The organism is Micromonospora sp. RTBAU3-60, from assembly GCF_054963695.1.
Genome location: NZ_JBUEGB010000015.1, coordinates 55,910 through 113,580, shown reverse-complemented (window position 1 = coordinate 113,580; position 57,671 = coordinate 55,910). Strand labels below are relative to the sequence as shown.

Annotated in this window: 52 protein-coding genes (2 of these 52 running past the window's edge); 34 read left to right on the top strand and 18 right to left on the bottom strand. The window is 72.7% G+C overall.

The window, feature by feature from the left end; translation table 11 throughout:
- The 6 genes from ACY34I_RS17445 to ACY34I_RS17420 all read left to right on the top strand — a co-directional run.
- Positions 1-1,296, top strand: partial view of an NAD(P)/FAD-dependent oxidoreductase gene (locus tag ACY34I_RS17445; RefSeq protein ID WP_462756058.1) — the 3' portion only. The gene continues 126 nt to the left of window position 1, outside the view; 1,296 of the gene's 1,422 nt are visible here — the last part of the coding sequence; the start codon falls outside the window, past its left edge; its stop codon occupies positions 1,294-1,296.
- A complete protein-coding gene (locus ACY34I_RS17440) occupies positions 1,296-2,498 on the top strand; it encodes a saccharopine dehydrogenase family protein (protein WP_462756057.1) in 1,203 nt (400 codons plus the stop codon). Before ACY34I_RS17445 ends, ACY34I_RS17440 begins: the two co-directional genes overlap by 1 nt.
- Positions 2,495-3,508, top strand: a complete 1,014-nt coding sequence (gene speB / locus ACY34I_RS17435; protein WP_462756056.1) for an agmatinase — start codon at positions 2,495-2,497, stop codon at positions 3,506-3,508. The genes ACY34I_RS17440 and speB overlap by 4 nt, the downstream gene beginning before the upstream one ends.
- 48 nt (positions 3,509-3,556) lie before the next feature.
- Complete coding sequence (locus ACY34I_RS17430; protein WP_148798883.1) at positions 3,557-3,949, top strand: type II toxin-antitoxin system RelE/ParE family toxin; 393 nt, start codon at positions 3,557-3,559, stop codon at positions 3,947-3,949.
- The gene (locus tag ACY34I_RS17425) at positions 3,946-4,257 is read left to right on the top strand and encodes a helix-turn-helix domain-containing protein (RefSeq protein WP_462756055.1); all 312 of its coding nucleotides are present in this window, start codon (positions 3,946-3,948) and stop codon (positions 4,255-4,257) included. The genes ACY34I_RS17430 and ACY34I_RS17425 overlap by 4 nt, the downstream gene beginning before the upstream one ends.
- A 965-nt stretch (positions 4,258-5,222) precedes the next feature.
- Positions 5,223-6,341 (top strand): hypothetical protein, encoded by a 1,119-nt coding sequence (locus ACY34I_RS17420; RefSeq protein ID WP_462756054.1) that lies wholly within the window; start codon positions 5,223-5,225, stop codon positions 6,339-6,341.
- 35 nt (positions 6,342-6,376) lie between these two features.
- Here ACY34I_RS17420 and ACY34I_RS17415 read toward each other — a convergent pair whose 3' ends face one another.
- The 5 genes from ACY34I_RS17415 to ACY34I_RS17395 all read right to left on the bottom strand — a co-directional run bounded on the left by ACY34I_RS17415 (position 6,377) and on the right by ACY34I_RS17395 (position 12,530).
- Positions 6,377-6,721, bottom strand: a complete 345-nt coding sequence (locus tag ACY34I_RS17415; RefSeq protein ID WP_462756053.1) for a DUF779 domain-containing protein — start codon at positions 6,719-6,721, stop codon at positions 6,377-6,379.
- Complete coding sequence (adh, locus tag ACY34I_RS17410; RefSeq protein ID WP_462756052.1) at positions 6,721-8,226, bottom strand: aldehyde dehydrogenase; 1,506 nt, start codon at positions 8,224-8,226, stop codon at positions 6,721-6,723. Before adh ends, ACY34I_RS17415 begins: the two co-directional genes overlap by 1 nt.
- Positions 8,227-8,267: 41 nt before the next feature.
- The gene (locus tag ACY34I_RS17405) at positions 8,268-9,551 is read right to left on the bottom strand and encodes a GAF domain-containing protein (protein ID WP_462756051.1); all 1,284 of its coding nucleotides are present in this window, start codon (positions 9,549-9,551) and stop codon (positions 8,268-8,270) included.
- Between the two features lie 207 nt (positions 9,552-9,758).
- Positions 9,759-11,030 carry a 4-aminobutyrate--2-oxoglutarate transaminase gene (gene gabT / locus ACY34I_RS17400; RefSeq protein WP_462756050.1) on the bottom strand — a complete coding sequence of 424 codons (1,272 nt, stop codon included), beginning with the start codon at positions 11,028-11,030 and terminating at the stop codon, positions 9,759-9,761.
- A 63-nt stretch (positions 11,031-11,093) separates the two neighbouring features.
- Complete coding sequence (locus tag ACY34I_RS17395; RefSeq protein ID WP_462756049.1) at positions 11,094-12,530, bottom strand: gamma-aminobutyraldehyde dehydrogenase; 1,437 nt, start codon at positions 12,528-12,530, stop codon at positions 11,094-11,096.
- Between the two features lie 141 nt (positions 12,531-12,671).
- Between ACY34I_RS17395 and ACY34I_RS17390 the strand changes: the two genes are divergently transcribed.
- Positions 12,672-14,111 carry an aldehyde dehydrogenase family protein gene (locus ACY34I_RS17390; protein WP_462756048.1) on the top strand — a complete coding sequence of 480 codons (1,440 nt, stop codon included), beginning with the start codon at positions 12,672-12,674 and terminating at the stop codon, positions 14,109-14,111.
- A gap of 45 nt (positions 14,112-14,156) precedes the next feature.
- Here the strand turns inward: ACY34I_RS17390 and ACY34I_RS17385 are convergent, their stop codons facing one another.
- Positions 14,157-16,118: a YncE family protein gene (locus ACY34I_RS17385; protein ID WP_462756047.1), complete on the bottom strand. Its 1,962-nt coding sequence runs from the start codon at positions 16,116-16,118 to the stop codon at positions 14,157-14,159.
- 216 nt (positions 16,119-16,334) lie between these two features.
- Complete coding sequence (locus tag ACY34I_RS17380; RefSeq protein ID WP_462756046.1) at positions 16,335-16,721, bottom strand: SUKH-3 domain-containing protein; 387 nt, start codon at positions 16,719-16,721, stop codon at positions 16,335-16,337.
- Positions 16,722-17,041: 320 nt separating this feature from the next.
- Here ACY34I_RS17380 and ACY34I_RS17375 point away from each other — a divergent pair, with 320 nt between their 5' ends.
- The 13 genes from ACY34I_RS17375 (at position 17,042) to efeB (ending at position 29,950) form a co-directional block, all read left to right on the top strand.
- Positions 17,042-17,446: a YbaB/EbfC family nucleoid-associated protein gene (locus ACY34I_RS17375; protein ID WP_462756045.1), complete on the top strand. Its 405-nt coding sequence runs from the start codon at positions 17,042-17,044 to the stop codon at positions 17,444-17,446.
- A complete protein-coding gene (locus tag ACY34I_RS17370) occupies positions 17,443-18,279 on the top strand; it encodes a hypothetical protein (protein WP_462756044.1) in 837 nt (278 codons plus the stop codon). The genes ACY34I_RS17375 and ACY34I_RS17370 overlap by 4 nt, the downstream gene beginning before the upstream one ends.
- A 119-nt stretch (positions 18,280-18,398) precedes the next feature.
- A complete protein-coding gene (locus ACY34I_RS17365) occupies positions 18,399-18,566 on the top strand; it encodes a hypothetical protein (protein WP_462756043.1) in 168 nt (55 codons plus the stop codon).
- Positions 18,563-19,249 carry a deoxyribonuclease V gene (gene nfi, locus ACY34I_RS17360; protein WP_462756042.1) on the top strand — a complete coding sequence of 229 codons (687 nt, stop codon included), beginning with the start codon at positions 18,563-18,565 and terminating at the stop codon, positions 19,247-19,249. Before ACY34I_RS17365 ends, nfi begins: the two co-directional genes overlap by 4 nt.
- Before the next feature lie 368 nt (positions 19,250-19,617).
- Entirely contained in the window at positions 19,618-20,622 is a 1,005-nt protein-coding gene (locus ACY34I_RS17355; RefSeq protein WP_462756041.1) for a hypothetical protein, read from the top strand.
- A 202-nt stretch (positions 20,623-20,824) separates the two neighbouring features.
- Complete coding sequence (locus ACY34I_RS17350; RefSeq protein ID WP_073832817.1) at positions 20,825-21,037, top strand: Trm112 family protein; 213 nt, start codon at positions 20,825-20,827, stop codon at positions 21,035-21,037.
- The gene (locus ACY34I_RS17345) at positions 21,034-22,233 is read left to right on the top strand and encodes an SIS domain-containing protein (RefSeq protein WP_462756040.1); all 1,200 of its coding nucleotides are present in this window, start codon (positions 21,034-21,036) and stop codon (positions 22,231-22,233) included. Before ACY34I_RS17350 ends, ACY34I_RS17345 begins: the two co-directional genes overlap by 4 nt.
- Positions 22,234-22,279: 46 nt before the next feature.
- A complete protein-coding gene (locus ACY34I_RS17340; RefSeq protein ID WP_462756039.1) occupies positions 22,280-23,287 on the top strand; it encodes a cation diffusion facilitator family transporter in 1,008 nt (335 codons plus the stop codon).
- 1 nt (position 23,288) lies between these two features.
- Entirely contained in the window at positions 23,289-24,437 is a 1,149-nt protein-coding gene (gene manA / locus ACY34I_RS17335; protein ID WP_462756038.1) for a mannose-6-phosphate isomerase, class I, read from the top strand.
- A 298-nt stretch (positions 24,438-24,735) separates the two neighbouring features.
- Positions 24,736-26,235 (top strand): adenosylhomocysteinase, encoded by a 1,500-nt coding sequence (ahcY, locus tag ACY34I_RS17330; protein ID WP_148797506.1) that lies wholly within the window; start codon positions 24,736-24,738, stop codon positions 26,233-26,235.
- A 292-nt stretch (positions 26,236-26,527) separates the two neighbouring features.
- Positions 26,528-27,409, top strand: coding sequence for an iron uptake transporter permease EfeU (gene efeU / locus ACY34I_RS17325; RefSeq protein WP_462756037.1), 882 nt, complete (start codon positions 26,528-26,530; stop codon positions 27,407-27,409).
- Between the two features lie 29 nt (positions 27,410-27,438).
- On the top strand, positions 27,439-28,569 hold the full coding sequence (efeO, locus tag ACY34I_RS17320) for an iron uptake system protein EfeO (RefSeq protein ID WP_462756036.1): 1,131 nt from the start codon (positions 27,439-27,441) through the stop codon (positions 28,567-28,569).
- A gap of 82 nt (positions 28,570-28,651) precedes the next feature.
- On the top strand, positions 28,652-29,950 hold the full coding sequence (gene efeB, locus ACY34I_RS17315; protein ID WP_462756035.1) for an iron uptake transporter deferrochelatase/peroxidase subunit: 1,299 nt from the start codon (positions 28,652-28,654) through the stop codon (positions 29,948-29,950).
- Between the two features lie 81 nt (positions 29,951-30,031).
- Here efeB and ACY34I_RS17310 read toward each other — a convergent pair whose 3' ends face one another.
- Positions 30,032-31,060, bottom strand: coding sequence for an RDD family protein (locus ACY34I_RS17310; protein ID WP_462756034.1), 1,029 nt, complete (start codon positions 31,058-31,060; stop codon positions 30,032-30,034).
- Positions 31,061-31,101: 41 nt separating this feature from the next.
- Between ACY34I_RS17310 and ACY34I_RS17305 the strand changes: the two genes are divergently transcribed.
- Positions 31,102-32,100 (top strand): stage II sporulation protein M, encoded by a 999-nt coding sequence (locus ACY34I_RS17305; RefSeq protein WP_462756033.1) that lies wholly within the window; start codon positions 31,102-31,104, stop codon positions 32,098-32,100.
- Positions 32,101-32,141: 41 nt separating this feature from the next.
- Here ACY34I_RS17305 and ACY34I_RS17300 read toward each other — a convergent pair whose 3' ends face one another.
- From ACY34I_RS17300 to ACY34I_RS17280, 5 genes are read right to left on the bottom strand one after another with little or no spacing between them, the layout of a single operon-like run.
- Entirely contained in the window at positions 32,142-33,452 is a 1,311-nt protein-coding gene (locus ACY34I_RS17300) for a DUF58 domain-containing protein (protein ID WP_462756032.1), read from the bottom strand.
- Positions 33,449-34,438: an AAA family ATPase gene (locus ACY34I_RS17295; protein ID WP_462756031.1), complete on the bottom strand. Its 990-nt coding sequence runs from the start codon at positions 34,436-34,438 to the stop codon at positions 33,449-33,451. Before ACY34I_RS17295 ends, ACY34I_RS17300 begins: the two co-directional genes overlap by 4 nt.
- On the bottom strand, positions 34,435-35,730 hold the full coding sequence (locus tag ACY34I_RS17290; RefSeq protein ID WP_462756030.1) for a DUF4350 domain-containing protein: 1,296 nt from the start codon (positions 35,728-35,730) through the stop codon (positions 34,435-34,437). Before ACY34I_RS17290 ends, ACY34I_RS17295 begins: the two co-directional genes overlap by 4 nt.
- Complete coding sequence (locus tag ACY34I_RS17285; RefSeq protein ID WP_462756029.1) at positions 35,727-36,359, bottom strand: DUF4129 domain-containing protein; 633 nt, start codon at positions 36,357-36,359, stop codon at positions 35,727-35,729. The genes ACY34I_RS17290 and ACY34I_RS17285 overlap by 4 nt, the downstream gene beginning before the upstream one ends.
- Positions 36,356-37,201: a hypothetical protein gene (locus ACY34I_RS17280; RefSeq protein ID WP_462756028.1), complete on the bottom strand. Its 846-nt coding sequence runs from the start codon at positions 37,199-37,201 to the stop codon at positions 36,356-36,358. Before ACY34I_RS17280 ends, ACY34I_RS17285 begins: the two co-directional genes overlap by 4 nt.
- Positions 37,202-37,415: 214 nt before the next feature.
- Here ACY34I_RS17280 and mtrA point away from each other — a divergent pair, with 214 nt between their 5' ends.
- The 5 genes from mtrA to hpf all read left to right on the top strand — a co-directional run bounded on the left by mtrA (position 37,416) and on the right by hpf (position 43,277).
- Positions 37,416-38,105, top strand: a complete 690-nt coding sequence (mtrA, locus tag ACY34I_RS17275; RefSeq protein WP_091670731.1) for an MtrAB system response regulator MtrA — start codon at positions 37,416-37,418, stop codon at positions 38,103-38,105.
- A gap of 13 nt (positions 38,106-38,118) precedes the next feature.
- Positions 38,119-39,876, top strand: a complete 1,758-nt coding sequence (mtrB, locus tag ACY34I_RS17270) for an MtrAB system histidine kinase MtrB (protein ID WP_462756027.1) — start codon at positions 38,119-38,121, stop codon at positions 39,874-39,876.
- Positions 39,873-41,672, top strand: a complete 1,800-nt coding sequence (locus tag ACY34I_RS17265) for an LpqB family beta-propeller domain-containing protein (RefSeq protein WP_462756026.1) — start codon at positions 39,873-39,875, stop codon at positions 41,670-41,672. Before mtrB ends, ACY34I_RS17265 begins: the two co-directional genes overlap by 4 nt.
- A gap of 7 nt (positions 41,673-41,679) precedes the next feature.
- Positions 41,680-42,375, top strand: coding sequence for a ComF family protein (locus ACY34I_RS17260; RefSeq protein ID WP_462756025.1), 696 nt, complete (start codon positions 41,680-41,682; stop codon positions 42,373-42,375).
- Between the two features lie 251 nt (positions 42,376-42,626).
- Positions 42,627-43,277, top strand: a complete 651-nt coding sequence (gene hpf / locus ACY34I_RS17255) for a ribosome hibernation-promoting factor, HPF/YfiA family (protein ID WP_148797518.1) — start codon at positions 42,627-42,629, stop codon at positions 43,275-43,277.
- Between the two features lie 79 nt (positions 43,278-43,356).
- On the opposite strand, the gene ACY34I_RS17250 is transcribed toward hpf, so the two are convergent.
- A complete protein-coding gene (locus ACY34I_RS17250) occupies positions 43,357-44,472 on the bottom strand; it encodes a GNAT family N-acetyltransferase (protein WP_462756024.1) in 1,116 nt (371 codons plus the stop codon).
- Positions 44,469-45,626, bottom strand: a complete 1,158-nt coding sequence (locus tag ACY34I_RS17245; protein ID WP_462756023.1) for a GNAT family N-acetyltransferase — start codon at positions 45,624-45,626, stop codon at positions 44,469-44,471. Before ACY34I_RS17245 ends, ACY34I_RS17250 begins: the two co-directional genes overlap by 4 nt.
- A 169-nt stretch (positions 45,627-45,795) precedes the next feature.
- Here ACY34I_RS17245 and secA point away from each other — a divergent pair, with 169 nt between their 5' ends.
- Complete coding sequence (gene secA / locus ACY34I_RS17240) at positions 45,796-48,714, top strand: preprotein translocase subunit SecA (protein WP_462756022.1); 2,919 nt, start codon at positions 45,796-45,798, stop codon at positions 48,712-48,714.
- A 219-nt stretch (positions 48,715-48,933) separates the two neighbouring features.
- Here the strand turns inward: secA and ACY34I_RS17235 are convergent, their stop codons facing one another.
- A complete protein-coding gene (locus ACY34I_RS17235; protein ID WP_462756103.1) occupies positions 48,934-49,524 on the bottom strand; it encodes an Rv3235 family protein in 591 nt (196 codons plus the stop codon).
- Positions 49,525-49,626: 102 nt separating this feature from the next.
- Entirely contained in the window at positions 49,627-49,854 is a 228-nt protein-coding gene (locus tag ACY34I_RS17230) for a helix-turn-helix domain-containing protein (RefSeq protein WP_462756021.1), read from the bottom strand.
- A gap of 206 nt (positions 49,855-50,060) precedes the next feature.
- Here ACY34I_RS17230 and ACY34I_RS17225 point away from each other — a divergent pair, with 206 nt between their 5' ends.
- On the top strand, positions 50,061-50,570 hold the full coding sequence (locus ACY34I_RS17225) for a DUF6912 family protein (protein ID WP_462756020.1): 510 nt from the start codon (positions 50,061-50,063) through the stop codon (positions 50,568-50,570).
- A 9-nt stretch (positions 50,571-50,579) separates the two neighbouring features.
- Here the strand turns inward: ACY34I_RS17225 and ACY34I_RS17220 are convergent, their stop codons facing one another.
- Positions 50,580-51,605: a hypothetical protein gene (locus tag ACY34I_RS17220; protein WP_462756019.1), complete on the bottom strand. Its 1,026-nt coding sequence runs from the start codon at positions 51,603-51,605 to the stop codon at positions 50,580-50,582.
- A 493-nt stretch (positions 51,606-52,098) separates the two neighbouring features.
- Between ACY34I_RS17220 and pruA the strand changes: the two genes are divergently transcribed.
- The 6 genes from pruA to smpB form a co-directional block, all read left to right on the top strand.
- Complete coding sequence (gene pruA, locus ACY34I_RS17215; RefSeq protein WP_462756018.1) at positions 52,099-53,727, top strand: L-glutamate gamma-semialdehyde dehydrogenase; 1,629 nt, start codon at positions 52,099-52,101, stop codon at positions 53,725-53,727.
- Between the two features lie 192 nt (positions 53,728-53,919).
- Positions 53,920-54,438: a PadR family transcriptional regulator gene (locus ACY34I_RS17210; protein WP_148797526.1), complete on the top strand. Its 519-nt coding sequence runs from the start codon at positions 53,920-53,922 to the stop codon at positions 54,436-54,438.
- A gap of 62 nt (positions 54,439-54,500) precedes the next feature.
- On the top strand, positions 54,501-55,622 hold the full coding sequence (prfB, locus tag ACY34I_RS17205) for a peptide chain release factor 2 (protein WP_462756017.1): 1,122 nt from the start codon (positions 54,501-54,503) through the stop codon (positions 55,620-55,622).
- A gap of 118 nt (positions 55,623-55,740) precedes the next feature.
- On the top strand, positions 55,741-56,421 hold the full coding sequence (gene ftsE, locus ACY34I_RS17200) for a cell division ATP-binding protein FtsE (RefSeq protein WP_073832794.1): 681 nt from the start codon (positions 55,741-55,743) through the stop codon (positions 56,419-56,421).
- 73 nt (positions 56,422-56,494) lie between these two features.
- Positions 56,495-57,370: a permease-like cell division protein FtsX gene (ftsX, locus tag ACY34I_RS17195; RefSeq protein WP_462756016.1), complete on the top strand. Its 876-nt coding sequence runs from the start codon at positions 56,495-56,497 to the stop codon at positions 57,368-57,370.
- Positions 57,371-57,499: 129 nt separating this feature from the next.
- Positions 57,500-57,671: the beginning of an SsrA-binding protein SmpB gene (gene smpB / locus ACY34I_RS17190; protein WP_462756015.1), read on the top strand. Its footprint extends 308 nt past the window's final position; the window shows 172 of its 480 coding nt (coding positions 1-172); the start codon lies at positions 57,500-57,502; its stop codon lies off the right edge, out of view.

Sequence of the window (57,671 nt, the reverse complement as noted above, 5' to 3'; positions counted from 1 at the left end):
GTCGGCGGCGGATACTCCGGCCTCTGGACCGCCCTGCTCGCCAAGGAAGCCGAGCCGGACCGGGACGTGCTCCTGGCCGAGGCGGGCACCTGCGGCTGGGCGGCGTCGGGGCGTAACGGCGGGTTCTGCGCCGCCTCGCTCACCCACGGCCTGGCCAACGGCGTCGACCGGTTCCCCGGCGAGATCGACGAGCTGGAGCGGCTCGGCCGGGAGAACCTGGCCGCCATCGCCGCCACGGTGGCCCGGTACGGCATCGACTGCGACTTCGAGCGGACCGGCGAAATGGCGGTCGCCGTCGAGCCGTACCAGCTCGCCGGGCTCGCCGAGGACGCCGAACTGGCCCGCCGGTACGGCCACGACGTCCGGCTGCTCGACCGCGACGAGGTACGCGCCGAGGTGGCCTCACCGACGTACCTCGGCGGGATGTGGGACCGAGACCGGGTGGCCATGCTCGACCCGGCGAAGCTCGCCTGGGGCCTCCGCCGCGCCGCCCTCGACCTGGGCGTACGACTCCACGAGCACACCCGGGTCACCGGGCTGGCCGGCGACGGTGGCGGGCTGCGCGCGGCGACGGCCGGCGGCCCGGACGGGGCACCCGGCACGGTGCGGGCCCGGCGGGTGGTGCTGGCCGGCAACGCGTTCCCGCCGCTGCTGCGCCGGCTGCGCGCCTGGCTGGTGCCGGTCTACGACTACGCGCTGATGACCGAGCCGCTGTCGGCGGCGCAGCGCGAGGCGGTCGGCTGGGCCAACCGGCAGGGGCTGGCCGACGTCGGCAACCAGTTCCACTACTACCGGATCACCGCCGACGGCCGGATCCTGTTCGGCGGGTACGACGCGGTCTACCACTACGGCAACCGGATGGCCCCCGAACTGGAGCAGCGGCAGGCCACCTTCACCGCGCTGGCCGAGCACTTCTTCACCACGTTTCCACAGTTGGCGGGCCTCCGGTTCAGTCACCGCTGGGGCGGGGTGATCGACACCTGCACCCGGTTCTGCCCGTTCTTCGGCACCGCCTACTCCGGACGGCTGGCGTACGCGGCCGGGTTCACCGGGCTCGGGGTCGGGGCCAGCCGGTTCGGCGCCCGGGTGATGCTCGACCTGCTCAGCGGGGAGGAGACCCCGCTGACCCGGCTCGACCTGGTGCGCAGCAAGCCGCTGCCGTTCCCGCCGGAGCCGTTCCGCGCCGCCGGCATCAACCTCACCCGCTGGTCGCTCGCCCGCGCCGACGCGCGCCAGGGGCGGCGCAACGGGTGGCTCCGTACGCTTGATCGTCTTGGACTGGGGTTCGATTCCTGATGCGCGTCCTGCTCGTCGGCGCCGGCGGGGTCGGCTCCGCCGCCGTCGCCATCGCCGCCCGCCGCTCCTTCTTCGAGACCATGGTGGTCGCCGACTACGACCTCGGCCGGGCCAGCCGGGCCGTCGCGGACCACGACGCCCGGTTCGTCGCCGCCCCGCTCGACGCCTCGTCGGCGGAGGCGGTCGCCGCGCTCTGCCGGGACCACCGGATCACCCACGTGCTCAACGCGGTCGACCCGCGCTTCGTCATGCCGATCTTCGAGGGCGCGTTCGCCGCCGGGGCCGACTACCTGGACATGGCGATGTCGCTGTCCCACCCGCACCCGACCGCGCCGTACGCGGAGACCGGCGTGAAGCTCGGCGACGACCAGTTCGCTCTCGCTGAGCAGTGGGCCGCCGCCGGCCGGCTGGCGCTCTGCGGCATCGGCGTCGAACCCGGCCTCTCCGACGTCTTCGCCCGCTACGCCGACGACGAACTCTTCACCGAGATCGACGAGATCGGGGTACGCGACGGGGCCAACCTCACCGTCGACGGCTACGACTTCGCCCCGTCGTTCTCCATCTGGACCACCATCGAGGAGTGCCTCAACCCGCCGGTGATCTGGGCGGCCGACCGGGGCTGGTACACCACCCCGCCGTTCTCCGAGCCGGAGGTGTTCGAGTTTCCGGCGGGGATCGGCCCGGTCGAGTGCGTCAACGTGGAGCACGAGGAGGTGCTGCTGATCCCGCGCTGGGTCAAGGCGAAACGGGTGACTTTCAAGTACGGCCTCGGCGACGAGTTCATTCAGGTGCTGAAGACCCTGCACAAGCTCGGCCTGGACTCGACGAAGCCGGTGCGGGTGGGCGGCGCTTCGGTTTCTCCCCGCGATGTCGTGGCCGCCTGCCTGCCCGACCCGGCCACCCTCGGCGACCGGATGCGCGGCAAGACCTGCGCCGGGACGTACGTGACCGGCACCGGGGTGGACGGCCGGCCGCGGCGGGTCTACCTCTACCACGTGGTCGACAACGAGTGGTCGATGCGGGAGTACGGCCACCAGGCGGTGGTCTGGCAGACCGCGGTCAACCCGGTGGTCGCGTTGGAACTGCTCGCCACCGGCGCCTGGTCCGGCACCGGCGTGCTCGGCCCGGAGGCGCTGCCCCCGAGGCCCTTCCTCGACCTGCTGACCGGCTACGGCTCGCCGTGGGGAATGGAGGAGCGATGACCCGCTACGGCCCGATGTTCGGCCCCGACGTGACCTTCCTCGGGGTGCCCCCGTGCACCCTCGAGGAGCCGGTCACCTACGCGGACGCCGACGTGGTGATCGTCGGTGCGCCCTTCGACGGCGGCACCTCGCACCGGCCGGGCACCCGGTTCGGCCCGTCCGCCATCCGCCAGGCCTGCTACCTGCCGCACGACGGCTCCCGCCCGTCCCTGGCGCTGCGGGTGGACGGCCTGCAGGACCTCCGCGTCTACGACGCGGGCGACGTGGAGATGTTCTCCGGCGACATCGAACGGTCGCTGGCCGCCCTGGAGACCGCCGTGTACGCGGTGGCCGCCGCCGGGGCGATCCCGATCGTGCTCGGCGGCGACCACTCCATCGCGCTGCCCGACGCCACCGGGGTGGCCCACCACCACGGGCTCGGCCGGGTGTCGCTGGTGCACTTCGACGCGCACGCCGACACCGGGGACATCGAGTTCGGCTCGCTGCACGGGCACGGCCAGCCGATGCGCCGGCTCATCGAGTCCGGCGCGGTACGCGGCGACCGCTTCCTCCAGATCGGCCTGCGCGGCTACTGGCCCGGCCCCGAGACACTGACCTGGATGGCCGGCCAGCGGATGCGGTCGTACGAGATGACCGAGGTGGTTTCGCGCGGCCTGGACGAATGCCTGACCGAGGCGTTCGGGATCGCCACCGACGAGTGCGAGGGGGTCTTCCTCTCCGTCGACGTGGACGTGGTCGACCCGGGCATGGCCCCCGGCACCGGCACCCCGGAGCCGGGCGGGCTCACCTCGCGGCAGCTCCTCGACGCGGTCCGGCGCTGCTGCTATGAGCTGCCCGTGGTCGGGGTGGACGTGGTCGAGGTGGCGCCGCCGTACGACCACGCCGACATCACCGCGTACCTGGGGAACCGGGTGGTCCTGGAGGCGTTGTCGGCGATCGCCCGCCGCCGCCGCGACGCCACCGGCGGCCCGCCCTGGGACCCGCGCCAACCCCTCCTCGACGGACGCTGACGGGCCGCGTGCACTGCCCCGATGTTTAGCTCAAGCTATAGTTGAGCCATGGGTGCTGCCGGAGGACGTTGGTCGGTCCGGGTCACTGGTGATGTGCGCCAATGGCTCCGCGATCTGCGGCAGAGCGATCCAGCGTCGTATGAGAGTGTCCGGGTCGCGGTGGACAAGTTGGCGGAGGTCGGGCCGGGGCTGGGACGCCCGCTCGTGGACACACTCCGTGGCAGCAGCATCCGTAATCTCAAGGAGCTCCGGCCTCGGTCGGGCCGGGACGTGGCGATCCGGGTGCTGTTCGTTTTCGATCCCTGGTCGCAGGCTGTACTGCTCGTCGCCGGCAACAAGGCGGGAGACTGGACCCGGTGGTATCAGCGGAACATCCCGATGGCGGAGGTTGCGTACAAGGCCTGGCTCGACAATGAGCGCGAGCGAAGGGGGGAGCCATGACGGAGTTCTACGACTGGGACGAGGTTCGCGCCGAGCTCGGCGGTGACGACGCGGCGTACGAGGAGGAGTGGACGCGCACCGAGGCGTGGGTGCACGCCTTCCACCTCGCCGAAGAGCGGAAGCGGCTGGGGCTCACCCAGCGGCAGGTGGCCGACCTCATGGGTGTCACGCCGGGCCGGGTGAGTCAGATCGAGAACGGCGACCTCGACGTCAACGAGGTGGCCACGCTGAGCCGGTACGCGAATGCCCTCGGGGCCAGGCTGCGGATCATCTTCGACTACGGAGACGATCTTCGTCAGATCGCCTGAGCCTTACTGCTAACACTGCAACCGCGACGGCGACGGGTCGCCTGCGTCAAGCAGCGGCGTAGAGTGCGGCGGGTGCTGAACCGGCTGGACGAGATCGACTGGACGCGGCTCACCCACGCCTACGGGACGGCCGAGGACGTCCCCGACCTGTTGCGGGCCCTCGCCTCCGACGACGAGGACGAGGTCGAGGAGGCCCTCAGCGAGATCATCGGCAGCATCTTCCACCAGGGCACCGTCTACTCCGCCACGGTGCCGGCCGTGCCGATCCTCGTGGAGCTGGCATCGACGGCCCGCCACCAGCGATCCGAGATCCTGGCCACCGTGGGCATGCTCGCCGACCCGCACCACGCGTACGGCGACGAGGCCGAGGAGGTCCGCGAGGCGGTGCGGGCGCAGGCGGACCGGCTGGCGCCGCTGCTCGCCGACCCCGACCCGCAGATCCGCGCGGACGCGGCGTACACGGTGGCGCAGTGCGGGGACCGGCTGCCGGCCGCCCTGTTGCGGTCCCGGTGGGCCATCGAGGAGGTGCCGAGTGTCCGGGCCTCGCTGGTGCTGGCGCTCGGGCTGCGTGACCCGGCCGGCGCCGCCGACCTGCTGGCCGCCGCGCTGCAGCAGGAGGAGCCACCGGTACGCGTCGCCGCGGTGGTCGCGATCCATCGGGCCGGGCTGCCCTGGCCGGCGGGTGCCGTGGAGGCGTTCGACCCGGAGGTGGAGCTCGACTACAACTGGCAGCGCGAGGGTGAGGCCCTGGACGAGTTGGTGAGCGAGGCCGACGAGCGGTTCGTGGTGGACCTGCTCGGTCGTCTGCTCACCGCCGCACCGCCGCACCGCCGGCTCGCAAGGCCGCCGCGTACGCGATCGGTGAGCGCTGCCGGCAGCTGCGTTCCGCCCCGGCCCTGCTGCTGCCTCTGCTCGGGCCGGCGCTGCATGACCCGGACGAGAGTGTCCGGGCCGAGGCGGTCGGGGTGCTGCGTACCGCCGGTCCCGCCTCGGCGGCGTACGCCGATGACCTGGCACAGGTCGCTGCCGGTTGGCCGGCGGTGGTGGACGCCACCGGATACACCCCTCAGCAGCGGGCGGTGGAGACCCTCGCCGTGCTGGCCGACCCGCGCTGGGTCGACGTGATCTGTGCGGTCTGGGCCGGCGGGCACGAGGTGCGGCTGCCGGTCGACCAGCCACCCTTCAGCGCAGCCGTGTTGTCTGCGGCCCGGGGTCGTTTGGCCGGCGCGGACAACCCCGTGCTGGTCACCGGGCTGGCCACCCTGCTCGAACGGTGGGGGTCGGCCGCCTCCGCCGCCGTGCCGGAGGTGGTGGCCGCCCTGCCGGTCGCCCCGACGCGGGTGGGGGCCGCGCTCGCCGCGATCGGGGCGGCGCCCGAGCCGGCGGTGCCGGAGCTGCGGAGGGCGGCCTCCGACGGCGACGTTCGTGCCGGGGTGGCGCTGTGGCGGGCCGCGGGTGAGGGCGAGCCGGTGGTGGCCGCGGTCGCCCGGCAGCTCGATGCGGGGCCGAACGGCGACGACTGGCGGCTCCGGCAGGCCTTCGACGCGATTCCGGCGCTCGACGCGCTGCTGCCCAGGCTGCGGTCGTACCTGACCGGGGTGGCGCTGGAGACGGAGGCGGAGAGGTACGCGCAGCTGCTGGCGGCCCGGTCGGTGCTGGAGCTTGCCGACGACCGTGACGCGGTGCTGCCCACCGTCCAGGCGGTGCTCGGCACCGGCTGGTGGGCCGCGTCCGCCGCCGCCGACCTGGTGGCCCGGTTCCCCGACCCGGCGTACGAACCGGCCCTGTGGAAGCTGCTCGACGAGCGGGTGGGTCCGGTGGCGCCGGTACGGGCGCTCTGGCGGATCGGCGTGTCCCCGGACGACCTCGCGCCGGTCCTGGTCCGCCTCATCGAGGAGGGCTGGACGCGCGGCGTGCTGCCGCTGCTGGTGGAGATGGATGCCCGGAGTGTGCTGCCGGCGCTGCGGGACCTCGCCGAGCGGGACTCGCGGGTGATCACCGGCGGGGTCGTCGTGGACACCGCCTGGCAGGACGAACAGCTCCGGCGCGACCTGCGCGAGGCTGTGGCCGTGCTGGAAGGGTAGCCGGGGCCTCCCGGTGGCCGGGAGGCCCTGGCTGGTCAGGCGAGCTGGGAGCGGATGAGGAAGCGGACCCCTTCGGGGGCTTCGAGGGAGAAGCCGCTGCCCCGACCGGGGACCACGTCGACCGTCAGCCGCGTGTGTTTCCACAGCTCCCACTGGGCGCTGGACATCCAGAACTCGACCGGCTCGGGGACGCCGTCGACGTCGAGCGACGCCAGGAGGACGTCCGAGCCGCCCGTGCGGAACTCGCCGGCCGGGTAGCACATCGGGGCGCTGCCGTCGCAGCAGCCGCCGGACTGGTGGAACATGAGCGGGCCGTGCTGCCCCCGCAGCGACCGGATCAGGTCGGCCGCCGCGGGGGTCAGGGTCACCGGGTCGCCCATCAGAAGAAGCCCAGCTTCTTCGGGGAGTAGCTGACCAGCAGGTTCTTGGTCTGCTGGTAGTGCTCCAGCATCATCTTGTGGTTCTCCCGGCCGATGCCGGACTGCTTGTAGCCGCCGAACGCGGCGTGGGCCGGGTAGGCGTGGTAGCAGTTGGTCCAGACCCGGCCGGCCTGGATCGACCGCCCGGCCCGGTACGCGGTGTTGATGTCCCGGGTCCAGACGCCCGCGCCGAGGCCGTACAGGGTGTCGTTGGCGATCTTGACGGCGTCGTCCAGGTCGGCGAAGGAGGTCACCGAGACCACCGGGCCGAAGATCTCCTCCTGGAAGATCCGCATCGAGTTGTCACCCTCGAAGATGGTCGGCTGCACGTAGTACCCGCCGGAGAGTTCGCCGCCCAGGTCGGCCCGCTCGCCGCCGGTCAGCACCTTGGCGCCCTCCTGCCGGCCGATGTCCAGGTAGGACAGGATCTTCTCCAGCTGGTCGTTCGACGCCTGCGCCCCGATCATCGTCTCGGTGTCGAGGGGGTGGCCCTGGCGCACCGCCTTCGTCCGCTCGACGGCCGCGGCGAGGAAGTCCGAGTAGTGGCCCTGCTGGATCAGCGCCCGGGACGGGCAGGTGCACACCTCGCCCTGGTTGAGCGCGAACATGGTGAAGCCCTCGAGGGCCTTGTCGAAGAAGTCGTCGCGGGCGGCGCTGACGTCGTCGAAGAAGATGTTCGGGCTCTTGCCGCCGAGTTCCAGCGTGACCGGCTTGATGTTCTCGCTGGCGTACTGCATGATCAGCCGCCCGGTGGTGGTCTCGCCGGTGAACGCCACCTTCGCCACCCGGGGCGAGGAGGCCAGCGGCTTGCCCGCCTCGACGCCGAAGCCGTTGACCACGTTGACCACGCCCGGCGGGAGCAGGTCGGCGATGAGCGAGAGCAGGTAGTGGATCGACGCCGGGGTCTGCTCGGCGGGTTTGAGCACCACGGCGTTGCCGGCGGCGAGGGCCGGGGCGAGCTTCCAGGTCGCCATGAGCAGCGGGAAGTTCCACGGGATGATCTGCCCGACCACGCCGAGCGGCTCGTGGAAGTGGTACGCCACGGTGTCGTCGTCGAGCTCGCCGAGGGAGCCCTCCTGGGCCCGGATCGCCCCGGCGAAGTAGCGGAAGTGGTCGATCGCGAGGGGGATGTCGGCGGCCAGCGTCTCCCGTACCGGCTTGCCGTTCTCCCAGGTCTCGGCGACCGCGAGGGTCTCCAGGTGCTCCTGCATCCGGTCGGCGATCTTGTTGAGGATGACCGCCCGGTCGGCGACCGAGGTGCGGCCCCAGGCGTCGGCCGCGCCGTGCGCGGCGTCGAGGGCCTTCTCGACGTCCTCGGCGGTGCCCCGGGCCACCTCGCAGAAGGTCTGCCCGGTCACCGGGCTGGGGTTCTCGAAGTACCGGCCGCCGTGCGGCTTCACGTACTCGCCGCCGATGAAGTGGTCGTAGCGGGACTGCCAGTGGGTGGGGGCGTCGTAGCGCGCCATGGGTACCTCCGCCGTCCGTCAGGGCTGGATGGCGGGGGACGCTAGTTTCCCCGACGTTGCAGGGACGTTGCGCGCGGCAGGTCGTACTCTTCGGCGAGCTGGCGGGCCCGCGCGACGGCGAGCGGCCGGCGGGGCGCGCCCGGCGGCAGCGCCCGCGCCAGGGCCTGCCAGGCGGTGAGGTCGTCCGCGCCGGCGGGCGTCGCGGTCCAGGCCGCGAGCAGCGCCGGGTCCGCGCCGGCCAGCACGGCCGCGCGGAGCTGCCCGTCAACCAGCCGGCGCAGCCGCGCCACTCCCGGCGCGTCCGACCCGGGCAGCAACGGCCCGGGGTACGCCTGCAGCGCTCCCGCCGGATCGCCGCGTTCCAGCAGCTCGGTGACGGTACGGAAGTCCGCGCGCACGGTCGACCGCAGCCGGTACGGGCGGGAGTCGAGCAGCTCCTCGCCGAGCGCCCGGCGCAGCCGGGACAGTTCGGCGCGCAGGGTGACCGGGTGCAGCCGGTCGTCGCCGTAGAGGTCGAGGCCGAGCTGTTCGCCGGTGCGCCCCTCGGGGTGGTCGACCAGCAGCACCAGCAGCTCGCTGTGCCGCCGGCCGAGCCGGATGCGCCGGCCGCCCACGCGCAGTTCCGCCTCGTCGCGGCCGAGCGCGGCGACGTGCACCACGCCGGGTTCGGCCGGGGCGGCGTTGGCCAGGAACGCCTCGGCGGCTCGCGCGGTGGCCCGGACCAGGGCGAGGCTCTGCGGGGTGGCCAGGTGGTCGCCGCCGGTGATGTCGACCGCGCCGAGCAGCCGGCCGGTGGCCGGGTCGTGGATCGGGGCGGCGGCGCAGGTCCAGCGCTGCACCGGTCGGACGAAGTGCTCGGTGGCGAAGATCTGCACGCTGTGGTCGACGGCGAGGGCGGTGCCGGGGGCGTTGGTGCCGGCGTGCGTCTCGTCCCAGCGGGCGCCGGGCACGAAGTTCATCCGCTCGGCGTGCCGGAGCACCCCTGGATGGCCCTCCACCCAGAGCAGCCGCCCGTCCGCGTCGCAGACCGCCATCAGGTGCGCGCCGTCGAGGGCGATGCCGCCGAGCAGGTCGCGGAAGAGCGGCAGCACCGGCGCGAGGGGGTGCGCCGCCCGGTAGCTCTCCAGCACGTCGTCGGTGAGGTCGACCGGGGCGGTGGTCTCCGGGTCGAGCAGTGCGGACCGCTCCCACGATCGGCGGACCACCTCGCGGACGCGGTCCGGTGTCCTACCGCCGGTGAGGAACGCTTCGTGGGCGGCGCCGACCTGCGCGATCCGCTCCGCCGGATCGGCACCGAATTCCAGGGCGAGCCACGGGTCAGCCACCACCGACCTCCTCCCGCCCATGGTGACCCACCTCACCCCGATCCGCCAAGCGGCGAGATGGAAGGGCCCCTTCCCGCGCAGAGCGCCCTCGGCATCCGTCGCCCTCGGTGAGGCTGACCGGGCTGGCGGGCGGCGGGTGGCACACCATGGATGGCCTGGGGGGATGGAAATCCATGGTGTGCCACGAACTCGGGCTGGCCGCCGGGGTCAGCCGAACGCCGCGTCCAGGATGTCCAGCCCCCGGGCCAGCTCCTCGTCGGAGATGACGAGCGGGGGCAGGAAACGCAGCACATTCCCGTACGTGCCACAGGTGAGGGTGAGCAGGCCGGCGGCGTGGCAGGCCGCCGAGATCGCCGCCGTGGCGGCCGGATCCGGGGTCAGGGTGCCCGGCTGCACGATCTCCACGGCGAGCATCGCCCCGCGCCCGCGTACCTCGGCGACGCGCGGGTCGCGGGCGGCGATCGCCCGCAGCCGGTCGACCATGGTCGCGCCGATCCGCCGGGCGGCGGCGGCCAGGTCCAGTTCGTGCATGGTCTCGATGGCCGCCAGCGCGGCGGCGCAGGCGATCGGGTTGCCGCCGTACGTGCCGCCGAGGCCGCCGACGTGCACCGCGTCCATCAGCTCCGCCCGCCCGGTCACGGCGGCCAAGGGCAGGCCGCCGGCGATGCCCTTGGCCAGGGTGACCAGGTCCGGCTCGACACCCTCGTGCTGGCAGGCGAACCAGTCCCCGGTCCGGCAGAACCCGGTCTGGATCTCGTCGGCCACGAAGACCACCCCGGCTGCCGTCGCCCACTCGCGCAGCGCCGGCAGGAAACCCTCCGCGGGTACCACGAAACCGCCCTCGCCCTGGATCGGCTCGATCAGCAGGGCGGCCACGTTCTCCGCGCCGACCTGCTTCTCCACCAGCTCGATGGCCCGCGCCGCGGCGGTCGCCCCGTCGAGCCCGCCGTCGCGCAGGGGGTACGACATCGGCACCCGGTAGATCTCCCCGGCGAACGGCCCGAACCGGTGCTTGTACGGCATGTTCTTCGCGGTCAGCGCCATGGTCAGGTTGGTCCGGCCGTGGTAGGCGTGGTCGAACACCACCACCGCCGGCCGGCCGGTGGCGTGCCGCGCGATCTTCACGGCGTTCTCCACCGCCTCGGCGCCGGAGTTGAACAGCGCCGAGCGCTTCTCGAAGCTCCCCGGCGTCAGCGCGTTGAGCTGCTCGCACACCGCCACGTACGACTCGTACGGGACGACCATGAAGCAGGTGTGGGTGAAGCGTTCGACCTGCGCCTGCACCGCCTCGACCACCCGCGGGGCGGAGTTGCCGACGTTGGCCACCGCGATGCCGGCGGCGAAGTCGATCCACTCCCGCCCGTCGACGTCGGTGATGGTGCCACCGCCCGCTCGGTCCACGTAGGACGAGATGACGCTGCCGACGCCCCGGGCGACCGCGGCCCCGCGCCGCTTGTGCAGCTCGTCAGACGATGCCACGGGGCCGCTCTCCGTTCGCGACTGCGGGGCTCGCAGACCCGGCTCACTCCTCGCGCTCACCGGTCAGCCCTCGATGTTGTGCATGACGTGCTTGATCCGGGTGTAGTCCTCCAGGCTGTAGACCGAGAGGTCCTTGCCGTGCCCGGAGTGCTTGAAGCCGCCGTGCGGCATCTCGGAGATGAACGGGATGTGGGTGTTCACCCAGACGCAGCCGAAGTCGAGCCGGCGGGTCATCCGCATGGCCCGGCCGTGGTCCCTGGTCCAGACCGAGGCGGACAGGCCGTACTCGACGCCGTTGGCCCAGCGCACCGCCTCGTCCTCGTCAGAGAAGCGCTGCACGGTGATGACCGGCCCGAACACCTCCTGCTGGATGACCTCGTCGGCCTGCTGCACGCCGGAGACCACGGTCGGGGCGTAGAAGTAGCCCCGCTCGCCGACCTGGGAGCCGCCGGTCTCGACCTTCGCGTGGTCCGGCAGCCGGTCCACGAAGCCGCGTACCCGGGCGAGCTGGTTGGCGTTGTTCAGCGGGCCGTAGAGCACGTCCTCGTCGTCCGGCGCGCCGGTCTTCGTGTTGCGCGCCTGCTCGGCGAGGGCGGCGACGAAGTCGCCGTAGATGCCGGGGCCGGCGAGCACCCGGGTCGCCGCGGTGCAGTCCTGGCCGGCGTTGAAGTAGCCGCCCACCGCGATCGCCTCGGCCGCCGCCGCGATGTCCGCGTCGTCGAAGATCACCACCGGGGCCTTGCCGCCCAGCTCCAGGTGGGTCCGCTTGAGGTCCGGCGCGGCCGCGGCGGCCACCTCCATGCCCGCCCGGGTCGAGCCGGTGATCGACACCAGCTGCGGGGTCGGGTGGGCGACGAGAGCGCGGCCGGTGTCCCGGTTGCCGCAGATCACGTTGAACACGCCCGGCGGGAAGAACTCCGCGGCGATCTCGGCCAGCAGCAGCGTCGACACCGGAGTGGTGTCGGAAGGCTTGAGCACCACCGTGTTGCCGGCCGCGAGGGCCGGGGCGATCTTCCAGACCGCCATCATCAGCGGGTAGTTCCACGGGGTGACCTGGGCGCAGACGCCGATCGGCTCGCGCCGCACGTACGAGGTGTGGCCGGCCAGGTACTCGCCGGCCGAGCGGCCCTCCAGCAGGCGGGCGGCACCGGCGAAGAAGCGGAACTCGTCCACCGCTGGCGGCAGCTCCTCGTCGGCGGTGAGCTGGCGCGGCTTGCCCGTGTTGCGTACCTCGGCGTCGACCAGGTCCGCGGCGCGGGCCTCCACCGCGTCGGCGAACTTGAGCAGGGCCTTCTGCCGCTCGGCCGGGGTGGTGTCCCGCCACGTCTCGAACGCCGCCGCGGCGGCCTTCATCGCCGCGTCCACGTCCGCGGCACCCGAGACCGGCGCCTGGGCGAAGACCTCCCCCGTGCACGGGTCGATCAGGTCGGCGTAGCCGCCGTCCACCGGGTCGACGTACTCGCCGTTGACGAAGTTGCGCAGCTGTTGCTGATCACTCATCAGAAGTCTCCGAGGATGGCCGGGGGGAAGGTCAGCGGAGGTTATCGCAATCTGACTGCCATCTTGGCTACTGAATTCGCAACAGACAAGGGCTAAGGCAACTGTTTCCGCGCGACCTTCCCGTCGTCTACGCTGCCGATCGTGGAGCCGAGAGCCTTCTATGTCGCCGGTCGCCCCGCCCACGGCGAGGGCGAGCTGACCGTCACCCACCCGTACGACGGCCGGACGGTCGGGCGTACCACCCTCGCCACGCCCGACCAGGTCGAAGCCGCCGTCGCGGCAGCCGCCGGAGTGGCCGCGGCGGCCGCGGCCCTGCCCGCGCACGCGCGCTCGGCGGCCCTCGACCACGTCTCCCGGCGGCTCGCCGAACGCGCCGACGAGGTCGCCGCGTTGATCACCGCGGAGAACGGCAAGCCGGTCAAGTGGGCGAAGGCGGAGGTGGGCCGCGCGGTCTCCACGTTCCGGTGGGCCGCCGAGGAGGCGCGACGCTTCTCCGGCGAGCTGCAGCGCCTGGACACCGACCCGGCGGCGACCGGGCGGATCGCGCTAGTCCGGCGGGTACCGAAGGGTCCGGTGCTGGGCATAGCGCCGTTCAACTTCCCGCTGAACCTGGTCGCGCACAAGGTCGCCCCGGCCATCGCCGTCGGCGCGCCGATCGTCGTCAAGCCGGCCCCGGCCACCCCGCTGTCCGCGCTGCTGCTCGGCGAGATCCTCGCCGAGACCGAGCTGCCCGAGGGGATGTTCTCGGTGCTGCCGCTGCCCAACGAACGCGCCGCCGAGCTGGTCGCCGACCCCCGGCTGCCGGTGGTGTCGTTCACCGGCTCCGGGCCGGTCGGCGCGGCCATCCGCCGGGCCGCCCCGGACAAGCACGTGACCCTCGAACTGGGCGGCAACGCGGCGGCGGTGATCTGCGAGGACTGGAGTTCCGACGAGGACCTGACCTTCGCCGCGCACCGGATCGCCACCTTCGCCAACTACCAGGCCGGCCAGTCGTGCATCGCCGTCCAGCGGGTGTACGTGCACGAATGGCTCTACGACGGCTTCCTGCCCCGGCTGGTCGCGTCGGTGGAGGCGCTGCGGACCGGGGACCCCACCTCCGAGCTGACCGACGTCGGCCCGCTGGTCTCCGTCGAGGCCGCCGAGCGGGTCGAGGCGTGGGTGGACGAGGCGGTCGCCGCCGGCGCCACCATCGAGGTCGGCGGCCGGCGGGAGGGCGCGACCTACCCGCCGACCGTGCTGTCCGGCGTGCCGTCGACGGCCAAGGTCAGCGCGGAAGAGGTGTTCGGGCCGGTGCTGGTGGTCGCCCGGGTCGAGAGCGACGAGGCCGCGTTCGCCGCGGTCAACGACTCGCCGTACGGGTTGCAGGCCGGGGTTTTCACGCACAACCTGCAGACCGCCTTCCTGGCGTCCCGGACGCTGGAGGTCGGCGGGGTGATCGTGGGAGACGTGCCGTCCTACCGGGCCGACCAGATGCCGTACGGCGGGGTGAAGGGCTCCGGCGTCGGGCGGGAAGGGCTGCGCAGCGCCATGGAGGACTACACCGAGCCACGCGTCATGGTGCTGACCGGGGTGGCGCTGTAGCTTCCGCCGGTGGAAGCGACAGCGCCGATCCCGGCGGACGGACCGTCACTCCTCCGGCAGCGGGAACAACGCCAGATCGTTGCCGAGCATGCCCCAGGTTGACCTGCCGTTCGGGGTGAAGCTGAACATCGGGTTGTTGTACCAGCCGCGCGGCACGTTGTCGTACAGAGTGGTGACCTCGCCGCCCGGGACGGTCGGCAACGCGGAGATGTCGTTCGTCCAGTGCACCCAGGAGAAGACCCGGCCCTTCGCGCCGTTGAGCTGGCCATAGCCGCCGAGGTCGCCCTCCATGACCACCGTGCGCGTGTGCAGGTCGTACGCGAACCAGGCGCCGCGCGGACGCCGGCCCACCGCGTACAGCAGGTTGCCGACCACGTACACACTCTCGTACGACTGCCAGTCCGGCTTGATCTCCTCGCGCCACAAGAGCGTGCGGGTGACGATGTCCACCGCCGCCACCTGGGCCGTCGTGCGGAGCGGCCCGCTCGTGCCCTCGCCGTAGGTGTCGCCCACGATGTAGGCGGTGGTGCCCTGCACCACCACGTCCATCACGCTCTGCTCCGGCAGGAACTCCCGGTGCACGTCGAAGCTGCCGCTGGCCAGGTCGACGAAGGTCAGCGCGCCGGTGTGCTTCGTGGTCTGCGGGCTGGACGCGACGATCAGCTGGTTGCGCTTCTTGTCGAAGTGGATGCGCTTGGTGCGCAGCTGCTCGTTACCGAGCAGCCCCAGTGGGCTGATCTCGAAGGTGTCCGGGTTGATCGCCACGAGCTGGGTGCTCGGGTAGAGGCCCGCGTACACCACGCCGGCCTTGCCCTCGGCCATCGCCTTGACCTCGCCGTTGACGTCGAACCGTTCGCTGGTGCCGGCCTCCGGCCGGTGCACCGTCATCGCGTAGTGCCCGCCCACCCAGACGGTGTCGTAACTGTGCCGCATCATCGACTGGACGGTCTCGGGGTAGCCGAAGCCGCGGGTGGCGGTCTGCCACACGGTGGCAGCACCGCCGGGGGTCGCCGTCCAGACGTGTCCCAGCCCGCTGACCCCCAGCAGCGCGCCGCCGGGCAGCGGGGCGAGGAGTTGGTTCTCCACGTCCGCCAAGGGCTGGCCGACCTTGACCAGACCGTCGGCGGTCACCTCGTAGAGGTTCGTGGTGAGCCGGCAGAGGGCGTACACCTTGCCGTCGCTGCCCACGGCGACCTGGTCGACGTAGCGGTCCTCAGTGGGAATGTCTCGGGAGACCCGCCCGGTGCCGTCCCGGTTGACGGAGATGAGCTGGCGGCCACTGGCGACGTAGAGAACACCGTCGGAGACCGTCATGTCGAGGATGCCCACCGGCGAGGCGCTGAGGTGTGCACTCAGGTCGGTCGCCGCGCCGCCCTCCTTCGGCCACATCAGCAGCCGGCCCGGCGCGGCCGAGCCGCCGTAGACGTACTCGTCGTCGACGGCCACGGCCGCCGCGTACAGGGATGTCGAGATGCGGCCGTACGTCTCGACCGTGGCGTCGGCCAGGCGGATCCGCTTGACCGTGCAGTCGGGGTACGTGCCGATGTAGAGGTGCTCGCCGTGCACCACCATGTCGTAGTACCAGGTGGTGGCGCCACCGGCCCGCGCCCAGGCGATCAGCTCCTTCGTCTGCGGGTCGTACCGGTAGACGTCTGCACTCCCGGCCGGGCCCACGTAGACGTAGTGCCCGTCGGTGGCCAGCTTCTGCCCGCCGCTGCTGGCGATGGCGAGATCCACGATGGCGTGGGTTTCGCCGGTGTGCACGTTGAACTCGCCCAGGCGCATCTTCCCGTCAGGAGTGTTGAACCGCGAGGTGATGAAGACGCGGTCGCCGATGACGGCGGCGCCGCGGACGGCCGCGGTCAAAGAGGCCGGACCGTAACTCGTCGGGGTGGGCGTCGTGGCGTTCTCGGCGGACGCGGGCAACAATCCCAGGCTCTGCTCGGTTACCAGGGTTACGCCGGTGAGGGCGCTGCCAGCCAGGAGCGATCGACGGCTGAGGGGCATGACATCTCCATTCGTCGGCCTGGTTACGGTCAGGACCATAATTAGCGCCAACGATTGACGTCAAGATATTCGGGGCGGCGGTCGATGCGGTGGGCGGACCAGCCGGTCGACCGAAGTTGTCATCTCCAGGGGCCTCGGCAGGCCGGTCACCGGCCGAGGCTCAGCAGCTCGGTGCTCGAACCCGGCGGCCCTTTCCGCCGGGCTCACCAGGTGCCGTCATCGTGCACCCGGGCCCGGGGCGCGGCCGAGCAGCAGGGCGGTCAGGGCGGCGTCGATGTCCGGGCCGAGGAACCACTCGCCGGCCTGGTCGAGCGCGAAGATCCGGCCCAGCTCGTCGACGGCGATGATGCTCTCTCCGCGCTCCGCCCACAGTGAAAAGAGCTGTACGCCCAGCACCGCCGCGAAGTCCGCGAGAGTGTCTGCGGTGTGGGCCATTTCCCAGGGGCGAATATCGACCCGGCTGATCCAGACCTGCTCACCGGGACCTTGCCGGCGGCATTCCAATCCAGGGAAGGCAGTAAGAGTCGGTGCCGCGTGCGGGACTTGACGATGCTGGACGCCAACCACGGCCTGCGACAGAACCTTGCCGGTCTTTTCGTCCACGCCCACACGCACCGGGCTGCGGGCACCTGCGGTACGAGAGGCCCCGCCCTCGCCCAGCGACAGCTTCCCGCTCACCGACTCATCGCCCCGGCGTCGACCGAGGAGAACCAGGGCTCACAGCGACCCATCTCCCTGCAGCCGGAGCCCACGGGGTGAACCCAGACGTTCCGCGGCCGTTGCAGATCGAAGAAAGGCCACACGGCCAATCTACGATCACTGGCGATTCTTAATCAAATTGGTCAGCCTGAAGTTGCGGCCCCCATGAGTTCCGTGGCGACCGGTATGGTCAGCCCTACCCACGGTGACGGAGAGGGGCGGCGGTGGCGGAGAGCGCGGACCGGGACGCGAACCGTGCCATGCGGGCGCGGTTCGACGAGGTCTACGGCCAGTGCCAGCGATTCCGGTCCGAATTGGACGGACTCCCGACCGGGCTGGCCGAACTGCGGGTGACCGAGCGCTCCGACGACGGCCAGGTGACCACGGTGGTCGGGGCCCGGGGCGAGCTGATCAGCGGCGGCTTGGCACCGTCGGTCTTCTACGATCGAGAAGCCAAGGCGTTGAGCAGGAAGATCACCGACACCGTCCTGCGGGCGTCCGCCGTGGCGACCGCGATCCGGGAACTGGTCGCCGGCTACCTGCCGCCGGGCTCGCCGTCGGTGGAGTTCCTGCGTACCAACGACTTCGGCGCGCTGCTCGGCCGGGCGGACGCCGTCCTCTCGCATTGAGACTGACCACGGTGGCGGAGGGGCAGATCTGGCTGGACCCGGAGCGGTCCCGCCGCGGCGGTGCCGACCTGAACCTCGCCGGCGAGGCGGTCAGCGCCTCCCGGCGGGAGGTCGGCGAAGTGAGCGCGCAGATGCCGTGGGATCGGGGCGACATCGATGCCGCCTTCGAGAAGCACTACCGCGGCTACGAGGAGACGCTGCTGCGCGCCTGGGAGATGTTGGGCCGCTCCCTCGAAGGACTGGGCGCCGACGTCGTCCGGTCCGTGACCGCCGCCGTGGACACCGACCCGACCAGTGCCCGTCAACTCGGCGAGATCCCGTACCGGCAGCACACCCCGCACAGGCATGTGCACCTGCTCGGGGAGTCCACGATGTTTCGCCGGGCGGACGGCATCTCGTTTCCGGGCAGCGCGCCGACTGCCGATGCGAACGACGTGCGGCGGGCGCACCTCGACGCACACACCGAGCGGATCTCGGCCGGCCTCTTCGTTCGGGACGCGATCGCCGCGAGCACGAACTTCGACCAGGTCTTCGCTGCGGGCGTTACCCCGGTCGAGTTGGCGCACCATTCCGACGCGGCGGCCCTCCGGCGGCTGGCACCGGAGCTGGACGATGCGGCGGCCGGCGACGTGGCGCGGCTGTTCGCCGACCCACGGATCCAACGGATGCTCGACGAGACCTGGGAGGCGCCGCCGCGCGACGAACCACTGCTGGCCGAGACGCTGGTACGGCAGTTGACGCAGCGGCCCCACCTGGTCCGGATGATCCTGGCGACGCCCGAACTGGCCGACTCGCTGACCGCCCAGACGCTGCACCACCTGGCCACCCACTGAATGAGCGTCCGGAAACTCGGGCCACCGGTCACCGGTCGCCGGCGCCGGGTGGGCCAGCAACGGACGGCAGGGACGCGAGAGCTGGGGCCTGGGGCTGATCCGCTGGCTACGGTGAGGCGGTGACGGGTACGCGCAAGGCCGCCCTCTGGGCGACAGGGATCGTGCTGGGGCTGATGATCGGGCTGCTCACCATCGGTGGCGCCGGGGGCATCGCCATGGGCATCGGGATCGGGCTGGCCTTCGGCATCGCGTTCACCGGCGTTGGCCGGAAGTCCGACCGGTCGTGACGGCCGGAGGAATCCCGTACGTGCCGCCCGGCGACGTCGCGGAGGCGCTGCGCGTACAGGAGGAGTTGCGGTCGCGGGTGGACCTGGTCGGGCCGGGTCCGACCGCGCCCAGGAGGGTGGCCGGCCTCGACGTCGCGTACGCGGAGAGCGGTGACCGGCTCGCGGCGGCCGTGACGGTACTGGACGCCGGCACCCTGACCGTGGTCGACGAGGCGGTCAGCGTGGGCCGGCCCGCCTTCGGGTACGTGCCGGGGCTGTTCGCCTTCCGCGAGCTGCCCGCGCTGCTGGAGGCCCTGGACCGGCTCACCGTCCGCCCCGACCTGCTCGTCTGCGACGGGCACGGGTTGGCGCACCCGCGCCGGTTCGGGCTGGCCTGCCACCTCGGCCTGGTCACCGGGCTCCCGGCGATCGGCGTGGGCAAGACCCCGCTGGTCGGCGAGTGGGACGAGCCGGGCCCGGGGCGGGGCGCCTGGACGCCCCTGCGCGACGGCGGTGAGGTGGTCGGCCGGGTGCTGCGTACCCGGGACGGGGTGAAGCCGGTCTTCGTCAGCGTCGGTCATCGGATGAGCCTGGACAACGCGGTCGACCGGGTGCTCGCCTTGACGCCGAGCTACCGGCTGCCGGAGACCACCCGCACCGCCGACCGGCTGTGCCGGCGCGCGCTGGCCGCCGCCCTCGCCTGACCAGCGTCGACCGGGCCAGCCAGCGTCGACCGGGCCGGCCAGCGCTGACTGGGCCGGCCAGCGCCGACTGGGCCGGCCAGTGCTGACCGGGTCGACCAGCGTTGACCAGCGCCGGCCAGCGTCGGCCGGCCGCGACGCACCCGCCGGGTCGATCGCCGATCAGCGCGACGCACGCAGCCGACCACCCGCCGTCGCCCGGACCGGCTACCGGCGGACCGCCCTGATCAGCAGACGTCGGACATGGAGCGGCTGGCGGAGGCGGCCGGGGTGTCGCGGCGCACATGTGGCGCGCTCGATGGGCGGGTGCTGGTCAGGGGCGGTAGTAACCTACCGGCGGACCCGGTCGGGGTGGAAACGGTGAGGTGGAGATGTCGGTGAGGCGGCATGCGGCGCGACTGGCCATGGTCGGCGTGATGCTGGGCGGCCTGGTCGCCGTCGGCGCGTCTCCGGCCCTGGCCGACGGCGACCGGGTGGAGTTGCGCGCCGCGGACAGCTTCAAGGTCGGGGGATCGCCCGGCACGGTGGCCGTCGAGGTGCGCAAGCGTACCGACGGCTGCGTGCTGCTGCGGACCGCGTTGGGCCTGCGGCTCGACGGCCTCGCGGCCAACCAGGTCCAGGTGCAGGTCAACTATGACGGGCGCTGGTCGCCGGTGCCGGTCTCTGGTGGCGGCGGCACGGTGCGCACGTCGTTCACGTCCCCGGCCAAGCCGAACCTGTGCAAGGGCAAGGAGATCACGGTTCGCTACCGGGTCGCCTTCCTTAGCGGCGCGCGCAGCGGGCGGTTGACCGTCATCGGTGAGGCGAGCACCGCGGCCGGCCGGGAACTCGGCAGGGCGGCCGACGAGGCCCGGGTGGTGGGCGGGGCGGCGGCCGTGACGCCGTCCGCGACGCCGTCCCGGAAGCCCTCCCCGACCCCCACGCCCAGCGCCGCGACGTCCCCGCCGGGGGCCGACGGCGGGACCGCCGCGGTGGCCGCGCTCGCCCCGACCGTCGGATCCAGCGCCGCGGCCGCCGACTCGTCCTCCGGAGGTTCCCCGATCATGTGGTTCGGCATCGCACTGGTGCTCGTCGGTGTCGCCCTCATCGTGCTGCTGGTGCGTCGCAACCGGGCGGAGAAGGTCGACGAGCGGGTGGGCGGTCACCCGCCGGTCCCGCTGCCGCGCAGCGCCGGCACCACGTACCGGTCCGGGGCTCCGACCGGCCAGGTGTACGGGCAGCAGCCGGCCACCCCCACCGTCTACGGCGGGCCCGCTTCGCCCCGCCAGACGGGCAACGTGTACGGCGCCCCCGTCGCCGGCGACCGCCCGGGCGGGGAACCGCCGGCGCCGGCCGCCGGCGACGCCACCACGGTGCTGCCCCGCCCGCCCCGCTGAGCCCGAGCCTGGCCGCCCGCCGGGGGTTACGGTGACGGTGTGTGGTGGCGACCCGTGTTGCCGCCGCGGCGGCCGGTGGCGTCGACGGTGCCGAGATGATCTCGCGCAGTGGCGCGGTGCCGGCACAGGTTCGCCGATAAGATCGCGTGCGCCGGACGGCACCGCCGACCGGTGAGACCGCATACGTGGAAGGAGCCGCGCCGTGGCCCTGGACCCGCAGTTGCTCGAGATTCTCGCCTGCCCGGACACGCACCACGCACCGCTCGACTACGACCCGCAGGCGCAGACGCTGACCTGTACGGAGTGCGGTCGGATCTTCGAGGTCCGCGACGACGTGCCGGTGCTGCTGCTGGACGAGGCGCGCGGTGGGCCCGCGGGCGACGACGCGCGTGGCGGCTCGGGGTCGCAGCGGTGATGGAGGGTACGGCTGGGGTCAGCGGGTACCGGCACGCCGACGAGTCGCTGCTGGACGACCCGGAGCTGCTCGCCGAGCAGGATCCCGGCGGCATGCTCCGGTTCACCGCCTCCGCCGGCGCGCAGGTACGCGAGTCGGCGGCACTCACCGCCGAGGCGAACCTGAGCGTGCTCGCCGACGAGGGCAGGCCGCGGGCGGTGGTGATCGCGGGTATCGGCACCGCCGGGCGGACCGGGGACGTGCTGGCCACGGTGGCCGGTCCGCGCTGCCCGGTGCCGGTCATCCCGCACCGCAGCGCCGGTGTCCCCGGCTGGGTGGGCGCGGCGGACGTGGTGATCGCGGTCAGCGCCTCCGGCCGTAGCCCCGAGGCCCTGGGCGCCGCCGAGGCCGCACACCGGCGGGGTGCCCGGCTGGTCGCCGTCGGCGCCCCGGACTCCCAGTTGCAGTCGGTGGCCGAGCGGGCCCGGGCGCCGTTCATCCCGGTGCCCCGGCGAGCCCCGGCCCGGGCCAGTCTCTGGGCGCTCACCGTGCCCGTCCTGCTCGCCGCCCGTACGCTCGGGCTGGTGAAGGTCAACGAGGCGGACCTGGCCGAGACCGCGGCCCGGCTGGACGCGGACGCCGACCGGTCCCGCCCCACCGCCGAGTCCTTCGTCAACCCGGCGAAGTCGCTGGCCCTCGGCCTGGCCGGGTCGATCCCGATCGTGTGGGGTTCGTCCCCGCTGGCCACGGTGGCCGCGCGGCGGTTCGGTGACACGCTCTCCGCCAACGCCCGTTACCCGGTGGTCACCGGGGCGCTGGGCGAGGCGGGCCGGGGCCGGGTCGGCCTCCTCGACGGCGTCTTCGGCGGGCTGGCCGAGGGGGAGCGGGACATCTTCGCCGACCCGGACGAGGCCGGCGGCGGTGACGCCACCCGGCTGCGGCTGGTGCTACTGCGCGACGGTGGCCTGAACGCCGAGGACGACACCGACGAGCCGCTCGCCGTGGAGGAGCGCCGGGCCGAGGCCGTGCAGACCCTCGCCGAGCGGCGCGGGGTGCGCTGCGACGTGGTCACCGCCGAGGGCGGTTCGGCGCTGGAGCGGCTCGCCTCGCTGATCGCGGTCCCGGACTTCGCCTCGGTCTATCTCGCCCTAGCACACGGGCTGGACCCGATGGCCGTTCCGGCCATCACGGAGATGAAGGAGCTGGCAAACCAGTGAGCACGTGCGGCATCGGGCGGGGAGCGGCGCGAAGCGGGGCGGCAGCGTGAGCGCCAACGGTGGGACCAGGGCGATCGTGGCCGCCCTGGCGGCCAACATCGGCATCGCCGTCACCAAGTTCGTGGCGTTCCTGCTGACCGGCTCCTCGTCGATGCTGGCTGAGGCGATCCACTCGGTCGCCGACTCCGGCAACCAGGGCCTGCTGCTGCTGGGCGGTCGGCGGGCCAAGCGGTTGGCCACCCCGGAGCACCCCTTCGGGTACGGCCGGGAGCGCTACATCTACGCGTTCATCGTGTCGATCGTGCTGTTCAGCCTCGGTGGGCTGTTCGCGCTCTACGAGGCGTACCACAAGTGGTCGCACCCGGAGCCGATCACGAGCTGGCAGTGGGTTCCGGTGGGCGTGCTGGTGGTCGCGATCGGCATGGAGTCCTTCTCGTTCCGCACCGCGATCAAGGAGTCGAACCACATCCGGGGCAGCCAGTCGTGGGTGCGGTTCATCCGGCGGGCCAAGGCGCCCGAGCTGCCGGTGGTGCTGCTGGAGGACTTCGGCGCGCTGGTCGGTCTGGTCTTCGCGCTCTTCGGCGTCGGCATGACGCTGGCCAGCGGCAACGGCAAGTGGGACGCGCTCGGCACGGCGATGATCGGCGTGCTGCTGGTGACCATCGCGGTCATCCTGGCCGTCGAGACCAAGAGCCTGCTGCTCGGCGAGGGCGCCGAGGCGACGGAGGTGGCCGCGATCGAGCGGGCCGTCACCGACGGCCCGGAGGTCGAGCGGATCATCCACATGAAGACCCTCTACCTGGGCCCGGAGGAGCTCATGGTGGCCGCGAAGATCGCGGTGCCGCCGTGCGAGACCGCCGAGGAGGTGGCTCGGGGCATCAACGCGGTCGAGGCGCGGATCCGCAGCGCGGTGCCGATCGCCCGGGTCATCTACCTGGAGCCGGACATCTACAGCGCGGCGGCGGACCAGGCGGGCACCGGTGCGGCGTCGCACACCGCGGTGCCGCAGCCGGAGGCGACGTCGGACCAGATTCCGGGACGACCCGGGAGCTGACGTGGAGCTGCTGCAGGGCCGGATCCGGGACTACGCCTGGGGCTCGCGTACCGCGATCGCCGAGTTTCAGGGGCGCCCGGTGCCGAGCGACGGGCCGGAGGCCGAGCTGTGGCTGGGCGCCCACCCGGGCGCCCCGGCCACGGTGGACCGGGACGGCACCCCGGTCAGCCTGACCGAGCTGCTGCTCGCCGAGCCGGCGCACTGGCTGGGCGAGCGGGTGGTCGGCCGGTTCGGCACCCGACTGCCGTTCCTGCTCAAGGTGCTGGCCGCGGACGCCCCGCTCAGCCTCCAGGCTCATCCGGACGCGGAGCAGGCCCGGGCCGGGCACGCGGCCGACACCGAGCGGGTCAACTACGTCGACCCGTACCACAAGCCGGAGCTGCTGGTCGCGCTCTCCGAGTTCGAGGCGCTCTGCGGGTTCCGGGAGCCGGCCGAGTCGGCGGCGGCGCTCGCGGCGTTCGGCGTACCGGCGCTGGAGCCGGTGGTGGCGGCGCTGCGCACCGGGCCGGCGGGGCTGCGCGAGGCCGTACGCCTGCTGTTGAGCTGGCCGGCGGCGGAGCGGGCCGGGCTGGTGGCCGCCGTGCTGACGGCGGAGGTCCGCGGGCCGGACGCGGTGCTGGCCCGGAGCCTGGCGGTCGACTACCCGGCCGACCCGGGGGTGCTGGTGGCGCTGCTGCTGCACCACGTCCGGCTGGCCCCGGGCGAGGCGATCTGGATGCCCGCCGGCAACCTGCACGCCTACCTGCGGGGCACCGGCGTGGAGATCATGGCGGCCAGCGACAACGTGCTGCGCGGGGGGCTCACCCCGAAGCGGGTGGACGTGGACGAGCTGCTGCGGGTGCTGCGGTTCGAGGTGCTCGACGAGCCGGTGGTCGCCCCGGTTCCGGTGGCGCCCGGGGTGGTGACCTGGCCGGTGCCGGTCGACGACTTCGCGCTGCACCGGGTCGAGGTGGCCGGCGGCCCTGGCGTACGGCTGGCGCTGCCCGGCCCGCGGGTGGTGCTCTGCCGCGCCGGCAAGCTCGCCGTGGACGACGGGGTGGGCGCGGTCGTCCTGGGCGCGGGGCAGGCGGCGGTGGGCACGGCGGCCGGCGGGCCGCTGGTGCTCGGCGGAGAGGGCGAGGCGTACGTCGCCACCTGCGGTCTGCGCTGACCGCAGCGCAGCAACGAGACGAGTCCGACTTTCCCGAAATAGCTTGACGCGACAGTCGCTCAGTGTGACTCTATGGGTACGCAGCGTTGTCGCGACGAAGGTCCGGTAACGCGCGGGGAACCAAACCGGGGGGATGCACGGGGCGGCCGGACCGTGGGCGGAGAGTCCGTTCACGACCGACCGCCCCGTGCGCTGTCCGCCGACCGGATCGGCCATCACCGGACAACCGGGCACGGGTGAAGAAGGCCACGCGCGTAAGGTAAAGAGCTGCGCAGCACTTCGTTCGACAGGAGCTTCCATGACCAGCACCCTCCCGGCGACCCCCAGCGGCGCGTCGTCCGAGGCCCGGCCGAGCACCCTCGCCGAGGGCGACTACAAGGTGGCGGATCTGTCGCTCGCCGCGTTCGGGCGCAAGGAGATCCAGCTCGCCGAGCACGAGATGCCCGGTCTGATGGCGATCCGGCGCGAGTTCGCGGACGCCCAGCCGCTCGCCGGCGCCCGCATCACCGGCTCGCTGCACATGACCATCCAGACCGCCGTCCTGATCGAGACCCTGGTCGCGCTCGGCGCGCAGGTCCGCTGGGCGTCCTGCAACATCTTCTCCACCCAGGACCACGCCGCCGCCGCGATCGTCGTCGGCCCGAACGGCACCCCCGAGGCCCCCGCCGGCGTCCCGGTGTACGCCTGGAAGGGCGAGACCCTGGACGAGTACTGGTGGTGCACCGAGCAGGTGCTCACCTGGCCGGACGGGCAGGGCCCCAACATGATCCTGGACGACGGGGGTGACGCCACCCTGCTCGTGCACAAGGGTTTCGAGTTCGAGAAGGCCGGCGTCGTGCCGCCGGTCGAGTCCGCCGACTCCGAGGAGTACGCGGTCATCCTCAAGGTGCTGCACCGCTCGCTCGCCGAGGACGGCCAGCGCTGGACGCGGATCGCCGGCGGCATCAAGGGCGTGACCGAGGAGACCACCACCGGCGTGCACCGGCTCTACGAGATGCACCGCAACGGCACGCTGCTCTTCCCGGCCATCAACGTCAACGACTCGGTGACCAAGAGCAAGTTCGACAACAAGTACGGCTGCCGCCACTCGCTCATCGACGGCATCAACCGGGCCACCGACGTGCTGATCGGCGGCAAGCTGGCGGTCGTGCTCGGCTACGGCGACGTGGGCAAGGGCTGCGCCGAGTCGCTGCGCGGCCAGGGCGCCCGGGTCGTGGTGACCGAGGTCGACCCGATCTGCGCGCTGCAGGCGGCGATGGACGGCTACCAGGTCGCCACCCTGGACGACGTGGTCGAGCAGGCGGACATCTTCATCACCGCCACCGGCTGCTTCAACGTCATCAGCAACGAGCACATGGCCCGGATGAAGCACCAGGCCATCGTCGGCAACATCGGCCACTTCGACAACGAGATCGACATGGCCGGCCTGGCGAAGCGCTCCGACGTTACCCGGGAGAACATCAAGCCGCAGGTCGACGTCTGGCGGTTCGACGACGGCCACGCGATCATCGTGCTCTCCGAGGGGCGCCTGCTGAACCTGGGCAACGCCACCGGGCACCCGAGCTTCGTGATGTCGAACTCGTTCGCCAACCAGACCATCGCCCAGATCGAGCTCTTCACCAAGACGCAGGACTACCCGATCGGCGTCTACGTGCTCCCGAAGCACCTGGACGAGAAGGTCGCCCGGCTGCACCTGGACGCGCTCGGCGCGAAGCTGAGCACCCTCACCAAGGAGCAGGCCGCCTACCTCGGCGTGCCGCAGGAGGGCCCGTTCAAGCCGGAGCACTACCGGTACTGAGCCACGCCCGAAAGGGACCGGGGTCGACCGCCGCGCGGCCGTCCCGGTCCCTTTCGCGTACGCGGACACCGGTCGGCTCCGGCGCTGCGCGCCGGCTCCCGGTGGCCAGGTGGGGCCGAAGGCCCCTGGTGCCCCGCGCCACCGGCGGGAGACGGTGGGCTGGCCAGCGCGTGTCCTCTTGGCGTCGATTCGGGTGACATTGCCATGAACGACTTGACGCGGTGCGCGATCAGGAGGAAGGTATGGCTGCCCTAAGTTAACTGAGGCGTGCCTAACTAACCACGGAGTACCGATGTTCGCCACGTATCTGATCGGCCTGCGGGAAGGCCTGGAGGCGACCCTCGTGGTCAGCATCCTGGTCGCATTCCTGGTCAAGTCGAACCGCCGCAACCGGCTGCCGCACGTGTGGCTCGGGGTCGGCGCCGCCGTGGCCCTGTCGGTGCTCTTCGGCTGGCTGATCGAGTACACCTCGACCACGCTCCTCCAGACCTCGGAGTCGCGGGAACTCTTCGACGCCGTCACCTCCGTGGCCGCCGTCGTCTTCGTCACCTGGATGATCTTCTGGATGCGCAAGGCCGCCCGGAGCATCGCCGGTGAGCTGCGGGGCAAGCTCACCGAGGCGCTGGCCGTCGGCGCGTTCGCGGTGACCGGCATGGCCTTCCTCGCGGTCATCCGGGAGGGCCTGGAGACCGCCCTGATCTTCTACTCCGCCGCGCAGAGCACCGCCGGCGGTGCCGGCCGCAACGCCATGCTCGCCCTGGTCGGCGGCATCGCCACCGCCGTGCTGATCGGCTTCCTGCTCTACCGCAGCGCCCTAAAGCTCAACCTGAGCAAGTTCTTCACCTGGACCGGTGCCCTGCTGATCCTGGTCGCCGCCGGCATCTTCAAGTACGGCGTGCACGACTTCCAGGAGGCCGGCGTGCTGCCCGGCCTGAACAACCACGCCTTCGACATCTCCTCCGCGCTCGACCCGAGCACCTGGTACGCGACCCTGCTCAGCGGCATGTTCAACATCACCCCCACGCCGAGCGTCTTCGAGATAGTCGCCTGGGTGGCGTACGCGGTGCCGGTGCTCGTCCTCTTCCTGCGCAAGCCGGCCAAGCCCGCCGCCAAGCCGGCCGAGGCGGCGAAGCCCGCCACCGAAGCGTCCGCCAGCCCCGTGCAGCCCGCCTGACAGCCCGTTTCCGAGGAGACACCGCACCGATGCGTACCACTCGATTCCTCGTGCCCGCCGCCGGGATGCTCGCCGTCGCCGGCCTGGCCGGCTGCGGCGGTGGCGACGACAAGCCCGACGCGAAGTCCGGCGGGCCGATCGCGGTCAAGGCCACCGACAGCGCCTGTGAGGTCGGCACCACCGAGATCGAGGCCGGTCAGGTGACCTTCAAGGTGACCAACTCCGGATCCAAGGTCAACGAGTTCTACGTCTACGCCGCCGGTGACCGGGTGATGGGCGAGGTGGAGAACATCGCCCCCGGCCTGAGCCGCGAGCTGCGGGTCGAGCTGCCCGCCGGGACGTACGAGACCGCCTGCAAGCCCGGCATGAGCGGCCGCGGCATCCGGGGCGCGCTGAAGGTCAGCGGCACCGCCGCGACCGTGGCCCCCGACGCCGCGCTGACCGAGGCCACCGTCAGCTACCAGCGGTACGTGCAGAGCCAGACCGCCGCGCTGCTCACCAAGACCGAGGAGTTCGTGGCCGCGGTCAAGGCCAACGACGTGGCGAAGGCCAAGGCGCTCTACCCGGTGACCCGCACCTACTGGGAGCGGATCGAGCCGGTCGCGGAGAGCTTCGGCGACCTCGACCCGAAGATCGACGGCCGGGAGGAGGTCGTCGAGGAGGGCATGGAGTTCACCGGCTTCCACCGCATCGAGAAGGACCTGTGGACCACCGGCGACGTCAGCAAGGACGGCGCGATCGCCGACCAGCTGCTCACCGACGTCAAGGCGATCGTGGCGAAGGCCAACGCCGAGAAGCTCACCCCCCTCCAGCTCGCCAACGGCGCCAAGGCGCTGCTCGACGAGGTGGCCAGCGGCAAGATCACCGGCGAGGAGGAGCGGTACTCGCACACCGACCTCTGGGACTTCAACGCCAACCTGGAAGGCACCAAGGCCGCCATCGCCGCCCTGCGCCCGGCCCTCGAGCAGCGCTCGGCCGACCTGGTCAAGCAGCTCGACACCGAGTTCGCCAACGTCGAGGCCACCCTCGGCAAGCACCGGGCCGGTGACGGCTGGAAGCTGCACACCCAGCTCAGCAAGGCCGAGCTGAAGGAGCTGTCGGACAGCATCAACGCGCTGGCCGAGCCGATCAGCAAGGTGGCCGCGGTCGTCGCCCGATGACGACCCGGCCCGGAGGTGACGCCATGAGCGAGCAGATCATCGGGGCTCGGCCGCTGGGCGGCGGCGACCGCGGGGAGGCGACATGAGCGAGCAGGCCACCGAAACGCCGCGCGCGGGCACGCTGTCCCGGCGGCGGGCCATCACCCTGGCTGGCGTGGGTGCCGCCGGCGTGGCCGGGGCGGCGGCTGGCGCGGGCGCGCTGCTCAGCGGCGGCGACCACGCGGCGGCCACCGACAAGGCCGCCGGGGCGGTGCCGTTCCACGGCGAGCACCAGGCCGGCATCACCACCCCGGCCCAGGACCGGCTGCACTTCGTCGCGTTCGACGTGATCACAAAGGACCGGGCGAAGCTCGTCGCGCTGCTGCAGGAGTGGACCGCCGCCACGGCCCGGATGACCGCCGGCAAGGACGCCGGCCTGATCGGCGCGGTCGGCGGCGTCCCGGAGGCCCCGCCGGACGACACCGGCGAGGCGCTCGGCCTGCCCCCGTCGCAGCTCACCCTCACCGTCGGCTTCGGCCCGACGCTGTTTCGCGACGCCGAGGGCAAGGACCGGTTCGGCATCGCGGACAAGCGTCCGGCCGCCCTCGCCGACCTGCCGCACTTCGCCGGGGACGCGCTCAAGCCGGAGATCTCCGGCGGGGACATCTGTGTCCAGGCCTGCGCCAACGACCCGCAGGTGGCGGTGCACGCCATCCGCAACCTGGCCCGGATCGGCATGGGCGTGGTCAGCGTCCGCTGGTCCCAGCTCGGCTTCGGGCGTACCTCCTCGACCTCGCGGGACCAGGCCACCCCGCGCAACCTGTTCGGCTTCAAGGACGGCACCGCCAACCTCAAGGCCGAGGATGCCGGCCTGCTCCGCGAGCAGCTCTGGGCCCAGCCCGGCGACGGGCCGGACTGGATGACCGGCGGGTCCTACCTGGTCACCCGCAAGATCCGGATGCTGATCGAGACGTGGGACCGCAGCTCGCTGGCGGAGCAGGAGCAGATCGTCGGCCGGACCAAGGGCAGCGGCGCGCCGCTCGGCAAGGCCGGTGAGTTCGACGAGCCGGACTTCGCTGCCAAGGGCGACGACGGGCAGCCCGTGATCGCCGAGACCGCGCACGTCCGGCTCGCCCACCCCGGGCAGAACAACGGCGCGCACCTGCTACGTCGCGGCTACAACTTCGTCGACGGCTCGGACGGGCTGGGCCGGCTCGACGCCGGGCTCTTCTTCATGGCCTACCAGCGGGACCCGCGCCGGCAGTTCGTGCCGATCCAGACCCGGCTCGCCCGGCAGGACGCGATGAACGAGTACCTGCGGCACGTCTCCAGCGGGATCTTCGCCTGCCCGCCGGGCGTCCGCGACGCCGCCGACTGGTGGGGCCGCGCGCTCTTCTCCTGACCGGCTCAGCCCTGGTGCCTCGTCACTGGCAGGTTCCCACTTGATCCTGGATCGAGTGGTCTCGCGGTCACTGTGCGGCAGCTACTTCCCGTATCGAGCATCTTGGAGGGCTCCCGGTGTTGGCGGGCTTCCCTCAGCGGTAGCGGGCTGTCCGCGTACCGGATCTGGCTGGGTGGGCACGGCGGGCCGCAACGCGGCCGCGGCCGGTGCGGTCACCGGGGGCGCCGCGGTGACCTGCGGCGGGACCGCGACCTGCGGCAGGGCCAGCTCCGGCCAGAGGGTGGCGGTGAGCGCCCGGGTACGTCCCAGCCGGTGTGCGGCACGGCGGCCCCGCTCGGCCAGCACGGCGGCCAGGTACGCCGGCTCGGGCGCCGCCCACGGCGGAGGCGGCGAGGTGACCGCGACGATTTCGGCCCAGAGCTGTCGCGCCAACCGGCTGCGGTCCGGCTCGGCGAGCTGATGCACCCGACCGAGGTACTGCCGCACGGCCAGGGCCAACCCGTCGTCCACCCGGGTCAGGTCGAGGCTCCGCGCCCAGCCGAGCAGCGGCGGCACGGCCGGCGGAGCCGGCCGCCAGGCCCCCGCGGCCCGGGTGTGCACCACCAACGTGCCGGCCACCAGGTCGCCCAGCCGCCGCCCGCGCGGGTCAGTCAGCATCACCGTCACGCTCGCCACCCAGCTGAGCAGCGGCAGCACCAGCCCCGGCCACTCCACCGCGACGCCCACCAGGGCCCGGGTCAGCGACTGGCCGACGCCCACCGGGCCGCCGTCGGCGCGGACCACCCGCAGCCCCACGGCCAGCTTGCCGAGCGTCCGGCCGCCGACGAAGCGTTCCATCAGCACCGGGTAGCCGACCAGCACGAGGACCAGCGCCACCGTCTGCAACGCGCCGGACAGGGCCGCGTCCACGAAGTCCCACGGCAGGCTGACCAGCACCACCGACAGCACGGCCGCGAGCAGCAGCGCCACCGCCAGCTGGGCCAGCAGGTCGATCAGCAGGGCCAGCACCCGGGAACCCAGCCGGGCCGCCCGGACGTCCAGCTCCACCGCCTCGCCGCTGACCAGACCGGCGTCGGCCCAGCGGACCGGTGCGGGAGGTTGCGCGCTCACCCGCACAGTGAACACTATGAGCGCCGGACGGGGGAGGACGAGTGGATCTCGACGCGTACGTGGCGGCGCACGGCGCCGAGTGGCGGCGGCTGGAACAGTTGACCGGGCGGCGCCGGCTCGACGCGGCCGAGGTCGACGAGCTGGTCGTGCTCTACCAGCGGGCCGCCACCCACCTGTCCGCGCTGCGCAGCCGCTCACCCGACCCGGTGCTGGTCAACCGCCTCTCCCACCTGGTGCTGGCGGCCCGGGCGCGGATCACCGGCCGGCCCCGGCCGTCCTGGGCGGCGGTCGGCCGCTTCCTCCGTGCCGACCTGCCGGCCGCCCTCTACCGCGCATGGCCCTGGTGGTGCGGGGTGGCCACCGGATTCAGCGCGCTCAGCTTCTTCCTCATCTGGTTCGTCGCCGGTCACCCGGACACCGCCGCCGCGTTCATCGGTGAGGAGGCCGCCGGGCAACTCGTCGACTCGGGCTTCGCCGGCTACTACACCGAGTTCGCCGCGCCGACCTTCGCGTTCCACCTCTGGACGCACAACGCCTGGCTGGCCGCGCAGTGCCTCGCCTCGGGGGTGCTGGTGGTGCCGGTGTTCTATCTCCTGTGGCAGAACGCGCTGAACATCGGCGTGGTCGGCGGCGTGATGATCTCGTATGGCCGGGGCGACGTCTTCTTCGGGCTGATCACCCCGCACGGGCTGCTCGAACTGACCGGGATCTTCGTGGCGGCCGGGGTCGGGCTGCGTACCGGGTGGGCGTGGATCGCGCCGCCCGCGCACCTGAGCCGCGGCCGGGCGGTCGCCGAGGCGGGCCGCTCGGCGATCGTGGTCGCCGCCGGGCTGGTCGGGCTCTTCGCGATCTCCGCGCTGCTGGAGGCGTTCGTGACCCCGGCGCCGCTGCCGGTCGCCGTCCGGGTGGCCGTGGGCGCCACCGTCTGGCTGGCCTTCCTGGCGTACGCCCTGCTGCTCGGCCGCCACGCCGCCACCCGCCCGGCGCCCCCGTCCGTGGTGGGCGCAGATCCCCGGAAGGAGCAGCCGCTCTTTCGGTGACTCCGCGCACTCCCTCGGCGTGCGGGGGCCGGCCGGGTGGGTCAGAGTTGGCCGAGGGACTTGAGGCGGAGGTAGGTGTCGGCGACCGTCGGGGCGAGACGGTCGGCGGGAGCGTCCACCACGGTCACCCCGTGCCGGCCCAGCGCGGCCCGCACCCGGTCCCGTTCGGCCAGCGCCCGCCAGGCCGCCGCGGCGGCGTACGCGTCGTCCGGGCCGGCCGGTGGGGCGACGGTGAGCCCGGTGAGCACCGGGTCGTGGGTCGCCGCGATCACCACCCGGTGCCGGGCGGCCAGCCGGGGCAGCACCGGCAGCAGCCCCTCGCCGAGCGCGCCCGCCTCCAGCGCGGTGAAGAGCACCACGAGGCTGCGTTGCCGCTCCCGGCGTAGTACCTCGCCGGCGATCAGTTCGAAGTCGGTCTCCACCAGCGCCGGCTGGAGCGGGGCGACCGCGTCCACCAGCCGGGCGAGCAGCGCGGGTCGGCCGCTGCCGGTGACCGTGGCCCGGACCGAGGCGTCGGCGGCGAGCAGGTCGACCCGGTCGCCGGCCCGGGCGGCCAGCGCGGTGAGCAGCAGCGCCGCGTCGATCGCGGTGTCCAGCCGGGGCTCGTCGCCGACGCGTACCGCCGAGGTGCGGCCGGTGTCCAGCACGCACACCAGCCGGCGGTCCCGCTCCGGCCGCCAGGTACGCACCAGCACGTCCGAGCGGCGCGCGGACGCCCGCCAGTCGATCGAGCGCACGTCGTCGCCGACCACGTACTCGCGCAGGGTGTCGAACTCGGTGCCGTGGCCGCGCCCCCGGGTCACCTGGACGCCGTCGATGATCCGCAGCTTCGCCAGCTTCTCCGGCAGGTGCCGCCGCGAGTCGAAGCGGGGCAGCACGCGCAGCGTCCACGGTGGCGTGGCCGGCCGGCCGGCGCGCTGCCGGAACGCCAGCCGTAGCGGCCCGAGCGAGCGTACGGTCAGCGCCGCCGCCGGCCGGTCTCCGCGCCGGGCCGGGGTGAGCCGGACGGGCAGCGAGACCGTCCCGCCAGGTTCGACGGTCAACACCCGTCCCGGCGGTACGTCCGGCCGGGCTCCGGCCGAGGGCAGCCAGGCGTCGCGCACCTGGGCGCGCAGCGTACGGCCGGCGGTGTTGGCCAGGTGCAGGGTGACCGTGGCGGTGCCGCCGAGCCGGATCGCCCGGTCCCCGGTGCGGGTGACGGTGAGCGCATGCAGCGGCGCGGCGAGGGCCCAGTCGAGGGCGACGAGCAGCAGCACGGCGCCGGTCATCACGGCGACGCCGAGGAACGGCGCCGGCCAGGCCGGCAGGGTGGCCGCGCCCGCGGCGAGCAGCAGCGCGGCTCGCCAGGTCATCGCGGGGTCGGCACGGTGGCCAGCACCGTGTCCAGCACCGCGTCGACGGTCACGCCCTCCAGCTCCACCTCGGGGCGCAGCCGGAGCCGGTGCCGCAGGGTCGGCCGGGCCACCGCCTTCACGTCGTCCGGCGTGACGTGGTCGCGTCCGGCCAGCCAGGACCACGCCTTGGCGGTGTTGAGCAGCGCGGTGGCGCCCCGGGGCGAGGCGCCGAGCTCCAGCGCCGGGGTGGCCCGGGTCGCCCGGCACAGGTCCACGACGTAACCGAAGAGCGGCTCGGCCACGTGCACCCGCCGGACCGCCTCCCGGGCGATGGCCAGGTCGGCTGCGGTGGCCACCGGGCGTACGCCGGCCGCGGCGAGGTCGCGCGGATCGAAGCCGGCGTGGTGCGCGCGGAGCACGCCCAGCTCCTCGTCGCGGCTGGGCAGCGGCACGGTCAGCTTGAGCAGAAACCGGTCGAGCTGCGCCTCGGGCAGCGGGTAGGTGCCCTCGTACTCGACGGGGTTCTGGGTGGCGGCGACGATGAACGGGTCGGGCAGCATCCGCCGCTCGCCCTCGACGGAGACCTGCCGCTCCTCCATCACCTCCAGCAACGCCGACTGGGTCTTCGGGGGCGTCCGGTTGATCTCGTCGGCGAGGAGCAGGTTGGTGAAGACCGGTCCCTCGCGGAAGGTGAACGCCGCGGTGTGCGGGTCGAAGATCAGCGACCCGGTGACGTCGCCGGGCATCAGGTCCGGAGTGAACTGCACCCGCTTGGAGTCCAGGTCGAGGGCGGTGGCCACGGTCCGGATCAGCAGGGTCTTGGCCACCCCCGGTACGCCCTCCAGCAGCACGTGCCCCCGGCAGAGCAGCGCGATCACCAGCCCGGTGACCACCGCGTCCTGCCCGACGACGGCCTTGGCCACCTCGGCCCGCAGCCGGTGCAGGGCGGCCCGGGGGTCGGGCTGCGGGACGGCCGGTGCGGCGGCGATGACGGGTCCGGTCACCGGGGATCTCCTTCGGTCGGGTGGGCGACGACGGTACGGGTCAGGGTGTCCAGGTCGCGGGCCAGCTCCAGCAGCTCCTGGTCGGTGGTCGGGTCGGCGCCGTGCAGCAGCTCCGCCACCCGCTCGGGGTCGGCTCCGGCGTACGCGGCGACCCGGGCGGCCACCTCGGCGGGCGGCGTGTCGGGCGGCAGGTTGAGCCGCGGCAGCAGCCGGTCCAGCGCGGCGGCGCGCAGGGTCTCGGCGGCGGGCCCCCGGGCACCGGCCCGGCGGTAGAGCCGGGCCCGGCCGAGCACCGTCTCGGCGGAGTGGACGGTCACCGGTAGCGGCTCCGGTACGGGCGGGCCGAGCCGTCGGGCGCGCCAGAGCACCACCAGCAGCCCGGCCAGCGCGAGCTGCACCAGCAGCGCCCAGAACCAGGTGGGGAACGCGTCCCAGAGCGGGTTGGGCCGGGCCGGCCGGTCGTCGCTGGAGCCCCGGTCGCGGGGTGGGGCGCCGTCGCCGTTGCCGTGCCCGGCGGTGGGGCTCGGCGACCAGCCCGGCCCGCTCGGCGCGGGTGCCGGGGCGGGCAGGTCGAGCCAGACCAGCGGTCGGGTGCCGCCGAGCAGGCCGGTGGCGAGGGCGAGGTTGCCCCACTCGTCGATCCGCTCGTCGCGGAACGGGTCGCTGGCCCCGATCACCACCACCTCGACCGGCCACGGCACCCGGACCAGCCCGCCGGAGTAGCAGCGGTCGACCGGTGCGGCGTCCCGGGCCGCGTACCGCTGGCGGTCGGCGGCGGCGGTACCGGCACGGACGGCCTCCGCCAGCGGGCAGGGGTGGCCGTCGGCGTCGGGCGTGGTGGCCCGGGTGGCCCAGCGGTCCCCGGTGGGCAGCAGCGGCAGATCCAGCTGTTCCAGCACCCGGCGGGGCGGGTCGACCAGCACCAGCCGGCTGCCGGCGGGCAGGTCGGCCAGCGCGGCGACGGTGGCCGGGTGCAGCAGCTCCGGGGCCGGTACGAAGAGCGTCGTCGGGCCCGACCTGGCGGCCAGCAGCGCCCGGCCCGGGTCGGTCTCCCGGCGTACGGTCACGCCCTGCTCGCGCAGCGCCGCGGCCAGGCGGCTACCGCCGTCGTCGCCGGTGGCGACCGGGGAGAGGAAGCCCCGGTCGGTGGGGTCGGGCTGGTCGACGGCGTGGAACACCAGGGTGGCGGCGATCAGCAGCACCGCCAGCCCGAGCGGGATCAGGGCCCGGTGCCGGCGTCGCCGGGGTGGCGGCGGGGCGACCGGGCGGGTCGGGTCGAGGGTGGCGGTCATCGGCGCTCACCGTCCCCGGCCAGCTCGCGGCGCAGGTCGGTGGCGAGGTCGCGCATCCGGCGGTCGTGCTCGGGTGTGGCCGGGCGCTGCGCGTACCAGAGGTCGGAGAAGATCGTGCCGGCGGCGTGCAGGGTGGGCCGCACCTCGGGCCGGACGTGGGCGGCGACCGTGGTCAGTTCGGTGACCGTCATCCCGGGGCGCGGCTCCACCACCTGCCGGTCCACCAGCGCGCGGACCATGTCGCGCAGCCGTTCCCGGACCGCCTCGGCGTACCGGCCCTCGGCGGCGAGCCGGTCGGCGAGGCTGGCGTGACCGGGCGCCGCCGGTTCGGGCGTCCGGGGTGCGGGCACCGGGACGGCCGGTTCTCCGAGCCGGACCGCCCGCCGCCGGCGGGGCAGGCGCAACCGGGGCAGCCGCAGCCTCGGCAGCCGTAGCCGTAGCCGTAGCCGTGGCCGGCGCGGCCGGGGGAGTCGCAGCCTCGGCCGGGGAAGCCGGCGGGGCACCCAGGCCGGGAAGAAATACCAGGCCAGGGCGGCCAGCAGCGCGGCGAGCAGCAGGAGCAGCGCGGCCAGCGGCAGCGGTACGACGTCGCCGAGCGCGGCGACCGCCTCGGTCCACCACCGGCTCACCGGTGCACCGCCAGCAGGGCGGGTTCCGGGGTGCCGGCCGGGGCGCGGGAGAGCCGGATGTCCAGGCCCTCGGTGCGCATCCGGGTCTCCAGGTGCAGCACGGCGTCGAGGCAGGCCAGCGCGGGGTACGCGACCGCGTTCACGGCGACCCAGGCGGCCGTGGCGACCGGCAGCGCCCAGGCGTCGAGGTCGAACAGGCCCAGCGCCCCGAGCCCGTGGTAGACGCCGAGGCCGATGCCGAGCCGGATCAGCCACCAGCCCAGGTAGCCGAGGAGCCGGATGCCGGCGGCCCGCCCGCCCACGCGGACCGCGAGCGCGAGCGCCCGCCCCGGCACCCGCGGCCCGGGCAGCCGGTCCACCACCAGCGCCGGGACGACCGCGCCGAGCAGCCCGTACGCGACGAACCAGGCCGGCCCGGCCAGTCCGGCGAGGCCGACGGTGAGGCCGACCGCCGACGCGGCCAGCAGGGTGCCACCCCAGCGGGCGTCGCCGGGGCGCAGCAGTTCCCGCAGCCCGGCCCGGCGGCCGAGCAACGCGGCCCCGGCGCCCCGGGCGGCCGGGTTGCCGAGCAGCGCGATGATCAGCGCCTCGGTCCCGGCGCCGAGCGCGAGCAGCAGCCAGTACCAGCCGAGCCGGTCGGGGTCGAGCCAGTAGGCCGGCGGCTGCGCGCCGGCCAGCACCCGCAGCGGGTGCAGCAGCGCCTGCTCGCCGAGGGCCAGCAGAACGGCGAGCGGGACCAGCAGTCGGGCCTGGCCGCGCAGCAGCAGGACGGCCGAGTCCAGGAGTTCACCCACGGTCAGCGGCCGGCGCGGGAGCACGGCGGTCGGGCCGACGTCGGGCACGCGTACTCCTGGCGGACGGGCGACGGGTGGCGGGCGGCGACACGCCCGAGGGATCATGGTTGCATGGCCGGTCCGGTTCCGGTGGACCCGTCCGTCGCGGCGCGCCACGCGGGGCATCCACGCCGTCGGCGGTGGTGTCGGGCCGTTCCCGGCAGTACCGTGCCGTGATGACGCCGAACCCTTCGAAGTGAACGGGGATGGAACGATAAACCCCATGAGAGCCCGGGTACTGGTGGTCGACGACGACCCCGCGCTCGCCGAGATGCTCGGCATCGTCCTGCGCAGCGAGGGTTTCGTGCCCTCCTTCGTCGCGGACGGGGAACGGGCCTTGGCCGCGTTTCGCGACAGTCGGCCCGATATCGTCCTGCTCGACCTGATGCTGCCCGGTATGAGCGGTATCGACGTTGCCCGGGCGATCCGGGCCGAGTCCGGCGTGCCGATCGTGATGCTGACCGCCAAGAGCGACACGGTGGACGTGGTGCTCGGGCTGGAGTCCGGGGCGGACGACTACGTGGTCAAGCCGTTCAAGCCCAAGGAGTTGGTGGCCCGGATGCGGGCCCGGCTGCGCCGGGGCGAGGACGTCGCCCCCGAACTGCTCACCATCGGCCCGCCCGGCAACCAGATCACCATCGACGTGCCGGCGCACACGGTGAGCCGGGACGGCGAGGAGGTGAAGCTGACGCCGCTGGAGTTCGACCTGCTGGTCGCGCTCGCCCGCAAGCCGCGTCAGGTCTTCACCCGCGAGGTGCTGCTGGAGCAGGTCTGGGGCTACCGGCACGCCGCCGACACCCGCCTGGTCAACGTGCACGTCCAGCGGCTGCGGGCCAAGATCGAGCCGGATCCGGAGCGACCGGAAATCATCCTCACCGTTCGGGGCGTGGGCTACAAGGCGGGTACCGGATAGCCTGGTCATCACTGTGGTGACCTCCCCGCCCCCCGACTCGCCGACCGCCGCGGCCCGCTGGCTCCGCGCCGCGCGGGCGCTCTGGCGCGTCCTCGCCGCCCGTACGGCCCGGCTGGCCGCCAGCGTCCACCAGACCTGGCGGCGGTCGTTGCAGCTGCGGGTGGTCACCATCACCCTGGTCGCGTCCAGCCTGCTGGTCGGCGGGTTCGCCTACCTGATCGCCGACAAGATCACCAGCATCCTGGTGGAGAACGCCCAGACCGACGTCCGGCTGCGGCTGCAGAACGGCAGCGACTACGCGGGGAAGCAGTTCCGGGCCTTCAGCCAGCCGCAGGAGGCCCAGTTCCAGGACACCGTCGAGGGCACGGTGAACTACCTGGCCGGTGGTGACCCGACGCAGACCAACGGCGTGGTCGTGGCGATCACCGCGGACCGGGTCCCCGCCGGGACCATCGAGCCGCGCACCTCCCCGAACGTCCCGGTGCGCCCGCTGATCAGCTCGGAGCTGCGGGCCTCCGTCGCCGCCGGCAACGTGGCCCACCAGATCCGCACCGGGACGCTCGGCGGCAAGCGCACCAAATACCTCGTGTACGGCTCGCCGGTGCCCACCCGGTTCGGGCAGGTGGAGCTCTACTACGTCGTACCGCTGGACCGGCAGGACGCCACCGCCCGCGACGCCCGGGCCACCGTGGTCGCCACGGGCATGGCGCTGGTGCTCCTGCTCGGCCTGCTCGCCGCCCTGGTCACCCGTCTCGTGGTGACCCCGGTACGGGTGGCCGCCCGGACCGCCCAGCGGCTCTCCGCCGGCCTGCTCGATCAGCGCATGGTGGTCAACGGCGAGGACGATCTGGCGCTGCTCGCCGCCTCGTTCAACCAGATGGCGACGAATCTTCAGCGGCAGATCCTTCGGCTGGAGGAGATGTCCCGATTGCAGCGCCGCTTCACCTCGGACGTCTCGCACGAGCTGCGTACGCCGCTGACCACGGTCCGGATGGCCGCCGACCTGATCTTCGCCGAACGCGACGGGTTCGATCCGGCGGTGGCCCGCAGCGCCGAACTGCTCCAGGCCGAGCTGGACCGGTTCGAGGAACTGCTCACCGACCTGCTTGAGATCAGCCGCTTCGACGCCGGCTTCGCCATGCTGGACGCCGAGCCGACGGACCTGGTGCCGGTGGTGCACCGGGTGATTGAGCGGTTGGCCGGGCTGGCCGAGCGGGTCGGGGTGACCATCGAGCTGGACCTGCCGGACAGCCCGGTGATCGCCGAGGTGGACCCGCGCCGGGTCGAACGGGTGCTGCGCAACCTGGTCGGCAACGCGGTCGAGCACGGCGAGGCCAAACCCGTCCTGATCACCCTCGGCGTCGAACAGAACGCGGTGGCGATCACCGTGCGGGACCACGGCGTGGGGCTCAAGCCGGGCGAGGAGAAACTCGTCTTCAACCGCTTCTGGCGGGCCGACCCGTCCCGGGCCCGGCAGACCGGTGGCACCGGCCTCGGCCTCTCCATCAGCCTCGAGGACGCCCGGCTGCACGGCGGCTGGCTGGAGGCGTGGGGCGCGCCCGGTCAGGGCGCCCAGTTCCGGCTGACCCTGCCCGCCCGGGCCGGCGACCGGCTGACCACCTCGCCGCTGCGGCTGGTGCCGGCCGACGCCGCGCTGCCGTTCGGCGGTCCCCGCGACGGTGGCCCGCTCGCCATCGGCCCGGGCAGTGGTGCCGGGGCGCTGGCGATCGGACCGGCGGAGGGCGGCGACCGGGTCGAGGTGACGTCGTGAGGCATCGGCTGCTGACCGCGCTGCTGGCCGGCGTGCTGCTGCCCGCCGGGTTGGCCGGCTGTGGCATCCCGCACGAGACGCAGGTCCAGGTGGACGGGGCCGGGCCCGCGGGCCAGTCCGGCGCGCTCAGCGGCAGCTCCGACCAGCCGCCCGCCCCGACGGCGAGCAACGATCCGAAGGAGTTCATCCGCAACTACCTCTCGGCTGCGGCCGGGGAGCGGGACCAGGCGGTCAACCGGGTCAGGCAGTTCATCGCTCCCGAGGGGCAGAGCCGGCTGCGGGATCGGCAGAGCAGCGAGATCGAGCTGTTCGTGGTCCGCCTTCCCGAGGAGCCGGAGGCCACCCCGCCGAACAACGAGGGCACCAGCGAAGTCCGGGTGAAGGTCCAGCAGCTCGGTGTGCTCCGCGCGGACGGGAGCCTGGCGCCGCCGGTGGCCAGCGACACCGAGTACAAGTTCAAGCTCCGCCGGATGGGCGATGCCGGGTGGCGCATCACCGATCCGCCGAAGGTGCTGCTGCTCAGCGACGAGGCGCTGGACGACTACTACGCCCCGCACACCATCTACTTCTGGAACTTGGACCAGAGCCGACTGGTGCCGGACCAGCGCTACCTGCCGCAGGCGCTACCGGCCGAGCGCAAGGTCACCGAGGTGATCCGGTGGCTCGCCGCCGGCCCGCCGGAGTGGCTCTCGCCCGGCGTCATCCGGCTGCCCGACAACACCAGTCTGATCAACAACGCCACCGGCTCCGACGGGCGGTGGGAGGTGAACCTCAACATGCCGGGCGCGAAGGACGCCCAACTGGCCCACCTCGCCACCCAGTTGGCCTGGTCGCTCCCGGAGCAGGTCACCGGCCAGCTCGACCTCAAGATTCAGAACCAGAGCCGGCTGGTCGTCGACATCGGGCAGGAGAAGTCCGGGCGCCCGCCGTATCCGTTGGACGGCAATCCGGAGCGGTTCTGCGTCTACGACGGCGCGATCCACCCGCTTTCCTTCCCGGGAGAGCCGCGCGGGACCGTGCCGGTGGACGCTGCCTCGAATCGGAGCATCGCCACCGCGGCGCTCACCCGGTCGGGCGGGAGGGTCCTCGCCGCGCTGGTGGTCACCCGGTCGGGTCGTCAGCAACTCCTCGTCGGCACCGGGCCGAGCCCGGTCACCGTCTTCAAGGGCGGGAGAGAGTTCACCAGCGTGAGTCGTCCGACGTGGCTCCGCTCGACCGACCCGCAGCACCCGTACGGGTTGACCGCCGTCGACGGCGTCCTCTACCGATTCGACGAGGTGGGAAACCTGACCCGGGTGCCGCTCGGGGTGGACGGGAAGGTGAGCGCCGTGGCCGCCTCGGTCGAAGGTCACCGGGTGGCGCTGGTCGTCAACGAGGCGCTCTACGTCGCGGCGGTGAGCACCGACGGAGGTGCGCCCAGCCTGGGCCAGCCGCGGCGGCTGTTCACCAAGCTGACCAACATCACCGCCGTGGACTGGTACGCGGAGAGCCGGCTCGTCTTCGCTGGCTCCGAGCCGCGTGGGGGGACTCGCGACCCGCGACCCGCGATCTATGGCAGCAGCGTCGACGGAGCTCTGGAGAAGCCGCTCGAGCAGGACATCGGTGCCAAGGTCACCCGACTGTCCGCATACCCTGGGCCGTCGGGGGCGCTGCCCGCCTACTCGTACATGTACGAGGCGAACAACGGCGCCTACACCCCCAGCGGCATCATCAAGCCGGAGCAGGTGCTGAACCTGGCCTCCCCGACGCCGGGTGACAAGGCTCCCAACCCGACCGCGCCCTTCTTCCTCTACTGAGGCACCGGTGCGGGACCTGGGCGGGCTCTGGGCGGACCTGACCGACCTGGTGCTGCCGGCCGGGTGCGCCGGTTGCGGTGAGCGGGTCCCCGGCCTGCGGCAGGACTTCTGCCCCGGCTGCGTCGACGAGTTGACGGCGCTGCGCCCCGCGCCGACCCGTCCGGACCCGGCCCCGCCCGACCTGCCCCCGTGCGTCGCCCTCGGCCCGTACGCCGGGGCGCTGCGGAAGGGGCTGCTGGCGTACAAGGAGCGGGGCCGGCACGGGCTGGCCCGGCCGCTGGGCGCGCTGCTCGCCGAGGTGGTGGCCGGGGCGGTGGGCAGCGCGCGGCCGGTGACCCTGGTGCCGGTGCCGGACACCGCGCGGGCGGCCCGGGCCCGCTACGGCGACCATCTGGACCGGTTGACCCGCCACGCGGCGGCCCGGCTGCGCGCCGCCGGCTGGCCGGTACGCGTGCTCCGGCCGCTGCGGGCGCTGCCCCGGCCGGACTCGGTCGCCCTGGACAGCGCCGGCCGGGCCGCCGCCGACGCGGCGTTCCGGCTGCGGCGGGCCGGCGGCGGGCGAGTGGACGGTCAGGTGGTGCTCGACGACATCGTCACCACGGGGGCCACGCTGGCGGCGGTGAGCCGGATCTTGCACAAGGCGGGAATGACGCCAAAGGCGGCCGCGGTGCTCGCCGCAACGCAAAAGCGACGGTTGGGGTGACGCTTTGTGTTTCCGTTTCACCCCATGGTGTATGAGCTGTCAAAATTCCCGGGCTCCTTTGACAACCAGGGGTGACTGCCACGCAAACACGCGTTAGCGTTTTCGTGTCGGGGGTAGGAGGTCTTCCCAACCGCCCCCGACGGTGGAAGGAGGCGTAGCCGCACACAACCGGTCGACGCCGAACGGGACCGTCCCAGGGCGCGTCGACCGGGAAAACCGGACCGAACGACCGTCCGAACAAGGGAGGTCACGTGGACATCGTGGTCAAGGGCCGTAACGTCGAAGTGCCGGACCATTACCGGGTACACGTAGCCGAAAAGCTCGCGAAGATCGAACGCTACGACCACAAGCTCATTCGCGTGGACGTCGAGTTGTTCCACGAGCGCAATCCGCGCCAGGCCGATCACTGCCAGCGGGTGGAGATCACCTGCGTGACGCGTGGCCCGGTGATCCGGGCCGAGGCCTGCACGAATGACTTCTACAGCGCGCTGGACGCGGCCATCGCCAAGCTGGACACCCGGTTCCGCCGGGCGGCCGACCGGCGTCGGGTGCACCGGGGGCGGCACGCGCCGCTCTCCGTCGCCGCCGCCACCGCGGACCTGCCGGTCGCCGACCTGAACGGGCCAGGACTGGCTGCGCTGAACGGCACCGGGACCGCCACCGCGGTCGCCGACCGGCCGGAGCAGGACGGCCACGGGGAGTACGACAACCAGCCGTGGCACATCGCGCGGGAGAAGGTGCACCCCGCCGAACCGATGACCGTCGACGACGCCCTGTTCCAGATGGAACTGGTCGGCCACGACTTCTACCTGTTCCAGGACAAGGAGTCCGGGCGCCCCAGCGTCGTCTACCGCCGGCACGCCTACGACTACGGAATCATCTCCCTCGACACCGGGCTCTGACCACCCCCCTATGACACCGGCCGAGGAGCCACGGTGGGCGACCATCGTGGCTCCTCGCGGCTCGGCGTCGGCGTGACGCTCAGCGCGCCGGCAGGTCCGACGCGAGCATGCCGAACACCAGGTCGTCGATCCGCCCGCCGTCGAGTCCGGGCAGCCGGCCGCGCAACAGCCCCTCCCGGCGGAAGCCCACGTTCTCCAGCACCCGGTGCGACGCGGTGTTCTCCGCCAGGGTTCTCGCGGTGAGCCGGGCGATCCCGGGCACGCCGAACGCCCAGCCGGCCAGCAGGCGTACCGTGCGGGTCGCGTACCCGCGTCCACGCCATTCGGGCAGCAGCGCGTAGCCGACGCTCGCCTCGCCGGCCCCTCGGTCGCTGTAGGACAGCCCGCAACTGCCCGCCGGTTCGGCGGTGGCCGCGTCGAGGATCAGCAGCCGGGCCAGGCTGCCGGTGAGCCAGGCGGTCTCCGCCAGCCGGCAGCGCCGGTCGATCGCCGCCCGGGCCGGCGGCACCGGCGGCGCCTGGTTGGCCACCACCTCCGGCCGGGTGTGCAGCCGGAACATCACGTCGGCGTCGTCCGGGGCGAGCCGGCGCAGGACCACCACGCCGTCGGTGAGCCGCCCGTCGGGCAGATCGGGCAACAGCCGGGTGGCCGGACCGGGCGGGTCGTCGGCGAGGCGTACCCAGGCGAGCAGATCGTGCCGGCCACCACCCCGGCTCGGGTTCGCTGCCTGGCGTACCCCCTCGTGCCGGAACCCGGCGGCCAGCGCGACCCGCTGGCTGGCGGTGTTCTCCTCGCTGGTGAGCAGCTCCAGGCGGGCGCAGCCGGCGGCGAAGGCCTGCTCGGCCAGCGCCCGGGTGGCGGCCGTGGCGATGCCGCGACCACGGGCCCAGGGCGCCACCCAGTAGCCGATCTCCCACTGCCCGCGGGCTGGCACCGGCTGGCTGAGGCCGATGCTGCCGAGCAGCCGGTCGGTGGCGGGGTCCGCGATCGCGTACGCGGCGCCGCCGGTGGCCCAGGCTGCGGGCGCGCCCTCGGTGATCCACCACCGGGCGCTCTCCTCCGTGTACGGGTCCGGCAGACCGGCGATGCCCCGCTGGGTGACCGGATCCGCGCAGCCCGCGACGGTGTCCGCCACGTCGTCGAGGTGGGACGGCCGCAGCCGCACCCCGTACGCCTCGATCGTCTCCGGGGTCACCCCAGGTCCTGCGGGAGCAGCGCGGCCACCCAGACGTCCGGCCGTTCGTCCCGCTGCTGGATGCCGCTGCGGGCGGTGCCCTCGAGGACGAAGCCCGACTTCTCCGCGACCCGCCGGGAGGCGGTGTTGCCCACGTTGGCCCGCCACTCGATCCGGGCCAGGCCGAGCGTGGTGAACCCCCAGGCGCAGAGCGCGGCCACCGCGGCGGGCATGTACCCGCGGCCCCGGGCGTGCGGGGCGGTCATGAAGCCGACGTCGGCGACGAGCGGGTCGGCGGGGGAGATCCGCAGGTCGATAGAGCCGGCGTAGCGGTCGTCGGCGTCGGCGAGGGCGTAGTTGGCGCCGGTGCCCCGGGCCCAGGCCGCGCGGGCGACGTCGCGCAGGTAGCCGTCGGCGTGCTCCGGTTGATAGGGGTGCGGGACGCTGGTCCAGCGGACGGTCTCCGCGTCCCGGCAGGTCGTCACGACCGCGTCGAGGTCGCGCTCCTCCATCGGGCGCAGCCGCAGCTCGGTGGCGCCCGCCGTGGCGAACAGGATGGGCTGCGGGCGGCCGAAGACGGCGGCCCGGCGGGCCGTCAGGGTGTCCGGGCCGGCCGGACCGGGCTCGCCCGGCGCGGGCACCTCGCCGGGGAGCAGCGAGCCGAGCCAGCCTTCCCGGCGCCCGTCCACCGCCGGCTGGGCGAGCCGCAGCTCGCCCTCGATCCGGAAGCCGGCCCGGAGCGCGACCAGCCGGGAGGCGTGGTTGCCGATCTCGGCCTGCCAGATGAGCCGGCGCAGCTTGCGTACGTCGAAGGCCCAGCGGGCGACCGCGCGGGTGGCGCGGACCGCGACGCCCCGGCCCCGCGCCCACGGCGCGGTCCAGTAGCCGATCTCGGCGCTGCCCAGGCCCCGGTCGATGGAGACCAGGCCGCAGGAGGCGAGCAGCTCGCCGGTGGCGGCGTCGCAGACCGCGAACTCGGCGCCGCTGCCGTCGGCCCAGGCCGCCGCGCTGCTCCCGGTGACGAAGTCGCGCGCGTGTTCGGGCCGGTACGGGCGAGGTACGGTGGTCCAGCGCTGGATGTCCGGATCCTGGCAGGCGCGGTATACCGCGTCGGCGTCCTCCGCCCGCCAGGGTCGCAGCAGCAGGCCGTCCTCGATGATCTCCACGGGCTCCACCGGGCCATCGTGCCGGAACTTTCGCGTTCGGCGTAACCCGATTTGCGCCCGGTCACCGCGCCGGCCAGGCGTTATGTCCGGTTCGCAGCCGTGGACCGTCGCCACCAGTGACCATCACCGCGATGGAGCGCCTACGATGGTTCGAGACTGTCTAGGGGAGCGTTGATCCGTGTCGATTCTGGAAAAGGTCCTTCGCGCGGGCGAGGGCCGCATGGTGCGTCGACTCAAGGCGATCGCGGCCGCCGTCAACTCGATCGAGGACGACTACGTCAACCTCACCGACGACGAGCTGCGCGCGATGACCGACCAGTTCAAGGAGCGGCTCGACGACGGGGAGACCCTCGACGACCTGCTGCCCGAGGCGTTCGCGGTGTGCCGCGAGGCGGCCGCCCGGGTGCTCGGCCAGCGGCCCTACGACGTCCAGGTGATGGGCGGCGCGGCGCTGCACTTCGGCAACATCGCCGAGATGAAGACCGGTGAGGGCAAGACCCTGACCTCGGTCATGCCGGTCTACCTGAACGCGCTCGCCGGCAAGGGCGTGCACGTGGTCACGGTGAACGACTACCTGGCCCAGCGCGACGCCGCCTGGATGGGCCGGGTGCACGAGTTCCTCGGCCTCACCGTCGGCGTGGTGCTGCCCAACCGGCCGGCCAGCGAGCACCGGGCCGCCTACGAGTGCGACATCACCTACGGCACCAACAACGAGTTCGGCTTCGACTACCTGCGCGACAACATGGCCTGGTCGAGGGACGAGCTGGTCCAGCGCGGCCACTTCTTCTCGGTGGTCGACGAGGTCGACTCGATCCTCATCGACGAGGCCCGGACCCCGCTGATCATCTCCGGCCCGGCCGAGCACTCCGCCCGCTGGTACCAGGAGTTCGCCGCCGTGGTGGCCCGCCTCCAGCCGGGCACCGACGGCGAGGGTGACTACGAGGTCGACCACGCCAAGCGCACCATCGCCATCACCGAGCGCGGCGTGGCCAAGGTCGAGGACCGGCTCGGCATCGACAACCTCTACGAGTCGGTCAACACCCCGCTGGTCGGCTACCTCAACAACGCGATCAAGGCCAAGGAGCTCTACAAGCGCGACAAGGACTACATCGTCAGCGAGGGCGAGGTCCTGATCGTCGACGAGTTCACCGGCCGCATCCTGCACGGCCGTCGCTACAACGAGGGCATGCACCAGGCGATCGAGGCCAAGGAGGGGGTGGAGATCAAGCAGGAGAACCAGACCCTGGCCACCATCACCCTCCAGAACTACTTCCGCCTCTACGAGAAGCTCTCCGGCATGACCGGCACGGCCCAGACCGAGGCGGGCGAGTTCAACAAGGTCTACAAGGTCGGCGTGGTGACCATCCCGACCCACCGCCCAATGATCCGGATGGACCGGCCGGACGTCATCTACAAGACCGAGAAGGCCAAGTTCAACGCCGTCGTCGAGGACATCGCCGAGCGGCACGAGCAGGGCCAACCGGTGCTCGTCGGCACGGTCTCGGTGGAAAACTCCGAGATCCTCTCCCACATGCTGCGCCGCCGGGGCATCCCGCACTCCGTGCTGAACGCGAAGTTCCACGCCAAGGAGGCGGAGATCGTCGCCCAGGCCGGGCGCAAGGGCGCGGTCACCGTCGCCACCAACATGGCCGGCCGTGGCACGGACATCCTGCTCGGCGGCAACGCCGAGTTCCTCGCCGCCAACGAGCTGCGCCAGCGCGGCCTCGACCCGGTCGAGCAGCCGGAGGAGTACGCCAAGGCGATGGAGGAGGTCCTGCCCAAGTGGAAGCAGGCCTGCGACGCCGAGGCCGAGGAGGTCGCCGCCGCCGGTGGCCTCTACGTGCTGGGCACCGAGCGGCACGAGTCCCGCCGGATCGACAACCAGCTGCGCGGTCGCGCCGGCCGGCAGGGTGACCCGGGCGAGTCCCGCTTCTACCTCTCCCTCCAGGACGAGCTGATGAAGCGCTTCCGGGCCGGTGCCGTCGAGGCCGTGATGGAGCGCTTCAACATCCCCGAGGACGTGCCCATCGAGTCGAAGATGGTCACCCGCCAGATCAAGAGCGCGCAGGCCCAGATCGAGGGTCAGAACGCCGAGATCCGGAAGAACGTCCTCAAGTACGACGAGGTGATGAACAAGCAGCGCCAGGTGGTCTACGCCGAGCGCCTGCGGGTGCTCAACGGCGAGGACCTCTCCGACCAGGTCCGCAACATGATCGACGACGTGGTGACCGCGTACGTCACCGGCGCCACCAGCGAGGGCTACGCCGAGGACTGGGACCTTGACCAGCTCTGGTCCAGCCTCAAGCAGCTCTACCCGGTGGGTGTCACCGTCGCCGAGCTGGAGGAGGAGGTCGGCTCGCGGGCCGGCCTCGACCAGGACTTCCTGCTCGCCCGCCTCAAGGAGGACGCGCACGCCGCGTACGACCGGCGCGAGGAGCAGCTCGGCGAGGACGCGGTACGCCAGCTCGAGCGGATGGTCCTGCTCCAGGTGATCGACCGGAAGTGGCGCGAGCACCTCTACGAGATGGACTACCTCCAGGAGGGCATCAGCCTGCGGGCGTACGCCCAGCGCGACCCGGTCATCGAGTACCAGCGCGAGGGCTTCGACATGTTCGCCACCATGATGGACGGCATCAAGGAGGAGACGGTCGGCTTCCTCTACAACCTGGAGGTGCAGGTCGAGGAGCCCGAGCCGGAGGCCGAGGAGGTGCAGCTGCTGGAGAAGCCGGTCGAGATCCGCGCCAAGGGCCTCAACCGCGCTCCGCAGCAGCAGGGCCTGCAATACTCCGCGCCCACCATCGACGGCGAGGCCGGCCGGGGCGGACCGGACTTCGAGCCGGCCGACGAGCAGGCGCCGGCCCTGGGCATCGGTAACCCGGAGAAGACCGCCCGGCCCGCTGCCCCGTCCCCGTCGGGCAAGCCCCGGCGACCGGCGGCCGCCGGGATGAATGGCCAGGCGGTCGCCGCCAGCACCGCCCGTCGGGCCGCGCCGGGCCAGGTCGACGCCGGCGAGGGCCCGTCCCGCAACGCGCCCTGCCCGTGCGGCTCCGGCCGTAAGTACAAGCGGTGCCACGGCGCCCCCAACGGCGGCAACTGACCCGCCCGCACGAGCGACGACGGGCCCCGGCCGGACGGCCGGGGCCCGTCCGCGTTCCCGCCCCGTTCTCCCGCTTGATCGACTCGGCTTGCGACGGGTGGCGGTGTCCGGGCTGGTGGAGCGCGCGACATGCGGCATCCCGAGTCGATCGCGCCTGTCGTGCGGACGCCGCCCCGAGTGGATCGGGCGGGCCGGGGGCCGCCTGCGGTGGCGGTGGGCTCAGAGGACGTCGAGGGTGGTGCAGAGCCAGGTGCCGCGCCGACGTTCGACGCGCAGGGCGATCGCCCAGCTGGCACCGCCGGCTCCGGCGAGCACGGCGGCCACCTCGGCCGCCCCGGCGCGCGGTTCGCAGACGCGTAGCCGGCGGAGCTGGAGGACCGGTCGGGTGGCGCGGCGGCGTACCGGGCCCACCCGGCGGGCCGCCCGGGTCAGCTCGGCAGCCACCCGGGCCGCGGCGTCGGGGAGGCAGAGCGGCCGGAGCTGACCGGGTGGCCGGTAGCCGTTGACGATCTCCAGGAAGGTGCGCACGAACCGGTATGCCGCCCGGGTGGCCTCGGGGGTGGCGGTGGCCAGTGCGGCTGCGGGTGGCCCGGCGGTGCGCCGCCCCGGGCCGGTGGGCACCGGTCGGACGTCGGAGGCGCGCCCGGTGGGCCGGTCGGGATCCCGGCGGCGGGGGTCGAACAGGTCGAGGGTGAGCTGGTCGACGTCGCCCCAGGGAGAGCCCTCGTCGGTGCAGGGCGGGTCGATCGGTGGGGCGGGTCGGAGCCGGACCGGGGGACGCGGTGCCAGCGGGCGGCGGGTGTTGACCATCCTCAACCCCTGTTCCTTGCGTTTGCCTTCGTTTGCCTCCGACGGGCTCCTATTCTCGACCAGGTCGGCGCCGACCGTCAATGCCGGTGCGCGGTCGTGTGGTCACTCACCGTCGCGTTCGACGAGCGGGTTGCCGCGTACCCACTCGGCGGTCTCGGTGTACTTGCGCTCGATGTACTCCTCCAGCCGGGCGCGTTCCACCCGCCACTGCCCCCGGCCGCCGATCTTGATAGCGGGCAGCTCGCCGCTGCGCACCATGTGGTAGACCTGCGAGTCCGAGACGTTCAGCTCGGCGGCCACGTCGGACAGCAGCAGGAACCTGGGCTCCACGGTGACTCCCGGGGTTGGCGTTCGTTTGCTTCAGTTTGCCACCAGCAGCCGTCCCGCCCCAGAGCGCGCTGGGTGGTTCCGCGCGCGGACACACCGGCGGGGAACTTCTCCGGGGCGGGTGCGGGGTGTATGACGGTCACGGCGTACGGCATGATCGGCGCCCGGAGCCGGCGCCCGCCGGCCGGGCCTGAGCAGGGGAGAGACCCGTGACCGACGAGCTTGTCCGGGTGTACGTGCCGGCGACCGTCCCGCTGCTGGCGCGGCTGCGGGAGGAGGGTCTCGCGGGCGGCGAGGCACACGCGGTCACCCCGGAGCTGCGCGAGTGGTATGCCGAGGGCGACGAGGAGGAGTTGGAGTACGTCGCCTTCACCCGGGCCGCCCAGGACGCGTTGCTGCTGCTCCGGGCCGATCCGGCCGCGCCCCGGCGGCGGGTGGTCGTCTCGGTGGACCTGCCGGCCCGCGCGGTCGGCCGGGTCGGTGGCGACCTGGGGTCCAGCCTGGTCCGGCTCGCCGGGCCGGTGCCCGTCAAGACGGTCGCCGCGATCCACGTGGACGGCGCGGAGGCGGTCGACGACGTGGCGGCCGCCGCCGAGGTGGTGGCCGAGGCGCAGGCCGGTGACCCGGACGCCCGGTTCACCGTCGACGGCGCCGAGGACCACGAGCTGGAGTGGTACGACGTGACCGAGCTGGACCTGCTGCTGCGCGAGGTCTCCTGACCCGGAGGGTCAGCCAGCGATCTCCTCGTCGTCCTCGACGGCACGCGGGCCGAGGGTGCGGCCGAACGCGATGAGCGCGGTGAGCGCCCCGACGAAGAGCACCCAGATGCCGTTGTCGATGCGGGAGGTGCCGAGGGAGGTCTGTGCCACCTGGTCCGCCTCGCTGAGCGCGGCGGCCAGGTCGAGCAGGCCGCGCCCGCCGACCCGGATGATCACCTCGGTGAGCAGCAGGAGCAGGCCCGGTCCGGCCCCGGCGAGCAGGTACGCGGGCCAGCGCAACTGCGACGAGCCGTCCCGGCGGGCGGCCCGGCGGCGCGCCCAGGCGAGGTAGCCGAACGCCACCAGCCCGGCGATCAGCCCGGCGAGCAGCGACTCGGTGCGGGAGACCCACTTGGCAGCGTCGAGCATCGACTGCTGGGTGTCGCCGGCGCCGAACAGGTCGGACAGCGGGTCCCGAGCCCGACTGAACAGGACCACGAAGACCTGCGCGGCCAGCGTGGCGGAGGCGAGGCCGCCCACCACCCGCGCGTTGCGGGCGCCGGCCAGCGCGCCGCCGATGATCGCCGCCGCCGCGGTGGTGCCGGCGATGGTGTTGGTGGTCGCGTTGTCGGCGTACGTCAGGTTGATGGCCAGCGCGGCGGCGAACCCGACCAGCAGGCCGGTGCCGACGGCGGCGAGGAAGCGCAGGGTGGCCCGGCCGAGCGGGTTGGTCACCGCCAGGGCGACCGCGGCGCCGGCGACCAGCGCGGCGCAGATCACGCCGGGCAGCGCGTACGCGGAGAGGCTGATCGCGGTGACGCCGGCCGCGGCCGAGGTGATGGCGGCCCGCGTGGCCCAGAGCATCGCGGCGAGCCAGCCGACCGACAGCAGCGCCAGCACCACCGCGCCCGGGGCGTACGCCGGTCGGCCGGCGCCCTCCGGGGTGCCCGCCGCCGCGCCGGCCGGGTCGGTGCCCGGCTGCTCCGGTTCGTCGACCGGGGCGACCACGGGCTGGTCCGGCTCCGCGGCCGTGGAGCTGCCGGGCTGGTTGCTCATCGTGTTCCCTTCGACGGACGCCGGATCGGCCGTGACGGGCCGGGCAGGTCACCGGTCATCCAGGGTACGCGGCGTCCGGGGCGCCCTTCCGGACCCGCCCGACCCGCGGCATCCGGTGGGCCGGCGTCGGCCCGGTTGCCGCGATCGGGCTGCTCGGGCGGCTGCGGGGCCGGCTCCCGGCCGGGTCCCACGGTCGATGGTCGCCGGCCGAAGGTGGGCGACGGATCGGAGGTGGGAGGCAGTCCAGGCTGAGGGATCGTCGGGTGGAGGTGCTGTCCGCCTACGGTCCGGTGTGTGCCGGTGCGTCCGGCTGTCGCCGGCGGGCGGGCCCGCAAGGGGGCGGCGGGGGTGGTGCGGGGGGTGTCGCATGGAAGAATTGGCCGAGGTCCCGCCGCCGCGACCGGTCCGCCGCGCGGTGCCCGGCACCCGGCCGCCCGGTCGGTGCCCGCGGGTCCGGTTTCGCCACCGCCGTCGAGATCGCACAGGAGCCGTGATGGACGCCGTGTTCTCCGTACCCGAGCCGCGCAACGAGCCGGTCCACACCTACGAGCCCGGCAGTGCCGACCGGGAACGGCTCCAGCGGCGGCTGACCGAGCTGGCCGCCGCGCAGATCGAGCTGCCGATGACCATCGCCGGTGAGCAGCGGATGGCCGGCGGCGACCCGATCAAGGTGGTCCAGCCGCACAAGCACGCCCACGTGCTCGGCATCACCGGGCACGCCACCCACGACGACGCCCGCGCCGCGGTGAAGGCCGCCAAGGACGCGGCTCCGATGTGGCGGGCGCTGCCGTTCGAGGAGCGGGCCGCGATCTTCCTGCGCGCCGCCGACCTGCTCTCCGGCCCGTGGCGGGACACGCTCAACGCGGCCACCATGCTCGGCCAGTCCAAGACCGCGGTGCAGGCCGAGATCGACTCGGCCTGCGAGTTCATCGACTTCCTCCGGTTCAACGTGTACTTCGCCCGCAACCTGCTGGCGGAGCAGCCGATGTCCTCGCCGGGCGTGTGGAACCGCTTCGACCACCGGCCGCTGGAGGGCTTCGTCTACGCGGTCACCCCGTTCAACTTCACCGCGATCGCCGGCAACCTGCCGTCGGCGCCGGCCCTGCTGGGCAACACGGTGGTGTGGAAGCCGGGCCCGACGCAGCAGTTCGCCGCGCACTTCACCATGCGGCTGTTCGAGGCGGCCGGCCTGCCGCCCGGCGTGATCAACATGGTCACCGGGCGCGGCGAGGAGGTCTCCGACGTGGTGCTCGCCGACCCGGACCTGGCCGGCATCCACTTCACCGGGTCGACCAAGGTGTTCCAGCACCTGTGGCGGACCGTCGGCGAGAACATCGCCCGCTACCGGGGCTACCCGCGGCTGGTCGGCGAGACCGGCGGCAAGGACTTCGTGGTCGCGCACGCCAGCGCGGACGTGGACGCCCTGCACACCGCGCTGATCCGGGGCGCCTACGAGTACCAGGGGCAGAAGTGCTCGGCCGCGTCGCGGGCGTACATCCCCCGGTCCATCTGGGAGGGCGGGCTGCGGGACCGGCTCGCCGCCACCGCCGACTCGCTGGCGTACGGCGACGTCACCGACTTCCGCAACTTCGGCGGCGCGGTGATCGACGACAAGGCGTTCGGCCGGCACCAGGCCGCGCTGGAGCTGATCAGCGGTGACGACACCTGCCGGATCCTGGCCGGCGGCACCGCCGACGACTCGGTCGGCTACTTCGTCCGGCCGACGCTGTTCGAGTGCTCCGACGCCGCGCACGAGACCTTCACCACCGAGTACTTCGGGCCGATCCTCGGCGTGCACGTCTTCGAGGACGCCCGGTTCGACGAGGCGGTCGCCCAGGCCGAGTCGATCGCCCCGTACGCGCTGACCGGGTCGATCTTCGCGACCGACCGCCGGGTGGTCGACCAGGTGGCCGAGAAGATGCGGTACGCGGCCGGCAACTTCTACATCAACGACAAGCCGACCGGCGCGGTGGTCGGGCAGCAGCCCTTCGGCGGCGCCCGGGCCAGCGGCACCAACGACAAGGCGGGCTCCTGGCACAACCTGGTCCGCTGGATGTCGCCGCGGACGATCAAGGAGACCTTCGTCCCGCCGACCGATCACGCGTACCCGCACATGGCCTGATGTGCAGGGAGGGGCCCCTTTTCCACAGGCGTCTCTGTTAAAAAGGGGCCCCTCCGTTCAACCGGTCGGGCGGGCGGTGCCCGCGTCCCCGGCGGACTGTCGTCGGCCGACAGTGCACATCGGACGACCCAACGGGTGGCGAAAACGGCAAATCCTGGACGCCGGGTCGGGCAAAGTGGCAGCTTAGAGGGCATGGCGGAATCCGGAGTCAACCCGACGGCGGCGGCCCTGCTGGGTCTGCTGCACGAAGGACCGATGACAGGCGGCCAACTGATGGCCGCCGCCGAGCGCCGGCTGGCGCCGTACTGGTCGATGACCCGCAGCCAGGTCTACCGGGAGCTACCGGTGCTGGCCGAGAAGGGTCTGGTGCGGCTCGGCAAGCCCGGGCCGCGGATGAGTCAGCCGTATGCGATCACTGCGGCTGGAAAGCGGACATTTTCCCGCTGGCTGGCGGAGAACCCGGGCCGGGACACCATCCGTAACCCGATCGCGCTACGGATCGCCTTCGGCAACCTGCACTCGCCGAGCCAGCTCAAGAACCTGTACGCCTCGGCGAACGAGTACCACACCGAGGCCCTGGCGGCGGTCCGCGAGCAGGTGAAGAACGCCAAGAAGGAAGGCGAGGCATACGACGCCAGCGCGCTGGAGTTCGCCGTCGCCTACCACAAGGCGGCGCTGTCCTGGCTCAAGACCGCCCCGGTCAGCGGATGACCTCCGGTGGTTGGGGCGGCTGAGGTGAGCGGACGCCGCGCGGCCAAGTACGCTTGTCTGTCGTGACCGCTGCCGACTACGCCGAACAGCTCAAGGAACTCGACGCCACCCTGCGCAACATCGAGGCCGTCCTCGATGTCGACAAGCTGCGCGAGCAGAAGGCCCGCCTGGAGCAGGAGGCCTCCGCGCCCGACCTCTGGGACGACCAGGCCAAGGCGCAGCACGTGACGTCGCAGCTGTCGTACGTCAACGGCGAGATCAGCAAGCTCTCCGATCTCCGTTCCCGGCTGGACGACGCCGGGGTGCTGCTGGAACTGGCCCAGGCCGAGTCCGACCCCGGCACGCTCGCCGAGGTCGAGGCGGAGATCACGGGGCTGACCAAGGCCATCCAGGAGATGGAGGTCCGCACCCTGCTCTCCGGGGAGTACGACTCCCGGGAGGCGCTGGTCGCCATCCGGGCCGGCGCCGGCGGCGTGGACGCCGCGGACTTCGCCGAGATGCTGCTCCGGATGTACCTGCGCTGGGCCGAGCGGCACGGCTACCCGACCGAGGTCTACGAGACCTCGTACGCCGAGGAGGCGGGTCTCAAGTCGGCCACCTTTACGGTCAAGGTGCCCTACGCGTACGGCACGCTGAGCGTGGAGTCGGGCACCCACCGGCTGGTCCGGATCAGCCCGTTCGACAACCAGGGGCGGCGGCAGACCAGCTTCGCCGGCGTCGAGGTGCTGCCGGTCGTCGAGCAGACCGACCACATCGAGATCCCCGAGAACGAGATGCGGATCGACGTCTACCGCTCCTCCGGCCCGGGCGGGCAGAGCGTCAACACCACCGACTCGGCGGTGCGGATCACCCACATCCCGACCGGCATCGTGGTCACCTGCCAGAACGAGAAGTCGCAGCTGCAGAACAAGGCCTCCGCGCTGCGGGTGCTCCAGGCCCGGCTGCTGGAGCGCAAGCGCCAGGAGGAGCAGGCCAAGCTCCAGGGCCTGAAGACCGAGGCCGCCGGCTCGTGGGGCGACCAGATGCGCTCGTACGTCCTGCACCCGTATCAGATGGTGAAGGATCTGCGTACCGAGCAGGAGACGGGCAATCCGTCATCGGTGTTCGACGGTGAGCTGGACAGCTTCATCGAGGCCGGCATCCGGTGGCGTAAGCAGCAGCAGCTCAGCGCTGACGGTGCGTGATCGGGCTCCGACGGAGCGCGTCGTCGATCTCCAGCTGACCGGCTGAATCGATGACGCGCCTCGCTTCGGCGGGGCGTGGGGCTTGGCTCCCCGGTTACACCGCGTAGACTCTCGACCCGTGATTCAGCTTGAGCAAGTGACGAAGACGTACCCGAAGGCGTCCCGGCCTTCGCTCGACAACGTGTCCGTCTCGATCGAGAAGGGCGAGTTCGTCTTCTTCATCGGTCCATCCGGCTCCGGCAAGTCCACGATCATCAAGATGCTGCTGCACGAGGTCACCCCCAACAAGGGGCGGGTCGTCGTCAACGGCAAGGACGTCACGTCGATGCGGTCCTGGAAGCGACCCCACTTCCGGCGTTCCATCGGCTGCGTCTTCCAGGACTTCCGCCTGCTGCCGAACCGCACGGCGTACGAGAACGTGGCGTTCGCGCTGGAGGTGATCGGCAAGACCAAGGCGGTTGCCCGCCGGGTCGTTCCGGAGGTGCTGGAGCTGGTCGGTCTCGGTGGGAAGGAGCACCGCTACCCCCACGAGCTCTCCGGCGGTGAGCAGCAGCGGGTCGCGGTGGCCCGGGCGTTCGTGAACCGGCCGCTGATCCTGCTCGCGGACGAGCCCACCGGAAACCTGGACCCGGACACGTCGATCGAGATCATGCGCCTGCTGGACCGGATCAACCGCACCGGCACGACCGTCGTGATGGTCACGCACGACTCCAACATCGTGAACCAGATGCGCCGTCGCGTCATCGAGATCGAGAGCGGTCGCATCGTGCGCGACCAGGCCCGCGGCGTCTACGGCTGAGCCGTCGCCCCGTTGACGATCTGTAGATCCTGACGACGAACACCTCACGCCGGAGAGCCGGAGGAATTTTCCGATGCGGATGAAATACGTCCTGTCCGAGGTACTGGTCGGACTGTGGCGCAACGTCACGATGACCATCGCGATGATCATCACGTTGGCGGTGTCGCTGTTCATGCTGGGTGGTAGCGGCCTTCTCTACCAGAAGGTCGGCGACATGAAGGACCTCTACTACGAGAACGTCGAGGTCTCGATCTTCCTGAAGACCGACGTTAACGACCAGCAGATCCAGGACCTCGGGGCCAAGCTGGAGAGCGACCCGCTGGTCAAGCACGTCGACTACGTCGACAAGGATGAGGCGTACAAGCGCTTCCAGGAGATGTTCCAGGACGCGCCGGACCTGATCAGCGCGGTCAAGGCGGACAGCCTCCCGCCGTCGTACCGGGTCAAGCTGAACAACCCGGAGCAGTACAAGGCCATCTACGACGAGTACAAGACCGCCGAGGGGATCGACACGATCGTCGACCAGAGCAAGCTCCTCGACAAGGTCTTCAACGTCCTCACCGGCATCCAGAACTTCGCGCTCGCCCTCGCCGTCGTGATGGCGATCGCCGCGTTGCTGCTGGTCGCGAACACCATCCAGGTCGCCGCGTACAGCAAGCGGCGAGAGGTCGCGGTCATGAAGCTGGTCGGCGCCTCCAACTGGTTCATCCAGGCCCCGTTCGTCCTGGAGGCGGTGGTTGCCGGCCTGATCGGCTCGATCCTCGGCCTGGTGGCACTGCTCGGCCTCAAGGTGTTCACCTCGGGCGGGTCGATGCAGGCCATCGAGGGCCTGATCACGCCGGTCTCCTGGAGCGACATCCTCCTGATGTTCCCGCTGATGGCCGGCGTCGGCGGCCTGGTCAGCGCGGTCACCGCCTGGGTCACGCTCCGCTTCTACCTGCGGGTCTAGTCACCGCGACGGCTCTCCCGGACCCTCCCGCGCCGGAATAAACGGCGCGGGAGGGTCCTTGTTGTTCGGGTAGCATGATCCCGCTCCGCGGCCGGTGGTCGCGGACCGATCGGAAGGGAGGTGGCGCCGATGCCACGGGAAAAGGGCCGCAAGGTGGTCGCCTCCAACAAGAAGGCGCGCCACGACTACGCCATCCTCGACACGTACGAGGCGGGCATGGCGCTGACCGGCACCGAGGTCAAGTCGCTGCGGGCCGGCCGGGCGTCGCTGGTCGACGCGTTCGCCCAGGAGCGTGACGGCG

Bases quoted from the DNA above. Each gene is read 5' to 3' on its own strand.
- ACY34I_RS17440 (WP_462756057.1), top strand. From the start codon at position 1,296: ATGCGCGTCCTGCTCGTCGGCGCCGGCGGGGTCGGCTCCGCCGCCGTC.
- speB (WP_462756056.1), top strand. From the start codon at position 2,495: ATGACCCGCTACGGCCCGATGTTCGGCCCCGACGTGACCTTCCTCGGG.
- ACY34I_RS17430 (WP_148798883.1), top strand. From the start codon at position 3,557: ATGGGTGCTGCCGGAGGACGTTGGTCGGTCCGGGTCACTGGTGATGTG.
- ACY34I_RS17425 (WP_462756055.1), top strand. From the start codon at position 3,946: ATGACGGAGTTCTACGACTGGGACGAGGTTCGCGCCGAGCTCGGCGGT.
- ACY34I_RS17415 (WP_462756053.1), bottom strand. From the start codon at position 6,721: ATGGGCGACCCGGTGACCCTGACCCCCGCGGCGGCCGACCTGATCCGG.
- adh (WP_462756052.1), bottom strand. From the start codon at position 8,226: ATGGCGCGCTACGACGCCCCCACCCACTGGCAGTCCCGCTACGACCAC.
- ACY34I_RS17395 (WP_462756049.1), bottom strand. From the start codon at position 12,530: ATGAGTGATCAGCAACAGCTGCGCAACTTCGTCAACGGCGAGTACGTC.
- ACY34I_RS17385 (WP_462756047.1), bottom strand. From the start codon at position 16,118: ATGCCCCTCAGCCGTCGATCGCTCCTGGCTGGCAGCGCCCTCACCGGC.
- ACY34I_RS17355 (WP_462756041.1), top strand. From the start codon at position 19,618: ATGTCGGTGAGGCGGCATGCGGCGCGACTGGCCATGGTCGGCGTGATG.
- ahcY (WP_148797506.1), top strand. From the start codon at position 24,736: ATGACCAGCACCCTCCCGGCGACCCCCAGCGGCGCGTCGTCCGAGGCC.
- efeU (WP_462756037.1), top strand. From the start codon at position 26,528: ATGTTCGCCACGTATCTGATCGGCCTGCGGGAAGGCCTGGAGGCGACC.
- efeO (WP_462756036.1), top strand. From the start codon at position 27,439: ATGCGTACCACTCGATTCCTCGTGCCCGCCGCCGGGATGCTCGCCGTC.
- efeB (WP_462756035.1), top strand. From the start codon at position 28,652: ATGAGCGAGCAGGCCACCGAAACGCCGCGCGCGGGCACGCTGTCCCGG.
- ACY34I_RS17300 (WP_462756032.1), bottom strand. From the start codon at position 33,452: ATGACCTGGCGAGCCGCGCTGCTGCTCGCCGCGGGCGCGGCCACCCTG.
- ACY34I_RS17290 (WP_462756030.1), bottom strand. From the start codon at position 35,730: ATGACCGCCACCCTCGACCCGACCCGCCCGGTCGCCCCGCCGCCACCC.
- mtrA (WP_091670731.1), top strand. From the start codon at position 37,416: ATGAGAGCCCGGGTACTGGTGGTCGACGACGACCCCGCGCTCGCCGAG.
- ACY34I_RS17235 (WP_462756103.1), bottom strand. From the start codon at position 49,524: ATGGTCAACACCCGCCGCCCGCTGGCACCGCGTCCCCCGGTCCGGCTC.
- ACY34I_RS17220 (WP_462756019.1), bottom strand. From the start codon at position 51,605: ATGAGCAACCAGCCCGGCAGCTCCACGGCCGCGGAGCCGGACCAGCCC.
- pruA (WP_462756018.1), top strand. From the start codon at position 52,099: ATGGACGCCGTGTTCTCCGTACCCGAGCCGCGCAACGAGCCGGTCCAC.
- ACY34I_RS17210 (WP_148797526.1), top strand. From the start codon at position 53,920: ATGGCGGAATCCGGAGTCAACCCGACGGCGGCGGCCCTGCTGGGTCTG.
- ftsX (WP_462756016.1), top strand. From the start codon at position 56,495: ATGCGGATGAAATACGTCCTGTCCGAGGTACTGGTCGGACTGTGGCGC.